The sequence below is a fragment of the Salipiger sp. D13 genome, from assembly GCF_003703915.1.
Taxonomy (GTDB): Bacteria; Pseudomonadota; Alphaproteobacteria; order Rhodobacterales; family Rhodobacteraceae; genus Salipiger; species Salipiger profundus.
Genome location: NZ_RAPJ01000008.1, coordinates 282,546 through 340,216 on the forward strand (window position 1 = coordinate 282,546; position 57,671 = coordinate 340,216).

Annotated in this window: 41 protein-coding genes and 1 tRNA gene (2 of these 42 cut by a window edge); 19 read left to right on the forward strand and 23 right to left on the reverse strand. The window is 69.2% G+C overall.

The annotated features are described in order from the left end of the window. From ahcY to D6860_RS19230, 3 genes are all read left to right on the forward strand, one after another. Positions 1–367 carry the end of an adenosylhomocysteinase gene (gene ahcY / locus D6860_RS19220; protein ID WP_076622993.1) on the forward strand. The gene continues 1,022 nt to the left of window position 1, outside the view, so the window shows 367 of its 1,389 coding nt (coding positions 1,023–1,389); its start codon lies beyond the left edge, outside the window; its stop codon occupies positions 365–367. A gap of 160 nt (positions 368–527) precedes the next feature. Further along, a complete protein-coding gene (locus D6860_RS19225; RefSeq protein ID WP_076622994.1) occupies positions 528–1,499 on the forward strand; it encodes a ketopantoate reductase family protein in 972 nt (323 codons plus the stop codon). A 103-nt stretch (positions 1,500–1,602) separates the two neighbouring features. Continuing rightward, entirely contained in the window at positions 1,603–2,952 is a 1,350-nt protein-coding gene (locus D6860_RS19230; RefSeq protein ID WP_076622995.1) for an esterase-like activity of phytase family protein, read from the forward strand. Between the two features lie 70 nt (positions 2,953–3,022). On the opposite strand, the gene D6860_RS19235 is transcribed toward D6860_RS19230, so the two are convergent. Together D6860_RS19235 and D6860_RS19240 are read right to left on the reverse strand one after the other, a co-directional pair. Then, positions 3,023–4,564 (reverse strand): alanine/glycine:cation symporter family protein, encoded by a 1,542-nt coding sequence (locus D6860_RS19235; protein WP_017466997.1) that lies wholly within the window; start codon positions 4,562–4,564, stop codon positions 3,023–3,025. A 15-nt stretch (positions 4,565–4,579) separates the two neighbouring features. Beyond that, positions 4,580–5,017, reverse strand: a complete 438-nt coding sequence (locus D6860_RS19240; RefSeq protein WP_017466998.1) for a universal stress protein — start codon at positions 5,015–5,017, stop codon at positions 4,580–4,582. Positions 5,018–5,288: 271 nt separating this feature from the next. On the opposite strand from D6860_RS19240, the gene D6860_RS19245 reads away from it, so the two are divergent. Next, on the forward strand, positions 5,289–5,630 hold the full coding sequence (locus tag D6860_RS19245; protein ID WP_017466999.1) for a DUF2853 family protein: 342 nt from the start codon (positions 5,289–5,291) through the stop codon (positions 5,628–5,630). A 238-nt stretch (positions 5,631–5,868) separates the two neighbouring features. Here D6860_RS19245 and D6860_RS19250 read toward each other — a convergent pair whose 3' ends face one another. From D6860_RS19250 to tsaD, 4 genes are read right to left on the reverse strand one after another with little or no spacing between them, the layout of a single operon-like run. Continuing rightward, positions 5,869–6,288, reverse strand: coding sequence for an EVE domain-containing protein (locus tag D6860_RS19250; protein ID WP_017467000.1), 420 nt, complete (start codon positions 6,286–6,288; stop codon positions 5,869–5,871). Then, a complete protein-coding gene (locus D6860_RS19255) occupies positions 6,285–6,557 on the reverse strand; it encodes a YciI family protein (RefSeq protein WP_076622996.1) in 273 nt (90 codons plus the stop codon). Before D6860_RS19255 ends, D6860_RS19250 begins: the two co-directional genes overlap by 4 nt. A gap of 1 nt (position 6,558) precedes the next feature. Beyond that, the gene (locus D6860_RS19260) at positions 6,559–7,521 is read right to left on the reverse strand and encodes an NAD(P)H-dependent glycerol-3-phosphate dehydrogenase (protein WP_076622997.1); all 963 of its coding nucleotides are present in this window, start codon (positions 7,519–7,521) and stop codon (positions 6,559–6,561) included. Further along, positions 7,518–8,597: a tRNA (adenosine(37)-N6)-threonylcarbamoyltransferase complex transferase subunit TsaD gene (gene tsaD, locus D6860_RS19265; RefSeq protein ID WP_076625310.1), complete on the reverse strand. Its 1,080-nt coding sequence runs from the start codon at positions 8,595–8,597 to the stop codon at positions 7,518–7,520. The genes D6860_RS19260 and tsaD overlap by 4 nt, the downstream gene beginning before the upstream one ends. A gap of 72 nt (positions 8,598–8,669) precedes the next feature. Here tsaD and D6860_RS19270 point away from each other — a divergent pair, with 72 nt between their 5' ends. The 4 genes from D6860_RS19270 to D6860_RS19285 all read left to right on the forward strand — a co-directional run bounded on the left by D6860_RS19270 (position 8,670) and on the right by D6860_RS19285 (position 12,694). After that, a complete protein-coding gene (locus D6860_RS19270) occupies positions 8,670–9,416 on the forward strand; it encodes a uroporphyrinogen-III synthase (protein WP_076622998.1) in 747 nt (248 codons plus the stop codon). Positions 9,417–9,461: 45 nt separating this feature from the next. Further along, complete coding sequence (locus D6860_RS19275; protein ID WP_229743270.1) at positions 9,462–11,009, forward strand: COG4223 family protein; 1,548 nt, start codon at positions 9,462–9,464, stop codon at positions 11,007–11,009. Positions 11,010–11,019: 10 nt separating this feature from the next. Beyond that, positions 11,020–12,573, forward strand: coding sequence for a heme biosynthesis protein HemY (locus D6860_RS19280; RefSeq protein WP_076623000.1), 1,554 nt, complete (start codon positions 11,020–11,022; stop codon positions 12,571–12,573). A gap of 45 nt (positions 12,574–12,618) precedes the next feature. Beyond that, positions 12,619–12,694: transfer RNA gene (locus D6860_RS19285), tRNA-Thr, on the forward strand. A gap of 123 nt (positions 12,695–12,817) precedes the next feature. Here the strand turns inward: D6860_RS19285 and kdsA are convergent. The 4 genes from kdsA to D6860_RS19305 all read right to left on the reverse strand — a co-directional run bounded on the left by kdsA (position 12,818) and on the right by D6860_RS19305 (position 15,983). Next, entirely contained in the window at positions 12,818–13,666 is an 849-nt protein-coding gene (kdsA, locus tag D6860_RS19290) for a 3-deoxy-8-phosphooctulonate synthase (protein ID WP_076623001.1), read from the reverse strand. Continuing rightward, on the reverse strand, positions 13,663–14,451 hold the full coding sequence (locus D6860_RS19295) for a 3-deoxy-manno-octulosonate cytidylyltransferase (RefSeq protein ID WP_076623002.1): 789 nt from the start codon (positions 14,449–14,451) through the stop codon (positions 13,663–13,665). The genes kdsA and D6860_RS19295 overlap by 4 nt, the downstream gene beginning before the upstream one ends. Then, positions 14,448–15,401: a KpsF/GutQ family sugar-phosphate isomerase gene (locus D6860_RS19300; protein ID WP_076623003.1), complete on the reverse strand. Its 954-nt coding sequence runs from the start codon at positions 15,399–15,401 to the stop codon at positions 14,448–14,450. The genes D6860_RS19295 and D6860_RS19300 overlap by 4 nt, the downstream gene beginning before the upstream one ends. 81 nt (positions 15,402–15,482) lie before the next feature. After that, positions 15,483–15,983, reverse strand: coding sequence for an SH3 domain-containing protein (locus tag D6860_RS19305; protein ID WP_076623004.1), 501 nt, complete (start codon positions 15,981–15,983; stop codon positions 15,483–15,485). 104 nt (positions 15,984–16,087) lie between these two features. On the opposite strand from D6860_RS19305, the gene D6860_RS19310 reads away from it, so the two are divergent. Together D6860_RS19310 and D6860_RS19315 are read left to right on the forward strand one after the other, a co-directional pair. Continuing rightward, complete coding sequence (locus tag D6860_RS19310) at positions 16,088–17,074, forward strand: 2-hydroxyacid dehydrogenase (protein WP_017467795.1); 987 nt, start codon at positions 16,088–16,090, stop codon at positions 17,072–17,074. Positions 17,075–17,306: 232 nt separating this feature from the next. Further along, positions 17,307–18,446 (forward strand): hypothetical protein, encoded by a 1,140-nt coding sequence (locus tag D6860_RS19315; protein WP_076623005.1) that lies wholly within the window; start codon positions 17,307–17,309, stop codon positions 18,444–18,446. A gap of 72 nt (positions 18,447–18,518) precedes the next feature. On the opposite strand, the gene D6860_RS19320 is transcribed toward D6860_RS19315, so the two are convergent. Beyond that, complete coding sequence (locus D6860_RS19320; RefSeq protein WP_076623006.1) at positions 18,519–20,084, reverse strand: 2-isopropylmalate synthase; 1,566 nt, start codon at positions 20,082–20,084, stop codon at positions 18,519–18,521. A 337-nt stretch (positions 20,085–20,421) separates the two neighbouring features. Between D6860_RS19320 and D6860_RS19325 the strand changes: the two genes are divergently transcribed. Further along, positions 20,422–23,403, forward strand: a complete 2,982-nt coding sequence (locus D6860_RS19325; RefSeq protein ID WP_076623007.1) for a type I secretion protein — start codon at positions 20,422–20,424, stop codon at positions 23,401–23,403. 1 nt (position 23,404) lies between these two features. Here the strand turns inward: D6860_RS19325 and epsE are convergent, their stop codons facing one another. Next, a complete protein-coding gene (epsE, locus tag D6860_RS19330) occupies positions 23,405–24,619 on the reverse strand; it encodes an exopolysaccharide biosynthesis GT4 family glycosyltransferase EpsE (RefSeq protein WP_229743269.1) in 1,215 nt (404 codons plus the stop codon). A gap of 177 nt (positions 24,620–24,796) precedes the next feature. Here epsE and D6860_RS19335 point away from each other — a divergent pair, with 177 nt between their 5' ends. The 7 genes from D6860_RS19335 to D6860_RS19365 all read left to right on the forward strand — a co-directional run bounded on the left by D6860_RS19335 (position 24,797) and on the right by D6860_RS19365 (position 41,554). Next, positions 24,797–25,627 (forward strand): glycosyltransferase family 2 protein, encoded by an 831-nt coding sequence (locus tag D6860_RS19335; protein WP_076625312.1) that lies wholly within the window; start codon positions 24,797–24,799, stop codon positions 25,625–25,627. Then, complete coding sequence (locus D6860_RS19340; RefSeq protein ID WP_076623008.1) at positions 25,624–26,988, forward strand: oligosaccharide flippase family protein; 1,365 nt, start codon at positions 25,624–25,626, stop codon at positions 26,986–26,988. The genes D6860_RS19335 and D6860_RS19340 overlap by 4 nt, the downstream gene beginning before the upstream one ends. Before the next feature lie 189 nt (positions 26,989–27,177). Then, positions 27,178–33,633, forward strand: a complete 6,456-nt coding sequence (locus D6860_RS19345) for a type I polyketide synthase (protein ID WP_076623009.1) — start codon at positions 27,178–27,180, stop codon at positions 33,631–33,633. A 5-nt stretch (positions 33,634–33,638) separates the two neighbouring features. Next, positions 33,639–34,655: a glycosyltransferase family 2 protein gene (locus D6860_RS19350; protein WP_076623010.1), complete on the forward strand. Its 1,017-nt coding sequence runs from the start codon at positions 33,639–33,641 to the stop codon at positions 34,653–34,655. Positions 34,656–34,660: 5 nt separating this feature from the next. Continuing rightward, positions 34,661–39,355 carry a MupA/Atu3671 family FMN-dependent luciferase-like monooxygenase gene (locus D6860_RS19355; protein ID WP_076623011.1) on the forward strand — a complete coding sequence of 1,565 codons (4,695 nt, stop codon included), beginning with the start codon at positions 34,661–34,663 and terminating at the stop codon, positions 39,353–39,355. 4 nt (positions 39,356–39,359) lie between these two features. Beyond that, on the forward strand, positions 39,360–40,019 hold the full coding sequence (locus D6860_RS19360; RefSeq protein ID WP_076623012.1) for a 4'-phosphopantetheinyl transferase family protein: 660 nt from the start codon (positions 39,360–39,362) through the stop codon (positions 40,017–40,019). A gap of 209 nt (positions 40,020–40,228) precedes the next feature. After that, positions 40,229–41,554, forward strand: coding sequence for a GumC family protein (locus D6860_RS19365; protein WP_076623013.1), 1,326 nt, complete (start codon positions 40,229–40,231; stop codon positions 41,552–41,554). A gap of 25 nt (positions 41,555–41,579) precedes the next feature. On the opposite strand, the gene D6860_RS19370 is transcribed toward D6860_RS19365, so the two are convergent. The 6 genes from D6860_RS19370 to D6860_RS19395 form a co-directional block, all read right to left on the reverse strand. Then, positions 41,580–42,989: a CpsD/CapB family tyrosine-protein kinase gene (locus tag D6860_RS19370; protein ID WP_076623014.1), complete on the reverse strand. Its 1,410-nt coding sequence runs from the start codon at positions 42,987–42,989 to the stop codon at positions 41,580–41,582. 115 nt (positions 42,990–43,104) lie between these two features. Beyond that, the gene (locus tag D6860_RS19375) at positions 43,105–45,201 is read right to left on the reverse strand and encodes an NAD-dependent epimerase/dehydratase family protein (RefSeq protein WP_076623015.1); all 2,097 of its coding nucleotides are present in this window, start codon (positions 45,199–45,201) and stop codon (positions 43,105–43,107) included. A 10-nt stretch (positions 45,202–45,211) separates the two neighbouring features. Beyond that, a complete protein-coding gene (locus D6860_RS19380) occupies positions 45,212–46,171 on the reverse strand; it encodes a glycosyltransferase family 2 protein (RefSeq protein WP_076623016.1) in 960 nt (319 codons plus the stop codon). Continuing rightward, positions 46,168–47,403, reverse strand: coding sequence for a glycosyltransferase (locus tag D6860_RS19385; RefSeq protein ID WP_076623017.1), 1,236 nt, complete (start codon positions 47,401–47,403; stop codon positions 46,168–46,170). Before D6860_RS19385 ends, D6860_RS19380 begins: the two co-directional genes overlap by 4 nt. After that, positions 47,400–48,398, reverse strand: coding sequence for an NAD-dependent epimerase/dehydratase family protein (locus tag D6860_RS19390; RefSeq protein WP_229743268.1), 999 nt, complete (start codon positions 48,396–48,398; stop codon positions 47,400–47,402). Before D6860_RS19390 ends, D6860_RS19385 begins: the two co-directional genes overlap by 4 nt. Continuing rightward, positions 48,359–49,483: a Gfo/Idh/MocA family protein gene (locus D6860_RS19395; protein ID WP_076623019.1), complete on the reverse strand. Its 1,125-nt coding sequence runs from the start codon at positions 49,481–49,483 to the stop codon at positions 48,359–48,361. The genes D6860_RS19390 and D6860_RS19395 overlap by 40 nt, the downstream gene beginning before the upstream one ends. A gap of 306 nt (positions 49,484–49,789) precedes the next feature. Between D6860_RS19395 and D6860_RS19400 the strand changes: the two genes are divergently transcribed. Further along, a complete protein-coding gene (locus D6860_RS19400; RefSeq protein ID WP_076623020.1) occupies positions 49,790–50,554 on the forward strand; it encodes a WecB/TagA/CpsF family glycosyltransferase in 765 nt (254 codons plus the stop codon). Positions 50,555–50,561: 7 nt separating this feature from the next. Here D6860_RS19400 and D6860_RS19405 read toward each other — a convergent pair whose 3' ends face one another. The 5 genes from D6860_RS19405 to D6860_RS19425 form a co-directional block, all read right to left on the reverse strand. Beyond that, positions 50,562–51,329 (reverse strand): SDR family oxidoreductase, encoded by a 768-nt coding sequence (locus tag D6860_RS19405; protein WP_076623021.1) that lies wholly within the window; start codon positions 51,327–51,329, stop codon positions 50,562–50,564. Continuing rightward, positions 51,326–52,891, reverse strand: coding sequence for an FAD-dependent oxidoreductase (locus D6860_RS19410; RefSeq protein WP_093411844.1), 1,566 nt, complete (start codon positions 52,889–52,891; stop codon positions 51,326–51,328). Before D6860_RS19410 ends, D6860_RS19405 begins: the two co-directional genes overlap by 4 nt. After that, the gene (locus D6860_RS19415) at positions 52,885–54,939 is read right to left on the reverse strand and encodes an acyltransferase family protein (protein WP_076623023.1); all 2,055 of its coding nucleotides are present in this window, start codon (positions 54,937–54,939) and stop codon (positions 52,885–52,887) included. Before D6860_RS19415 ends, D6860_RS19410 begins: the two co-directional genes overlap by 7 nt. Before the next feature lie 212 nt (positions 54,940–55,151). Further along, a complete protein-coding gene (locus D6860_RS19420; RefSeq protein WP_076625313.1) occupies positions 55,152–56,462 on the reverse strand; it encodes a glycosyltransferase family 4 protein in 1,311 nt (436 codons plus the stop codon). A 2-nt stretch (positions 56,463–56,464) separates the two neighbouring features. Continuing rightward, positions 56,465–57,671, reverse strand: partial view of a hypothetical protein gene (locus D6860_RS19425; protein WP_076623024.1) — the 3' portion only. The gene runs 203 nt beyond the window's last position; only the last 1,207 of its 1,410 coding nucleotides appear in the window; its start codon lies beyond the right edge, outside the window — the gene reads right to left on this strand; the stop codon is at positions 56,465–56,467.

Consider the following 57,671-nt stretch of genomic DNA (forward strand, 5'->3'; position numbering starts at 1 on the left):
CGCGCTGAAGAACCACAAGTGGACCAACATCAAGGACCAGGTCGACATGATCGAGATGCCCTCGGGCTCGCGCATCATCCTGCTGTCCGAGGGGCGCCTGCTGAACCTCGGCAACGCCACCGGCCACCCGTCCTTTGTCATGTCGGCATCCTTCACCAACCAGGTGCTGGCACAGATCGAGCTCTGGAAGAACGGCGACGACTACGAGAACAAGGTCTACATCCTGCCCAAGCACCTCGACGAGAAAGTCGCGCGGCTGCATCTCGACCGCATCGGCGTGAAGCTGACGCAGCTGTCGACCGAGCAGGCGGCCTATATCGGCGTGACGCCCGAGGGCCCGTTCAAGCCCGAGCACTACCGCTACTGATCGCGGTAGGGTGGGCAATATTGCCCACCCCACGAGCCGACACGCCGCAACGAGAAAACGCCCCGCCCGCAAAGGCGGGGCATTTTTTTGTCGGCCCCGGGGGTTGCACTTCGGCTCTGGCTGGGGCCGCTTGGGGCGAAGCTGAACAGGGGATAGCGACATGCGGATCATCATTCACGGCGTGGGCGCCATCGGCGGCGTGGTCGGCGCGGCACTGGCCGAGAGCGGGCAGGAGGTCATCGGCATCGCACGCGGCCGGATGCTGGAGGCAATCCGCGCCGACGGCATCCGCCTGGTCAGCCCGAAGGGCCGCGCGCAGGTGGATCTGCCTTGCGTCGCGCATCCGTCCGAGATCACCTTCCGCCCCGACGACGTCGTGCTGCTCTGCGTGAAGGGGCAGGACACCGAGCCGGCGCTGCGCGACCTGCGCGCCGCCGGCATGACCGATCAGCCGCTGGTCTGCCTGCAGAACGGCGTGGCCAACGAGCGTGCCGCGCTGCGCTACTTTCCCAACGTGCACGGGGCGATGGTCGCCATGCCCGCCACCTACCTCGAGCCCGGCGAGGTCATCACCCACGGCGCGCCCTGCTACGGGCTGCTTGTCCTCGGGCGCTATCCGGGGGGCACCGACGCGGCGGACACCGCGCTGAAAGAGACGCTCGACCGGGCCAACATCGCTACCATCCTCTCGGATCGGGTGATGGACTCGAAATACGGCAAGCTCCTGATGAACCTCGGCAACATCGTCGACGCCCTGCTGCCGCTCGATGCTGACCGCGCCCGGTTCACCGAGCGTCTCAAGGACGAGGCGCGCGCGGTCTTTGCGGCGGCGGGGATCGGATACGAGGATGTCGGGCTCGACGATCCGCAGCGCAAGCAGTTCATGCAGATCACCGAGATCGAGGGCGTGCCGCGCTCGGGAAGTTCGACCCGCCAGAGCATCGCCCGGGGCGCGGGCAGTGTCGAGACCGACTACCTCAACGGCGAGATCGCGCTGCTGGGCCGGCTGCATGACACGCCGGCGCCGCTGAACGCGCGGCTGACCGGCCTTTCGGCGCGGCTCGTCGCAGACGGCAACGGCGCCGGTGGCATGAGCGAGGCGGAGCTCGAGGCGGTGTTCGCGAACGGCTGAGGACAGGGGGCGGCAGTCACGAAAGCGATACCGTTTGGTGATCGCCCCGTTACCTTGCCACGTTAGCGACGGGTCATTCCGAAATCCGACAGGGATGACCACGATGCGTCTTTCTATTTCCGTTTTCGCGCTCGCCGGCATGCTGGCAGCGCCCGCCGTCGCCGAAGAGACCTTTCCGGCCACGCTCGCCGGCCACGCCTACCTCCCCGCGCTCTCGCTGGTCGAGCCTCCGGCCGACGCGCCGCGCGACGCCTGGATCTCGGGCAAGTTCACGCAAGGGGCGCGCAACGAGCAGCCCATGTCGGTCATGGGCAACACCGGCGGCAACTACGGCGCGCATGACACCGGCATCGCGCTGCCGTTCATCGGTCAGCCCGTGCAGGGCATGTCCGGCTTCGCCATGAACCGGGCCGAGGACGGGGCCTACTACGTGCTGACCGACAACGGCTTCGGCTCGAAGCGCAACTCGCCCGACGCGATGCTGTTCTTCCACAAGATGATGCCCGACTTCGAGACCGGCACGGTCGCGCGGCGTGACACGATCTTCCTCAGCGATCCCGATCGCAAGGTGCCGTTCCGCATTGCCTACGAGGGCACCGAGAGCCGCTACCTGACCGGCGCCGACTTCGACACCGAGTCGATCCAGGTGATCGACGACGAGGTGTTCATCGGCGACGAGTTCGGTCCCTACATCATCCGCGCCGGTCTCGATGGCGTGGTGCGCGAGGTCTACGCCACCGAGCTCGACGGCAAGGAGCTGCACGGGCCCGACACCTACAGCGTCTACGTGCCCGCCTCGGCCGGCAGCGACTATCAGGTGCAGCGCTCGGGCGGCTACGAGGGCATGGCGCTCCAGCCCGGGACCGGCCTGCTCTGGGCGATGCTCGAGAAGCCGATCCTGCTCGAGGGCGGCGAGACCGAGGGACCGTTCCTGCGCGTCATCGCCTTCGATCCGGAGGCCGGGGAGTGGACCGGCGAGAGCGGGAAGTTCCAGCTTGCCGACGGTGCGACGGCCATCGGCGACTTCAACTTCATCGACGAGACCCGCGCGCTGGTCATCGAGCGTGACAACGGCGAGGGCGACGCCGCGCAGGCCTGTGCCGAAGACGCCACCGATACCTCGGACTGCTACCCCAACCCGGCCCGCGTGAAGAACATCGTGCTGGTCGACATGTCGGACGTCTCCGAGGACGGCTTCGTGCGCCGCCTGGGCCATGTCGACCTGCTGGACATCGCCGATCCCGACGGCGTCGCGCTCGATGGCATGGCCCCCGCAGAGGGCCCCTTTACCTTCCCGTTCTTCACCATCGAGGACGTGGTTCGGGTGGACGAGACCCACATCCTCGTGGCCAACGACAACAACCTGCCGTTCTCGGGCGGGCGCGTGCCGGGGCAGGCCGCGCACAACGAGTTCATCCTGCTGTCGGTGCCCGAGCTGCTCTCGGCCGAGTGACCTGACAGGCTGCGGAACGAGAAAGGGCGCCCTCGCGGGGCGCCCTTTCCACCTTTCCTGAAGCGATGGATCAGTTCTTGAATTTCCGGATCTCGCCGGACTTCAGCCGCGCGATGTAGCTGTTGAGCTCGCGTTTCACGATGGGCATCAGCAGGTAGAGCGCGATCACGTTCACCACCGCCATCGAGAACAGCATGGCGTCGGAGAAGTCGATCACCGGCCCGAGATTGGCCGCCGACCCGATGACGATAAAGACGCAGAAGATCACCTTGAAGACGATCTCGCGCGACTTGCCCTCGCCGAAGAGGTAGGTCCAGGCCTTCAGCCCGTAGTAGCTCCAGGAGATCATCGTCGAGAAGGCGAAGAGCACCACCGCGATGGCGAGCATCGCCGGGAACCACGAGAAGGCATGCGCGTAGGCCGCCGAGGTCAGCTCGACTCCGGCAACCTCGCCCTCGGTCGAGATGCGGCCGGCCTCGGCGTTCCAGACGTACATGCCAGTGTCGGGGTCGACGTTCAGCACCCCGGTGATGACGATCACCAGCGCGGTCATGGTGCAGATCACTACCGTGTCGATGAACGGTTCGAGCAGCGCCACGTAGCCCTCGGTGACCGGTTCCTTGGTGCGCACAGCCGAGTGGGCGATGGCCGCCGAGCCGATGCCGGCCTCGTTCGAGAAGGCGGCGCGGCGGAAGCCCTGGATCAGCGCGCCGGTGAAGCCGCCGAGCACGCCGAGGCCGGTGAAGGCGCCCTCGAAGATGCGGCCGAAGGCCCAGCCGATCTCGTCGTAGTTCATCAGCAGGATGATGACCGAAACGATGACGTAGAACACGCCCATGAAGGGCACGACCTTCTCGGTCACCTGCGCGATCGACTTGATGCCACCGACGATCACCGCGAAGGTCACGCCCGCGAGCAGGATCCCGGTGATCCAGCCCGGGTATTCGCCGAGCACGCCGGACAGCTGCGCGTGCGCCTGGTTGGCCTGGAACATGTTGCCGCCGCCGAGGGCGCCGAGGATCGTGAAGATGCAGAACACCACGGCGAAGATCTTGCCGGCCGGCAGACCGCGTTCGGCGAAGCCCTTGGTCATGTAGTACATCGGGCCGCCGGAGACGGTGCCATCGGGATACTCGTTGCGGTATTTCACGCCGAGCGTGCATTCTGTGAACTTCGTGGCCATGCCGAACAGGCCGGCGACGATCATCCAGAAGGTCGCGCCCGGCCCGCCGATGCCCACGGCGACCGCGACGCCCGCGATGTTGCCAAGACCCACGGTGCCCGACAGCGCGGTGGCGAGGGCCTGGAAATGGCTGACCTCGCCGGCGTCGTCCGGGTCGGAGTAGTCGCCCTTGACCAGCGCGATCGAGTGGCCGAAGCCGCGCAGCTGGATGGCGCCGAAGTAGACCGTGAACACCAGCGCGGCGACGACCAGCCAGAGCGCGATCCACGAGAAGTTGGTGCCCGGCAGGTCGGCGAAGATCAGCGAGACATACCAGCCTGTATAATCGGCAAAGAGCGTGTTGATGGTTTCATCGATACCCTGCGCCGCCGCCCGGTGGGGCAGGAGCATGGCGGCGAGTGCAAACAGCGAGAATAGGCGGAATGGCATGAGGGACTCCTGGGCTCAGGGCACGATTACGGTAGGGACGGGAGCGACCTGGGCAAGTCCCAGCGGCACCGAGCCGAAGACGCGGGCCGCCATCGACTGCGAGCCGGAGCGTCCGACGAAGATGACCGTTCCGCCGGCCTTGGCGGTTTCCTCGACGACGAGTTCGACCACCTGCCCGTAGCGGATGATGCCCGAGGCCTCGACACCGGAGGCCCGTGCCTTTTCGAGCGCCGGAGCCAGGACGATCTCATGCGCGCGGGCAAGCTCCTGCTTGCGGCGGCCGTGGCGTTCCTCGACCTCCTGTGGCGTGAGGAACGAATAGGGCGACCACTCCAGAACATGGACGAGCAGCAATCGCGCGTCCTCGGCCTTGGCGCGCTTGATGGCGTATTCCAGGACGCTCGGGGCGTCGGGCCGGCCTTCGTAGGCGACCACGAATGTTTCTGAACTCATGTCGGCTGTCCCTGTCTGGTCTCGTGGTCCGCAGGTCGCGATCGTGACGCGCGGATGACATGATGCTCTGCGAGCAGCGGGCCATCTGTCACGGTTTTTCTTTCATTCAACTAAAAATTGTCGGGTTCTCGCCCGTTCGCGTTGGTTTCGCGCAAAATATGTGAGGATTTTCTTCTTTTTATTCGGCATGCGGAGACTAAGCTGCCCCTGCGCAGCCGCCGCTTCTGGTTTTCGAAAGACGGCGGGGCCGTCAGCACAGGGAGAAGGGATCATGGGCAAGAGAGACGATCTGATCGAGAAATATGCCGAGGACCTGCGCGAGAAGTGCGGGATGCAGCCTGACATGGACCTGCTGACCAAGGTCACCATCGGCTGCGGTCCGGCGATCTACAACGCCGACAGCGCCACCGTCGCCGCCACGCAGGAGGGCGAGCTCGAAACCGTCAAGGCGAACTTCCTTGTGAAGAAGCTGGGACTTTCGGACGGGCCAGAGCTGATGGACGCCATCGAGTCGGTGATCGAGACCTACGGGCGCTCCGAGCGCAACAAGTACCGTGCCGTGGTCTACTACATGCTGGTGAAGCACTTCGGCAAGGAAGCGGTCTACAGCTGAGACCGGAACCGGCCGCAGAGGAAACCTCCGAATCCTAAGCGGAGGTTTCCTTTTCATGCCAGCATTTTAGACACTCGGGTTTTGCCCCGGCGGGCCATGCAGGCTACACAGGGGGCAGGGCCAGAAGGCCGAAAACCGTATCACTCGATCCGTGCTGTGGGAGTATGCATGGGGTGGGGACGGGGTTCGGCTTCGGGCCGGGCCCCGTCTTTTAGAAAGCGGTGGGGCCGGTGGTGCCTTACGGGTCGAGCCCGGCCATCGCGCAGACGATCTGCCATTCGTCCTCAGTCACCGGCTGCACCGACAGGCGCGAGTTCTTTACCAGCACCATCTCGGCCAGGCGCGGATCGCCCTTGATGTCGTCAAGCGTCACGGGAGTCTTGGCGGATTGCACCGCCTTGATGTCGACGCACTCCCAGCGCTCGTCGTCGGTGGTGCTGTCGGGATGGACGGGCGCGATCACCTCGACGGTGCCCACGACGGCCTTTTCCTTCTGCGAATGGTAGAAGAAGCCGCGGTCACCCACGGCCATCTCGCGCATGAAGTTGCGGGCCTGGTAGTTGCGCACGCCGTCCCATTCCTCGCCCACGTCGCCCTTGGCGACCTGGTCGTCCCACGACCACGTCGACGGCTCGGACTTGAACAGCCAGTGGTTCATCCGATGACTTTCTTCCACGCGGTCAGCTCGACGCTGTCGAAGAGACCGGCCTTGGCGTAGGGGTCGCCGTCGGCCCATGCCCGGGCCGCGTCCATGTCGGCCACGTCGAGGATCACGAGGCTGCCTGCCATCTCGCCCGCGTCGTCGAGCAGCGGGCCGGCCTGCGCCACCACGCCGGTCTCCTCGATGTAGGCGAGATGCGCCTCGCGGTTGTCCTTGCGGGTCTGCAGCGCGCCGGGCTTGTCCTTGGCGATCAGGGCAACGAGCATGTCATTCTTCCTTCAGTGGACGGTTGAGCAGGTAACGGATGGCCTCGGCGACGCTGGTGTCGCGGGCGCCGACCTCGTGCACCATGGCACAGATCGGCAGGTCGATCTCCAGCCTTTCCGCCAGCCGGCGGACGGCCTCGGCGGTCTTCACGCCCTCGACGGTGAGCGAGGCATCAAAGACCTCGCCGCGCCCGAGCGCCAGCCCGAAGCGGTAGTTGCGCGACAGCTCCGAGGTGCAGGTCAGCGCGAGGTCGCCGAGCCCCGACAGCCCGGCGAGCGTTTCGGGCTTCGCGCCGAGCTTCGCGGCAAGGCGGGTCATCTCGGCGAACCCCCGGGTCATCAGTGCGGCGCGGGCGCTGTCGCCAAGCCCCTCGCCGATGCAGGCCCCGCAGGCGATGGCGATCACGTTCTTCAGCGCGCCGCCCAGTTCGGCGCCGATGGTGTCGGTGGTGCGGTAGAGCCGCAGCGCGCCGGTCGAAAGCTGGTGCTGCAGAGCCTTGCCGGCCGCGTCGTCGGCACAGGCGAGCGTGAGCGCCGTCGGCAGGTCGCGCGCGATGTCGTCCGCAAAGCTCGGGCCGGTGAGAATCGCCGGGATCGCCTCGGGCTTGGCATGGGCGATGACGCCGGTCGGGCCGGTCAGCTCGGTAAGGTCGACGCCCTTGCAGCAGGCCACCAGCCGCTGTCCGGTAAGCGGCGCCTCGACGCGGGCAAGCGTCGCGTGCAGGGCCTGCATCGGCACGGCGAGCAGCAGCGTTCCGGCCTGTGCCACGTCGTCGATGTCCGTGCTCGCGGTGATGCTGTCGGGCAGCGCGATGTCGGGCAGGCGCGGGGCGCGGTGCGCCTCGTTGATGCTGGCGACGGTCTCGGGGTCGCGCGCCCAGATGCGCACCGCGTGCCCTTCGCGGCTGAGGCTCAGGGCAAGGGCGGTGCCGAAGGCGCCGGCGCCGAGGACCGCGATGCTCATGCCTTGGCTCCCTTCTTGCCGGACCCGATGAGCGGGGCGGCGTTGCGGTCGAGCGGCCAGCGGGGACGGGCGGCAAGCGTCATGTCGGCGGTCTCGCCCGCCGCGAAGAGCTCGCCCCCGGCGTAGGCGATCATCGCCGCGTTGTCGGTGCAGAGCCGCAGCGGCGGGGCGGTGAAGCGCACGCCGCGTTCGGCACAGAGTGTCTCGAGCGCCGCCCGGATCGCGCCGTTCGCGGCGACGCCACCGGCGATGGCAAAGGCGGGCTCGGCGGGCGCCTCGTCGAGATAGAGCGCCAGCGCGCGCCGGGTCTTCTCGGCCAGCACGTCGCGCACCGCCGCCTGGAAACCCGCACAAAGGTCGGCGCGGTCCTGCGCGTGCAGCCCGCCCTGCTCGGCGACCAGTGCGTCGCGCATCCGCAGCAGCGCGGTCTTCAGCCCCGAGAAGCTCAGGTCGCAGCCCTCGCGGTCGAGCAGCGGGCGCGGGAAGCGGAAGCGACGCTCATCGCCGGATTTTGCCTCGGCCTCGACCGAGGGGCCGCCCGGTTGCGGCAGGCCGAGCAGGCGGGCGGTCTTGTCGAAGGCCTCGCCCGGGGCGTCGTCGATGGTGCCGCCGAGCCGGGTGAAGTCCTGCGGGCCGCGCACGGTGAGGAACTGGCAATGCCCGCCCGAGACCAGCAGCATCAGGTAGGGATAGGCCAGCCCGTCGGTGAGCCGGGGCGTCAGCGCGTGACCGGCAAGGTGGTTCACCCCGATCAGCGGCTTGCCAAGGCCCGCCGCCAGCCCCTTGGCCAGCATCACGCCCGACAGCACGCCGCCGATCAGTCCGGGCCCGGCGGTGACCGCCACGGCGTCGACCTCGCGCAGCGTTACGCCGGCCTGCGACAGGGCCTCTTCGACGGCAAGGTCGAGTTTCTCGGCATGGGCGCGGGCGGCGATCTCGGGCACCACGCCGCCGAAGGCCGCGTGCAGCTCGGTCTGGCCCATGACCACCGACGAGAGGATCTCGCGACCGCGCAGAACGGCGGCGGCGGTGTCGTCGCAGCTGCTTTCCAGCCCAAGGATGATCGGATCCGGCATCGGTGCGTCCATTGCAAAGCCTTGTCCTTGCAGCTACCACCTGCACAACCGCCCCACAATCCCGGAGCGCAGATGCCCGCAGTGCCGCCCGTTCTTCTGCTGACCCGCCCCGAGGCGGGGTCGCGGCGGTTTCTGGAGGATCTGGCGGCCGAGGGGGTCACCGGCTTCACTGCCATCATCAGCCCGCTTCTCGGGATCGAGGTCACCGGGCCGCTGCCGGATCTCGACGGGGCAGGCGGGGCGATCTTCACATCGGCGAACGCGGTGCGGGCCTACACGGCGCTCGGCGGCAGGCCGCTGCCGCTTTGCTACACGGTGGGCGACGCCACGGCGCAGGCCGCGCGCGAGGCAGGATTCGCGCCGCGCAGTGCCGGCGGCAATGCCGATGCGCTGGTCGCGATGATCCGGGCCGAGGCGCCCGGGGAACGGCTCGTGCATTTTCGCGGGACACATGCCCGGGGCGACGTGGCGGCGCGACTCGCGGCGGCGGGGCTTCATGCGGGCGACGCGGTGATCTACGATCAGCCTGCACAGGAATTGAGCGCGGCGGCGAAAGCCGCGCTCGATGGCGATGTGCCCGTGATCGTGCCCCTTTTCTCTCCGCGCAGCGCGGCGCAGTTTGCCGGGGTGCCGCGCGGACGCGCGCCGCTTATCGTCGCAGCGATGAGCAGGGATGTGGCCGCGGCGCTTGGGGCGCTATATGTGACTCGACTGGAGATTCCGGCGCAACCCGACGCTGTTGATATGCGTAGGGTTGTGATTGGTTTACTGAAGGACTTCGGGGCGCTTGTGAAAGGTCACGGGTCTGTGAAAGGTTAAGCGGGCACCTGACCGTGCCTGAACATGAATTCGAAAGGGTGGAGCGTGGCCGACGAGAAAAAGCCAGTGGACGGCACCGAGGAGAACGCCGAGGGTGAAGCGGCGAAGACTCCTGAGACCGAACTGACGCCGGAGGCGGTCCCCGACGCGGTCGTCACCGAAGAGGATGACGCCGAGAAGGCCGCCGAGGAAACGCCCGAGGGAGAAGATACCCCCGAGGCCGGCGGCGACGACTCCGCCGATGATACGTTGGCCGAAGGTGCCGACACGCTGTCCGGAACCGAGGACGAGGCGACCGACAGCGCGATGATCGACGGCACCGTCGGCGAGGACACGCTTGGCGAAGACACGCTCGAGGCGATGTCGACCGGCGAGGATACCATCGGAGAGGACACCTCGGGCGACGAGTCGCTCGAGACCTCCGGTGACCAGATCCATTCCGTCGGCGAGGCGGTCGATCTCGACAGGAACTCCGACACGGTCCACTCTCACGACAGCGACACGACGTCGTCAGCCTCGGCGTGGGGTGCAGGCGCGGGGGCTGCCGGCGCGACCGCGACCAGCGGCACGACGACCGGCGCCACGCCGGAACCGGCAGTGCGCGAAAAGGTCGTTGAAAGAAAGGGTGGCTTCGTCCCGATGCTGCTCGGCGGCGTGATCGCCGCGGCGCTGGGCTACGGGGCCTCGGCCTACCAGTCCGGCAGCTGGCCCTTCAACGAGGCCGTCGCGCCCGACACCTTCCGCGAGGATACGCAGACGGCGCTCGAGGATCAGACCGCGCGGATCGACGCGCTCGCGCAGGAAGTGCAGACCGCGACCGACACCGCGAACGGGATCGACCTGAGCGGTCTCGAGTCCTCGGTCGAGGAGTTGCGCGGCAGCATCGACGCCGCTGCCGGCAACTACGACGCGCTGGCGCAGCGGATCGAGGCCATCGAGAAGCGCCCCGTCGAGGAATCGGTCTCGCCCGAGGCGATGGCCGCCTACGAGGACGAGCTGAACAAGCTGCGCGAGGCGATCGTGCAGCAGCGCACCGAGGTCGAGGAAATGACCCAGCAGGCGCTTGCCGCCGAGGCCAACGCCGAGGAAACCGCGGCGCTCTCCAAGGCGCGCGCGGCCCTGTCCGAGGTGATGACGGCGCTCAACAGCGGCGATCCCTACGGGGAGGCGGTCACCACGATCCAGGAAAACGGCGTGACCGTGCCCGACCCGCTCTCTGCCCCGGCAGAGGAAGGCGTGCCGACGCTCGCCGAGCTCACCGAGGAATATCCGCCGCTGGCGCGCGAGGCGCTCACGGCGGCCCGCCAGAGCGCATCCGAGGACCAGAGCGGCACCGACCGGTTCGCGACCTTCCTGACCGATCAGGTCGGGCTGCGCTCGGTTACTCCGCGGTCGGGCGACAGCCCCGACGCGATCCTGTCGCGTGCCGAGGCGGCGCTGCGCAGCGGTGACCTGCCGCAGACGCTGACCGAGCTCGGCAGCCTCCCGGAGGCGGCGCAGGCGCCGTTGTCGGACTGGATGGACCGGGCGCGCACCCGCGCCGATGCTGTTGCGGCGGCCGACGGCCTCGCGCAGGAAATGAACAAGGAATAAGGGTCGCACAATGCTCTGGTCACTTCTCAAGATCGTCCTGTTCGTCGCCGTCGTGGCGGCCCTGACCGTCGGCGCCGGCTACATCATGGAAAGCCAGGGCGGCATCCAGATCACCGCCGGCGGCTACGAGTTCAACCTCGGGCCGCTGCAGTCTGTGATTGCCGTCATCCTGCTGGTCATCGCGCTATACGTGATCTTCAAGCTGGTCTCGCTGCTGATCGCGGTGCTGAAGTTCATCAACGGCGACAGCACGGCGCTGTCGCGCTATTTCGACCGCAACCGCGAGCGCAAGGGCTACCAGGCGCTGTCCGAGGGCCTGCTGGCGCTGGCCTCGGGCGAGGGCAAGCTCGCTATGGCCAAGGCCCAGAAGGCCGACCGCTACCTGCACAAGCCCGGCCTCACCAACCTGCTGACCGCGCAGGCCGCCGAGATGACCGGCGACACGCGCAAGGCGGAAGAGGTCTACAAGAAGCTCATCACCAACGACGAGACGCGGTTCGTCGGCATTCGCGGGATGATGAAGCAGAAGCTTGCGCGCGGCGATACCGATACCGCGCTGAAGCTGGCGGAGCGCGCCTTTGCCATCAAGCCCAAGCACCCCGAGATCCAGGACACGCTTCTGATGCTCCAGGCGCAGAAGCACGACTGGCGCGGTGCGCGGGCGACGCTGTCGGCCAAGCTCAAGCACGGGTCCATGCCGCGTGACGTCTACAAGCGCCGCGACGCGGTGCTGGCGCTGTCCGAGGCCAAGGACATCTTCGCCGAGGACAAGCCCATCGAGGCGCGCGAGGCGGCGATCGCCTCGGCCAAGGGCTCGCCCGATCTCATCCCGGGGGCCTGCATGGCGGCCCGGTCCTACATCGCGAAGAACGAGCCGAAGAAGGCCGTGCGCGTGCTCAAGAAGGCGTGGAGCGTTCAGCCGCATCCCGACCTCGCGGCCGCCTTCGCCGAGATCAAGCCCGAGGAAACGCCGGCCGAGCGCATGAAGCGCTTCCGCACGCTCACCACGATCAAGCCCGAGCACCGCGAGACGCGCCTGCTGCGCGCCGAACTGGCGCTGGCGGCCGAGGACTTCCCGGAGGCGCGCCGCGCCATGGGTGATCTCGTCGAGCGTGAACCGGATGCGCGCGTGCTGACGGTGATGGCGGCCATCGCCCGTGGCGAGGGGGCCGGTGACGCCGAGGTGCGCGGCTGGCTGGCCAAGGCACTGTCGGCGCCGCGCGGTCCGCAGTGGGTCTGCGACAGCTGTCACCAGATCCATGGCGAGTGGACTCCGGTCTGCGAGAACTGCGGTGGCTTCGACACGCTGAGCTGGACCACGCCGCCGCAGACCGATGCCGCGCGCCCCGGCGCGGAAATGCTGCCGCTGATCGTCGGCGGCTCGGACGAGGCGCCCGCCGCGGCCCCGGCCGACACCGGCGAGACGCACGAGATCCTGACGCCGAATCCGCCCACCGGGCCGGGCCGCGAGGCCGCCGAGGAGGCGTCGGAAACCCCGGTCGAGGATGCCGAGGAAGTCTCGGGCGAAGGCGATGCCGAGCGCGAGAAGGAAGAGGCAAAATAGGTCTTTCCTACGGGCGGCCCCGGTGTTAAGAGGCCGCCCACCAGTGCCGGTGTAGCTCAGCTGGTAGAGCACGTCATTCGTAATGATGGGGTCGTAGGTTCGAGTCCTATCACCGGCACCAGTTGAAAAGCGCCCCGCGTCTGATCTGACGCGGGGCGCTTTTTTCTTTCGGGGGCTGGTGCGGTGGTCGAGGCGGCAGGCGGCGCCGGGGGGCCGACGTTCCGCCTGCGAGCGGGACCCGAACTCAGGCGAAGAGATCGTCCAGCAGGTCGGTCCGGCCCTTGGTCAGGTCGTCGATACCACGCAGCCCGTGCAGGAGATGCCCGAGCTTCGAGACCGGCACCATGTTCGGCCCGTCCGAGGGGGCAGTATCGGGGTCCTCGTGGGTCTCGATGAAGACCGCCGCCGCGCCGACGGCCAGCGCCGCACGTGCGAGCGGTTCGACGAACTGCCGCTGTCCGCCCGAAGAGCTGCCCTGTCCGCCCGGAAGCTGCACCGAGTGCGTGGCATCGAAGACCACCGGGTAGCCGGTCTGGGCCATGATCGGCAGCGACCGCATGTCGCTGACCAGCATGTTGTAGCCGAAGCTGGCGCCGCGCTCGCAGAGCATGATCCGCTCGTTGCCGGTCGAGGCGATCTTGTCGGCGACGTTCGCCATGTCCCAGGGCGCGAGGAACTGGCCCTTCTTGACGTTGATTGCCGCCCCGGTCTCGCCGGCGGCAAGCAGCAGGTCGGTCTGGCGCGACAGGAAGGCCGGGATCTGCAGCACGTCCACCGCCTCGGCCACCGGCGCGCATTGCTCGGGCCCGTGGACGTCGGTCAGCACCGGAACGCCGAACTCCTTGCCGATGGTCGACAGGATGTGCAGCCCGTCCTCCATGCCGATGCCGCGCTTGCCCGACAGCGACGACCGGTTCGCCTTGTCGAAGCTGCCCTTGAAGATCCAGTGGGTCTCGGCGGCCTCGGCGGCGGCGGCGATCTTCTCGGCCAGCATCCGCGCGTGGTCGAGGCTCTCGAGCTGGCAGGGGCCGGCGATGAGCGTGAAGGGCGACGTGTTGGACACGGTGATGTCGCGAATGCGAACGTCGGTCATGCGATGTTCTCCTTTTTCAGCACCGCTTCGATGCGGGCCACGTCGACGGGGTTGTTGAGCTCCCAGAACACGCGGCCGCGCGCCTCGACGGGCACGCAGGTCACGGGCACGCCGTTCTCGAGGAAGCGGAGCTGTTCGAGCCCCTCGGCGCGCTCCAGCGGCCCCTCGGCCCATTCGGCATAGCGGCGCAGCGCGGCGGGGCGATAGCCGTAGACGCCGACATGGTGCCAGACCTCGGGCGGCGCTTCGAGGTCGCCGACATAGGGCAGCACCTCTTTCGAGAAGTAGAGCGCCGTGCCGTCGCCGCGCATGACGGCGGTGGTGCCGCCGACGCGGCCCTCGCGCCGGTCGGTGACGAAATGCACCAGCGTGTCGCGGTCGGTGCGCAGGACCGGGGTCGCCATCTCGACGGCCGGGTCGCGCATCCGCTCGATCAGCGCCTCGACGAACCACGGAGGCGTCAGCGGTGCGTCGCCCTGCAGGTTGATGACCGTCTCGGGTTCGGAGGGCAGCTGGGCCACGCCCTCGGCGCAGCGCTCGGTGCCGTTGCGGGCCTCGGACGAGGTCATCAGCACGTCGGCGCCGAAGCCGCGCGCCGCTTCGGCGATGCGGTCGTCGTCGGTCAGCACGTAGACCGCGTCGGCGCCCTTGACCGTGCGGGCAGCGTCCCACGCCCGCCGGATCAGCGAGCGGCGTTCGCCGGTGGCGCCGGTCAGCTCGACCAGCGGCTTTCCCGGGTAGCGGGTCGAGGCGTAGCGAGCGGGAATGAAGATGACGGCGCTCATGCGACACCTGCCCGCAGCGCGTCGTGGATGTGGACGAGCCCGACGAGCGTGCCGTCGTCCTCGACCGCGAACAGCGCCGAGATCTTCGAGGCGTTCATCACCCCGAGTGCCTCGGTCAGCAGGGCATCGGGAGCGATGCTGCGGGGATTGCGCGTGGCGACTTCGCCGGCGGTGCGGTCCATGAGTCCCTCCAGGTTGCGGCGCAGGTCGCCGTCGGTGATGACGCCCGCGAGCTTGCCGTCCTCGACCAGCGCCGCGACGCCGAAGCCCTTCTGCGACATGACGACGAGCGTCTCGCCCATGTCCGTGTCGGGCATGACCACGGGCAGCTCGTCGCCCCGGTGCATGACGGCGGACACCCGCAGAAGCTGCGCGCCCAGCGAGCCGCCGGGGTGGAAGGCGAGGAAGTTCTCGCGGTCGAAGCCGCGCTGGTCCATCAGCGCCACGGCCAGCGCGTCTCCGAGCGCCATGGTCATCGTGGTCGAGGTGGTCGGCGCCATGCCGATGGCGCAGGCCTCGGGGGCGTCGGGCAGCAGCAGGACGTGGGTGGCGGAGCGCGCCAGCGTGCTGTCGGCACGGCGGGTCATGGCGATCATCGGGATCGCGAAGCGCGCGCAATGGGCGATGATGTCGGCCAGTTCGCGGGTCTCGCCCGAGTTCGAGATCAGCAGCACCGCGTCGTCGGGGGTGATCATGCCGAGGTCGCCGTGGCTGGCCTCGCCGGGATGCACCGCCTGCGCCGGCGCGCCGGTCGAGGCGAGCGTGGCGGCGATCTTGCCGGCGACATGGCCGGACTTGCCCATGCCCGAGACGATGATCCGCCCGCCGATGTGCAGCAGCAGCGCGATCACGTCCTCGAAGGCCGGGGGCAGCTCGTCTCCGAGCCGGGTCAGCGCCGCGGCCTCGGTGTGCAGCACCGCGCGGGCGATTTCTGAAGGCGTCTGGGACATGTGCGCACCCGTGTTGAACCTTTGGCCTGTTACCGCGCTCCGCGCCCGGTGTCCAATGGCGTGCCCGGCGGGGCGGCGTGTCTACTCGCGGGTTTCGTCCGGAGCCACGCCCCAGTAGGCGGTCTTTGCGGCCCAGCCGTCGTAGCCGCCCGCCGAAAGCTCGCACCAGTCGACGGTGCATTCGCCGAGCCGCGCGATCACCCCGAGCGCCAGCTTGGCGTTCACCGGCGTATCGGCGCCGGGGCGGGCATGAAGCTCGAGCATGTCCTGCTGCACCAGCACGGTGCGCACCCCGGACAGCAGCGAGTAATGCACCCAGCCGCCGGCGCCGTCGGCGTCGCGCACCCGGCGCCAGTGGCCGTGCTCGGCGGTGATCTCGAGCGGCATGTCGCGGCGCTTGTAGACCCAGTCGATGCGATGGGTCAGCGACGGGCCGCGCCGCACGTTGGCCTCGGAGGTCTTGAGCGACACGTATCTCGGGATCGGCAGGTTGGTGACCGGTCCACGGTCGTCGCTTGCGGCAGCCACGCTGCCCGCAACGACGGAAGCGACCAGCCCGGCGATCAAAGCTGCCTTGCGCATTTCTCTGTCCTGCCCGCGTTTTTTCGGCGGGGTTCTTGTGCCCCGCACGCTCATGGGACACTGTGCCATCGAGCGCGAGCCATGGAAAGGGAGGGGAGGCGGCCATGCCTCAGAAACGCCTGAGTGTTGTCGTGACGCGACGCCTGCCGGAAGCGGTCGAGACCCGTCTGAGCGAGCTGTTCGACGTGACCCTGCGCGAGGATGACGCGCCGATGACGCGCGCCGAGCTGACGGAGGCGGTCCGCCACGCAGACGTGCTCGTGCCCACCATCACCGACCAGATCGACGCCGGGCTGATCGGGCAGGCGGGCGAGAACCTGCGGCTCATCGCCAACTACGGTGCCGGTATCGACCACATCGACGTCGAGACGGCGCGGCGCAACGGCATTCTCGTGTCGAACACCCCCGGCGTGATGACCGACGATACCGCCGACATGGTGATGGCGCTGATGCTCGCTGTGACCCGACGCATGCAGGAGGGCCAGCTGCTCATGCAGCGCGGCGAATGGGAGGGCTGGGCACCGACCGCCTTCCTCGGGACGCGGCTGGGCGGAAAGCGGCTGGGCATCCTCGGCATGGGCCGCATCGGTCAGGCGGTGGCACGGCGGGCGCGGGCCTTCGGGATGCAGATCCACTACCACAACCGCCGGCGCCTGCGCGCCGAGACCGAGGCCGATCTCGAGGCGACCTACTGGGAAAGCATCGACCAGATGGTCGCGCGGATGGACGTGATCTCGGTGAACTGTCCGCACACGCCCTCGACCTACCACCTTCTGAACGCACGGCGGCTGAAGCTGATGAAGCCCACGGCGGTGATCGTGAACACCTCGCGCGGCGAGGTGATCGACGAAAGCGCGCTGACGCGGATGCTCAAGGCGGGCGAGCTCGCCGGCGCCGGGCTCGACGTCTACCAGCACGGCATCCGGGGCAACCCGGAGCTCGTGAACATGTCGAACGTGGTGATGCTGCCGCACATGGGCTCGGCGACGATCGAGGGGCGCATCGAAATGGGCGAAAAGGTGCTGCTGAACGTCAAGACCTTCGCCGACGGGCACCGGCCCCCGGATCAGGTCGTGCCGTCGATGCTCTGAATGCCGCCGCCCCGCAGTCCGCTGCGGGGCGTTTTGCTTCGCCCGTCCACTCGCGCCACGGGTACGCCCCGACGTTGCCCGAATTCGGGTAAAACGTTCTAATGGCCTGAATGACTTAGAGAATAAGTCGAGGCAAGCGCCTTACTTTCGCCGCAATCCTGCGCCGGCAGAGGCCGTGCCTGCCCGTCACCTTCTTCCTGTCCGACGTTTCAAGGACTGATGGAAGAGTAAGATGGTGATATTTCATACGATCGGCAGGTTCCCGGGTGGAGCCGCGGGAACGATAACTGACTGGCCCGAGCCGGGTGCCCTCTCGGCGTCACATATCCTCGAGTACGATCTGGCGGCCCTCGATATGGGTCTTCGCCTGACGGGCGGCGGTCTGCTGCGCGAGGTTCCGGGCGCGTCGTGGCGCGCGTCGGTCCTGGCAGAAATCGACAGGTCGGCGCGCGAGGATGACGCGGTGCGTAACAACCACGACGAAGACGGGCACGATGACCACCACCCGGGCCGCCGCGCCGGGGCCGGGTCTGCACTGAAGATCGAGACCGACGGCAGCGTTCGCAATCTGTGCAACGCGGCGGTCAGCCTCGGCTACATGGTGGCGCTCGAATCCGTCGAGGAGATCGAGGAGGGGGCGCTGACGGACGTTGGCGCGCCAGGCGGTGGCGCTGGGACGGGTCCGGTGGGGGGCTTTTTTGCCAGTGCCGATGCCTTCGGCCTTGACGACATCCACGGGGCCGCTGTCGGTGCGCCCGATTTTCACGATCCGCGAACGGAGGCGTTGGATCACCTCTCGATGACCGCGACGGATGTTCTGGCGCACGCGCATGGCTTGGCGGGTGGCATGCTCGGGCATGACCGGCCCGAGCCAAACCACGCCTCGCATGCGGGCTTTCGCGAAGACGCGCAGCGCGCCGCAGCTCAGGACTGGCTCGAGGAGGCCCGGGATGGACGGTCGCACTCCACTGACAGCGCCGTTCAACTGCACATGGAAGACATGCCGCGCTCGGCGCACGTCATCCGTTGGGTGGATGACGCCGGCCCGCGCTCCGGAGCGCGGGGGGATCCTCAGGATCTCTCGGACCAGCGCTACGACGAATGGGTGGACACGGAGGGCGAAGCCGAAGTCTTCATCTTCACGGAGCAGAATGACGCCGATGACACTGCCGTTTTCGACGACAGCCCCGCCCTTCAGGATGCCGAGGTGATGGCGATCGTGATGGAGGAAATCCTGCGAGACTATTCGGAGGGGGCGGAGCCCCCGCTCTTCGCGTCTGGCGAAGCCGCTACGCCCGGGCCTGATTTCACGGATCTTTCGGCCGGAGCCTTGGTCACGGACATCGCATATGGCGCGGTCGATGATCTCTGAGATATCGCCTTTGTCCTTCCCTGCATGCGAAAACGCCCGCCCCGGAAGGAGGCGGGCGTTTGAATGTCGGGATCAGCTGACGTCCTTGTAGCTGATTTCCTTCACGTCGCTGCCGGTCTTGCTGCGGCGCACGTGCAGCCGGTTGAGCGCGTTCACGTAGGCCTTGGCCGAGGCATAGACGGTATCGGTGTCGGCCGACTGGCCGGTCGCGATCTTGCCGTCCTCCTCGAGGCGGACCGAAACCGTGGCCTGCGCGTCGGTGCCCTCGGTCACGGCGTGCACCTGGTAGAGCTGAAGCCGGGCCTTGTTCGGGTAGAGCGCCCGCACCGCCTTGAAGGTGGCGTCGACGGGGCCGTCGCCATGCTCGGTCGCGCTCATTTCCTCGCCACCGACTTCCATCTCGAGCGTCGCTTCGGCGGGGCCGCCGGTGCCGCAGGTGACCTTGAGCGAGACGATCTCGAGATGCTCGGCCCCGTCGGTCATGGCGTCGGTCACGAGCGCGAGGATGTCCTCGTCGTAGACCTCCTTCTTGCGGTCGGCGAGATCCTTGAACCGCACGAAGATGTCCTTGAGCTGGTTGTCGCCCACCTCGGTGCCGAGCTGCCGGAGCTTGTCGCGCAGGGCGGCGCGGCCCGAGTGCTTGCCGAGCGGAAGCGAGTTGGTGGCAAGGCCCACGTCCTCGGGTTTCATGATCTCGAAGGTCTCGGCGTTCTTGAGCACGCCGTCCTGGTGGATGCCGGATTCATGCGCAAAGGCGTTCTTGCCGACGATGGCCTTGTTGTACTGCACCGCGAACCCCGAAACCGTCGAGACACGGCGCGAGATGTGCATGATCTTCTTCGAGTCGATGCCGGTCTCGAAGGGCATGATGTCGCCGCGGGTCTTGAGCGCCATGACCACTTCTTCAAGCGCGGTGTTGCCGGCGCGCTCGCCGAGGCCGTTGATCGTGCATTCGATCTGGCGGGCACCACCCTCGACCGCCGCGAGCGCGTTCGCCGTCGCCATGCCGAGGTCGTTGTGGCAGTGGGTCGAGAAGATTACCTCGTCGGCGCCGGGCACCGTCTGGATCAGGCGGCGGATGAGCTCCGCCGATTCGACCGGCGCGGTGTAACCGACGGTGTCGGGAATGTTGATCGTGGTGGCCCCGGCCTTGATCGCGATCTCGACGACGCGGCAGAGGTAATCCCACTCGGTGCGGGTCGCGTCCATCGGCGACCACTGGACGTTGTCGCAGAGGTTGCGGGCGTGGCTCACCGTCTCGAAGATCCGGTCGGCCATCTCGTCCTGCGAGAGGTTCGGAATGGCGCGGTGCAGCGGCGAGGTGCCGATGAAGGTGTGGATGCGCGGGCGGGGTGCGCCCTTGATCGCTTCCCAGCAGCGTTCGAGATCGGGGACCTGGGCGCGGGCGAGTCCGCAGATCACGGCGTTCTTGCTGCGGTTCGCGATGTCGCGCACGGCGGCGAAATCGCCCTCGGACGCGATGGGGAACCCGGCCTCGATGATGTCGACGCCCATGTCCTCGAGCAGCTCGGCGATCTCGAGCTTCTCGTCGTGGGTCATGGTGGCGCCGGGCGATTGCTCGCCGTCACGGAGAGTCGTGTCGAAAATGTACACGCGGTCTTTGGCTTGGTCGGTCATGTCTCTGAATCTCTGTAAGGTCTTCGTCCTGGATGTCTCGCCGGCGCGAAACGGGTTCCCCTCTGAGCGATCGCGCCGGGAGTGCGCGCTCAGAGGCGGATTAGGAGAAGACGCAGGCCGAGCGCAAGCGGCGCGCTGAAAGCGCGTGCAACGGGTGCGATATGGCCAAGGGTCATCATGGGGCGAAATATACGTGCAAACCGGAAGAATTAAACCCGCAAAATGCTTCGGTTTCGGGGAAATGCGATGCCGCGCCGCAGCATCGCGCGCGAGGGGTTGAGTGGCGCGGAAAGCCGTCCATACTCGCAAGGGGGCGTCTGGGACAGGGAGACCAGATTTGATCGGACGACTTTGCCGTGCGGCGGTGCTTGCTGCCTGTGTGCCTCTTGCCGCCCTTGCTGCCCCCCGTGACGAGGCCGATGTCTACGTGTTCGGCAACAGCCTCGTGAATCACATTGGCGAACAGGCCCATTCCAACGTGCCGCACTGGATGGCCGAGATGGCCCGTGCCGACGGGCGTGGCTTTACCCTGGATGGGCAGTTCGGGTTCCTGCGCAACTTCGTGCAGGATCTGCCGCCGCGGCCCGGCTGGTCGTTCCCGGGCGTCGACAGCCTCTGGGATCCGGGGCGGGGGCCCTTTGCCGAGGCGGGCTACGACGCGGTGCTCGTGACGCCCGCCAACTTCATCCAGTACCAGCCGCCGGACCGGCCCTACGACGGCGACAACCCCGGCAAGGAAAGCCCGCTCGGGGCCACCGCCACGCTGGTCGAGTGGCTGCACACGCGCGCTCCGGGAACGCCGGTCTACATCTACGAGGGCTGGGCCGAGATGGCCGGGGTGGCGCGCGGCTTCCCGCCGTCGCGGCGGGGCCTGCGCCGATACCACGCTTTCAACACCGGCGATTACCACGACTGGTACGAGACCCTGCGCGACGACCTGCGCGCGGAGCAGCCCGAGGCCGACGTGCGCCTGATCCCGGTGGCGCGCATCCTTGGCGTCCTGCTGGGCCGGGGCGGTCCGCTCGAGGACATGCCGGCCGAGGCGCTCTACGTCGATGACGCTCCGCACGGAACGCCGTCGCTCTACTTTCTCGCGGCGATGATAACCTATGCCGCGATCTACGAGGCGCCGCCGCCCGCAGGATACGAGCCGCCGGAGAGCCTCCACCCCGACGTCGTGGCGGCCTATCCGGCGCTGGCCTCCGCGATCTGGGACGCAGTCTCCGGCGCGGGGATATTCGAGGAAGCCGCCGCCCGGCCTTCGGCGCCGGACGATACCCGGACCGCCGAGGCCGACGCTGCGGACGACGCGGCGCCTGCCGCCGAAGATCCCCTGCCACCGCGCGGCCGGGTGGCACTGCCCGAGGGTGGGGCGCGACCGGAGGGGCTGCCGGCGCTGGCGATGAACATCAACGGCATCTCGGACTGGTCGACGCAGCATCCCTTCATCGACCGCATGAAGAGCGCCCGGCAGTGGGTGGGCCACCTGCCGGGGCAGTGGGGCGGCGTCACCATCGAGGAATTGCGGGCGGAGGGCGTGCTCGACCCGGACGGCTGGCCGCTGCGCATCCCCGAGCGGGTCGAGCGGCTGGAATCGCTGCTGCTGACCGACCAGCCCGAGGAGGCGACGCATCTGCGCGGCACCTACATCGTGACCTGGAAGGGCGAGGGCGATCTGAAGCTCACCGGCCGCGCGCAGCGTGTGCGCTACGGCGATCACGAGGCCGAGTTCGACTACAGCCCCGGCGAGGGCGCGGTGGGCATCGCGCTCGGGGCGACCGATCCCGACGATCCGATCCGCGACATCCACGTCATCCGCGAGGACCAGCGCGATCTCCACGAGGCCGGGGTGATCTTCAACCCGGCGTGGATCGAGACCGTGCACGACCTGCGCAGCATCCGTTTCATGGACTGGATGGTGACCAACGGCTCTCCGGTGCAAGGCTGGGACGACCGTCCGCGCACGTCGGATTTCAGCTACACCTCCTGGGGCGTTCCGCTCGAGGTGATGCTGGCGCTTGCCAACCAGATCGGTGTCGACCCGTGGTTCACCATGCCGCACCAGGCCGACGACGCCTACATCCGCCGCTTCGCCGAGGCGGTGCGCGACGGGCTCGACCCCCGGCTGAAGGCCCATGTCGAGTATTCCAACGAGGTCTGGAACTTCATCTTTCCGCAGGCGGAATGGGCGCAGGCGCAGGCCGATGCGCTCTGGGGCCGGTCCGAGGCCGGCTGGATGCAATACTACGGCCTGCGGGCGGCGCAGGTGATGACGATCTGGAGCGACGTCTTCGGTGACGAGGTCGCCGACCGGCTGGTGCGCGTCGTGGCGACCCACACCGGCTGGCCGGGGCTCGAAGAGAACATCCTCGTGGCGCCTCTGGCCTACCTGCAGCTCGGATACGCCCCGGCCGAGGTCTTCGACGCCTACGCGGTGACCGGCTACTTCGGCTACGAGATGGGCGGCGAGGAGATGGCGCCGCAGATGGACGACTGGCTCGAACGGTCCGAGGCGCAGGCCCGCGCCGAGGGCGAGCGGCAGGGGCTGCGCCGCGTCGCGCTGCGCGAATACGTCCGCGCGCACCGTTACGAGGCGGCGGTGGCGCCGGTCGCCCTGGCGCTGCTCGAGGGCTCGCTGCGCGAGCTCACCGACGAGATCTTTCCCTACCAGGCGGCGGTGGCCGAGGCCTCGGACCTGCGGCTGGTGATGTACGAGGGCGGCACGCATCTGACCGCGCAGCTGCCGCGCGTGAATGACGAGCGGCTCACGGGGTTCTTCGAGTATTTCAACTACACGCCGGAAATGGCCAAGCTCTACGAGACGCTGCTGACCGGCTACGTCGCCGCCGGGGGCACGCTGTTCAACGGCTTCGTCGACGTGGCGCAGCCGTCGAAATGGGGCAGCTGGGGCGCGCTGCGCCACCTGCAGGACGACAACCCGCGCTGGGACATGCTGGCGAACTACAACGCCACCGGCCCCTCGGACTGGGCGCCGCGCGACCCCGAGGCCTTTGCCGACGGCGTGCTGACACGGGGCGGCGGCGGCGGCGAGACGTTGCAGGGCACCGCGCAGGAAGACATCCTGCTGGGCGGCGGCGGCAACGACGTGCTGGTCTCGGGTGGTGGCGACGACCATCTGCACGGCGGTGCGGGCACCGACCGCGCGGTTCTGCCCGGGCACCGGACCGACTACGTGTTTTCGCACGAGGACGGACGGCTGGTGGCCGACGGTCCGGCGGGGCGGGTGCTGCTGTTCTCGGTCGAGCGGCTGGGATTTGCAGGGGCCCCCGGCGACGACATCGCGACGGCGGGGCTCTAGCTCAACCGTTGTCCCGCGTCGCGAGGATTTCCGACACCAGCGTCTCGGCCCCGAGGCTCGCGCGGAAGCGGGTCTCGACCTGAATGCGCCCGGCATCGCTGAAGCGCTGGGCGCTGTCGGGGTTCTGTGCGAGATCGCGGATCGCACGGGCCAGCGCGGTCGGGTCCTTCGGCGGGACGAGCTTGCCGTTGTGGCCGTCGTCGATCAGCTCGCGCACCCCGCCCGCGTCGGTGCCGATCACCGGCACGCCGCAGGCCATCGCCTCCATGTAGGCCACGCCCAGGGGTTCATGCCACGAGGCGAGCACGAAGACATGCGCATCGAGCAGCTTTTGCTTTACCGCGCCCGCGTCGATGGCGCCCAGCAGCTTCACGTGGTCCTGCAGTCGCAGCTTGCGCAGGTGCGCCTCGAGGTCCTTGCGGAAGCCCTCGCCTCCGGCGTCGTCCTCGCCGGCGATCTCGAGCCGCACGTCGACCCCCTGGTCGAGCAGCTGCCGCATCGCCGACATCAGGTCCTGGTGGCCCTTCACCACGTTGAGCCGGCCGCAGCTGAAGAGCCTGAGCGGCCGCCCCTTCTCGGGCGGCTGGTAGGGCGCGTCGCGGCGCAGCTCGTCGGTGTCGACGCCCATGGGGCGGACCACCAGCCGCGGCGGCAGGTCGTCGGGCATCGCCTCCTGCATCTCGTTCAGCAGCTTGTGGGTGATGATCGTGGCAAAGGCGGCGTGGCGCCACTTGAAGCGCTGGCCCGGCCCGTAGTCCGACAGCGGGCCATGCAGCGTGAGCGAGTAGGTCGGTCCACCCATCTGCCGCGCCAGCGCCGCGATCAGCGCCGCGCGGGCGCAGGAATGCACGTGCACGTGGTCGAGCCCGCGCTCGCGCGCCAGCGTCACGAGCGCGCGCGCGGCAGAGAGCGTCACGGCGACGTCCTTCGCGAAGCCCGGCCCCTCGCGCAGGATGGCGCGGGGCAGCCCGCGCGGCAGCAGCGCCCATAGTGCCTGCAGCGCGGCGACGGGCTCGACTTGACCGAGGTAGGTGGTCCGCGCGATCGCGTCCTGAGACCAGTCGTGCGAAATCAGCCCGGAGTGCGGCATCCGGGTCGACAGGAGATGCACCTCGTGCCCCATCGACTCGAGCACCTGCACCTCGCGCCAGAAGAAGATATGTGTCTGCCCCGGAAACTGGGGCACAAGATACCCGATCCGCAATTTCTGCGACACGCGTCCCCCCGGATTTCAGGATTCCCGGGCGATCTGTCCGGGATTTGTGACAACTTCCATGTGATTTCTTTTTTTGGCCACAGTTTGCTGTCAGGTCATCGGCGAGCGGGAGAGGAAAATCGTCCATGTGTGGCGGCTATGGTACGGATCATGTCGGCTGAGCACCAAACGGCCGGGATGCCTGCGGTGTCGGTCGTCCTTCCGGCGAGCAACGAGGCATCCCTGATCGGGCCCTGCCTGCGCGCGCTCTGCGCGTCGCGCCTGCCGGGGGTTCTGCGGGCCGAGGTCATCGTCGTCGCAAACGGCTGCCGGGACGACACCGCCGATCGGGCCCGCGCCGAGATACCCACATTCGAGGCGCGCGGCTGGGACGTGCGGGTGATCGAGCAGGCCCATGGCAACAAGCTCGCCGCGCTCAACGCCGGAGACGCGGTCGCGCGGCACGATCTTCGGGTCTATCTCGACGCCGACGTCACCGTGAGCCCCGATCTTCTTGCCCAGCTGGTCGACGTGCTTGAACGTCCCGGCCCCCGCTACGCCAGCGGACGGGTGGTGATCACCGCCCGCAGCGTCCTGTCACGGGCCTATGCGCGATTCTGGCAAACGGTGCCGTTCATGCGGCAGGGCGTGCCCGGCTGCGGCCTCTTCGCGGTCAACGGCGAGGGTCGGGCCCGCTGGGGGAGGTTTCCCGAGATCATCTCGGACGATACCTTCGTCCGCCTGAGTTTTGCTCCCGGCGAGCGCGCGGGCGTTGCCGCAACATATGACTGGCCCATCGCCGAGGGCTTCGGCAATCTCGTGCGCGTGAGGCGGCGGCAGAACGCCGGGGTCGCCGAGATCGAACAGAGGTATCCCGAACTGCTCGCCAACGACGACAAGCCGACCCCGACCCGGGGCGAGACCCTGGCGATGGCGCTGCGCGATCCACCGGGCTTTGCGGTCTACGCGGCGGTTGCGCTCGCGGTGAAGCTGCGCCCGCAGGCGGCGGAGTGGAGTCGCGGTCGATGAGCCAGGCCATCCTCACCCGGTTCCGGGGCGCGTCTCTCTCGGCCCGCGCGGTGCGCTCGTCGCTGCTGACGGTGGGCGGCTTCGGTTTCGGGCAGGCGATAAGGCTTGCGTCGAACCTCATTCTGACGCGGCTGCTCTTCCCCGAAGCCTTTGGCCTCATGGCGCTGGTGTCGGTCTTCATGATGGGGCTTCAGCAGTTCTCGGACGTGGGGGTGACGCCGGCGATCCTGCAGAGCCGCCGTGGCGATGACCGCGATTTCCTCAACACGGCGTGGACGATACAGGTTCTGCGCGGGGCAGGGCTGTGGCTCGCGGGATGCGCGCTGGCGTGGCCCATGTCGCTGTTCTACGACGAGCCGCAGCTACTGCACATCCTGCCGGTGGCAAGCCTCGCGCTGCTGATCGTCGGGTTCAAGCCGACCCGGATGGACACCGCCAACCGGCACCTCCTGCTCGGGCGCGTCACGCTTCTCGACGTCATCACCCAGACCAGCGGCGTCCTCGGGGCCATCGTGCTCGCGTGGTGGACCGGGTCGGTCTGGGCGCTGGTGATCAGCGGTCTCATCGCGAGCGCGGTCGAGGTCATCATCAACTGGCTCTTCCTGCCGGGTGAGCATAACCGCTTCCGCTGGGAGCCTGCCGCGGCGCAGGAGCTCATCACCTTCGGCAAGTGGATCTTCCTGTCGACGGTCTGCGGGTTCTTCTTCAGCCAGAGCGACAAGATCCTGATGGGGAAATATCTCACGCTCGACGTGCTGGGGATCTACAACATCGGCTATTTCCTCGCCGCCTTCCCGATGCTGCTCGGGGGGATGGTGACGCGCCGTATCCTGATCCCGATCTACCGCGAGACGCCGCCGACCGAAAGCCGCGAGAACTTCCAGCGGTTGCGCAAGATGCGGTGCGTGGTGACCGGTGCGCTGATAGGACTCGTCGGCGTCTTCGCGATCACCGGGCACTGGCTGGTCGATCTGCTCTACGATGACCGCTACGTCGCCGCCGGCGCGGTGACGGTCATCATCGCCTGCGTGCAGATGCCCCAGATCATCGTGCAGACCTACGACCAGGCGGCGCTTGCGGCGGGCGACAGCCGGACGTTCTTCGTGCTGGCGCTCGCGCGGGCGGTGCTGATGGTGGTCTGCCTTCTGGCCGGGCTCGAGATCGCAGGGTTCCTCGGCGCGCTGCTCGGCATCGGCGCCGCCTACCTGCTGGCCTACCCGGTGGTCGTCTGGCTGGCGCGCCGCATGGGGGCATGGGATCCGCTGCACGATGCGGTCTTCACGTTGGCCGCCGGGGGATTCGCCGCGCTGGCGGTGGCCCTGAACTGGCCGCACATCGTGGCGCTGGCTGCCTTGGGTTGATCAACCCGAACGGTCGCCTTGCGGCGACAATTCCCAGATATCCCGAGACTGTTTTTCGTGGCACAACAGTTACTCTGAGTCTTTGGCATTCCGGGGGCGAGGCCGGTGGGGATAGCTCAAACTCGCCGCATTTCCTCCCCATTTATCCTTTACAGAACCCTAGTGTCACATGTGACGGGGTAACGGGTCATGAGCAATGCAGCACAGCACGTCGCCGGCGAAAACGACATCGCCATCGTCGGCATGGCCGCGCATCTGCCGGGCGCCGAGAGCATCCTGCAATACTGGGAGAACCTGCGCGCGGGCCGCTCCTCGATCCGGCGCCTGTCCGAGGACGAGCTGCTCGAGGCGGGTGAGTCCCCCGGCCTGATCCGCCACAAGGACTACGTGCCCTTCGCCGCGCCGCTCGACGATTTCGAGATGTTCGACGCCGAGTTCTTCGGGTTCTCGCCCAAGGAAGCGGCGATCATGGACCCGCAGCACCGCCAGTTCCTCGAGGCCGCCTGGGAGGCCTTCGAGAACGCCGGCCACGTTCCCGAAAGCTTCGACGGCCAGGTCGGCGTCTTCGCCGGCTGCGGGATGGGCTCGTATTTCTACTTCAACGTCTGCTCGAACCCGGACCTGGTCGAGAACACGGGCATGTTCCTGCTGCGCCATACCGGCAACGACAAGGACTTCATGACCACGCGGGCGAGTCATGTCTTCGACCTGCACGGGCCGTCGATCAACCTCCAGACCGCCTGCTCGACCTCGCTCGTGGCGGCGCATTACGCCTGCCAGGCGCTGCTCAACGGCGAGTGCGACATGGCACTGGCGGGCGGCGCTACCATCGAGCTGCCGCAGCGGCGCGGCTACCTCTACAAGGAAAACGAGATCCTCTCGCCCGACGGCGCATGCCATGCCTTCGATCACCGCGCGCAGGGCACGGTCTTCGGATCGGGCGCGGGCGTCGTGGTGCTGCGCCGGCTTGCCGATGCGCTGGCCGACGGCGACCACATCTGGGCCGTCATCAAGGGCACCGCCGTCAACAACGACGGCGCGCAGAAGGCGGGTTATCTCGCGCCGTCGGTCGACGGCCAGGCGCAGGCGGTGGCCGAGGCGCAGGCCATCGCGGGCATCCGGTCGGATACCGTGGACTACGTCGAATGCCACGGCACCGGCACCTACCTTGGCGACCCGATCGAGGTCGCCGCCATGACGCAGGCCTTCCGCGAGACCTCGACCGCCGTGGGGCATTGCCGCATCGGCTCGGTCAAGACCAACATCGGGCATCTCGACACGGCGGCGGGGGTGGCGAGCCTCATCAAGACCTCGCTGGCGCTGCACAACGCCGAAATGCCGCCCTCGCTGGGCTTCGAGGCGCCGAACCCGGCGATCGACTTCGACAATTCGCCGTTTCTCGTGAATGACCGGCTGACGCCCTGGCCGCGCGCGCATCATCCGCGCCGGGCCGGGGTCAACTCGCTGGGCGTCGGGGGCACGAATGCCCACGCCGTGCTCGAGGAGGCGCCCGAGATGGCACCCTCCGAGGACAGCGACTGGCCGTTCCAGATCCTGACGCTCTCGGCGCGCAGCAAGGCGGCGCTCGACGAGGGCGCGAAGCGGCTTGCGGCGCATTTGCGCGCCCACCCCGAGCAACCGTTGGCCGACGTGGCCTTCACCCTTAAGGAGGGCCGCCACGGCTTCGAGAAGCGCCGTATCGTCGTGGCCGAGACCCACGAGGAGGCCGCCCGCCTGCTCGAGGAGGACAACCCGCGCCGGGTGCATTCCCACAGCGCCGTCGAGCGCCCCGAGGTGGTCTTCACCTTTCCCGGCGGCGGCGCGCAATACGCCGGCATGGCGCGGGATCTCTACGAGACCGAGCCGGTCTTCGCCGAATGGATGGATCGCGGGCTCGACGCGCTGGCCGGGATCACCGACGCCGACATCCGCGCGCTCTGGCTGCCCGAGGGTGACACCGCCGAAGCCGACGCCGCGCTGAAGCGTCCGTCGCTGCAGCTGCCGCTGATCATGATCACCGAGTACGCGCTGGCGCAGCTCTGGATGAGCTGGGGCATCGCGCCGGTCGCGCTGGCCGGTCATTCGATGGGCGAGAACACCGCCGCCTGCCTTGCCGGCGTGATGAGCTTCGAGGACTGCATCGGGCTCGTGCACTTGCGCGGGCGGCTGTTCGACACGGTGCCCGCCGGCGGGATGCTGTCGGTCAACCTGCCGGCCGACGCGCTTGCACCGCGTCTGGGCGATGACCTTGACCTTGGCGTCATCAACGCGCCCGAACTGTCGGTCGCCTCGGGGCCGGTGGCCGCGCTTCAGGCGCTCGAGACCGCGCTGAAGGCCGAGGGCATCGAATGCCACCGCATCGCCATCGACATCGCCGCGCACAGCCGGATGCTCGAGCCGATTCTTGCGGACTTCCGGGCGTACCTGGCCTCCATCGACCTGCTCCCGCCGCAGATCCCGCTGACCTCGAACCGCACCGGCGCGCTGATGACCGAGGCTCAGGCGACCTCGCCCGACTACTGGGTCGAGCATCTGCGCGGCACCGTGCATTTTGCCGACTGCATCGAGGCGGTGGCGCGGCCCAACCGCATCTTCCTTGAGGTCGGGCCGGGCAAGGCGCTGTCGGCACTGGCGCGGCAGCATCCGCAGGTGAACGGCCAGCAGGTGCTGTCCTCGCTGCGGCACCGCGACGAGACCATCGCCGACGACAAGCACATGTTCGAGGTGCTGGGCCGGCTCTGGGCGCTGGGCGCCGCGTTCGACTGGGGGCAGGTCTGGGGCGATACGCGCCGCCGGCGCGTCGTGCTGCCCTCCTACGCCTTCCAGCGGGCGCCCTATTTCATCGCGCCGGGCAAGGCGCAGGCCGACACCGCGCCGCAATACCTGATGCGCACCGACGACCTGTCGCAATGGGGCTGGAAACCGGTCTGGCGCCCCCGCGCTGCCGCGGTCGAGGTCGATGTCGAGGCCGGTCTTGCCGATGCCGAGCCGCAGACATGGCTGATGTTCATGGACGAGGCCGGGCTGGCGGCGCGCGCCGCCGCGCGGCTCTCCGGCGCCGGGCATACGGTCGTCGAGGTGCGCCCCGGCGACAGCTTCACGCGGCTTTCCGACACCTCCTGCCTGCTGGCCCCAGAGCGCGGCCGCGAGGGCTACGACCTGCTGTTGCAGGATCTCGCGTTGCGCGGTCATGTCCCCACCCGCATCGGGCACTTCTGGCTGGTGACCGAGGGCGAGACGCATCGCCCCGGCTCGAGCTTCTTCCACCGCCTGCAGGAGCAGGGCTTCTACTCGCTGCTCTTTCTCGCGCAGGCGTTGGCCGACGAGAACGTGCCGCGCCCGCTGCACCTGACCGTGGCGACCAACGGCGCTGCCCGGCTGCGCGACGAGGCGCTGAGCTCTCCGGCCAAGGCGACCATCGCCGGGCCGGCGCGGGTGATCCCGCGCGAGTTGCCGGGGGTGACGGTCTCGACCCTCGACCTCGTGCTGCCCGCCGCCGCGGAAGAGGGGTTGCTGAGGCACCGCAAGTCCGTGGCCGAGCGGAGTTCCGCGCTCGACCGTGTGGCGGACCAGCTTCTCGAAGAGCTGCTTTCCGCGCCCGCCAACGCCATCGCGGCGCTGCGCGGGGCGCGCCGCTTCGAATGCGCCATGAAGCCGGTGACGCTGCCGGCCGAACCGCCTGAGCCAGAGGCCGGCGGCACCTATCTTGTCACCGGCGGTTTCGGCGGCATCGGCCTGACGCTGGCGCAGGATTTCGCCGTCCGTGGCGCAAACCTCGTGCTGGTCTCGCGCGAGGCGCTGCCCGAGCGTGGGCAATGGGACGACTACCTTGGTCGTCATGCCCCGCAGGATCGGATCGCCCGCCGCATCCGCGCGGTCCGGGCGCTGGAAGAGGCCGGGGCCGATGTCATGGTCGCCGCCGCCGACGTCTGCAACCTCGGCCAGATGCAGGCGGTGCGCCGCGCCGCCGAAGACCGCTTCGGACGCATCACCGGCGTGATCCACGGCGCGGGCGTCATCGCCGATGCGCCTCTGCTGACGAAAAGCCCGGCCTCGGTCGAGGACGTGTTCACGCCGAAGATCCACGGCACACAGGTGCTGGGCGAGGTCTTTCCCGACGGCAGCACCGACTGGATGGCGCTGTTCTCGTCGTCTTCGACGGTCACTGCTCCGCCGGGCCAGGTGGATTACGTCGCCGCCAACGAATACCTCAACGCCTTTGCCCAGGCGCGGGCCGGGGGCCGCACGCGGGTCGTGGCGATCAGCTGGGGCATCTGGAACGAGGTCGGCATGGCCGCCGAGGCGGTCGCCGCGCGCCGGGGCGAGGTGCCCAAGGCGCCGGTCGAGCCCGCCGGTGTGCCGATGCTGGACGAAAAGACCTTTGACGGGCAGGGCAACCGGCTGTTCACCGCGCGCTATTCCTCGGACGACTGGTTCATCGACGAGCACCGCACGAAAGCGGGTGACGCGCTGCTGCCGGGCACCGGATACCTCGCGCTCGCCGCCGAGGCGTTGCGGGCGCAGGCCGAGACGGGTCCGTTCGAGATCCGCGACCTGACCTTCCTGCGGCCGCTGCGTGTGGCCGACGGCGGCTCGCGCGAGCTGCGTTTGCGGCTGTCGCGCCGCGACGAGGGCTACGGGTTCGACGTGCTGGCCGACGCCACGCTGGGGGGCCGGCGCGGGCACGCGCTGACCGCGCAGGGCACGCTGGCGTTGCTGCCGATGCAACGGCCCGAGCCGCTCGACCTTGCCGCGATCCGTGCCCGTTGCGGCAAGCCCGTGGTTGCCGCGCCCGGCGGCAAGCTTGCCACCGCGCAGGAGGTGCAGCTTGCCTTCGGTCCGCGCTGGAAGGTGCTCGACAGCCGCGCGCTGGGCGAGGGCGAGGGCATCGCCGAGTTGTCGCTGGCCGACAGTGCCCGTGGCGACGGTTGCCTGCTGCATCCCGCGCTGATGGACATTGCCACCGGCTGGGCGATGGAGCTGATCAAGGGCTACCAGCCGACGCACCTCTGGGTGCCGGTGAGCTACGCCCGCGTTCGTGTGCACGCGCCGCTGACCGGAAAGATCGTCAGCTGGGTGCGCAACGCCGCGGAGAACCGCGCCGATGCCGAGACCGCGAGCTTCGACATCACTCTCTGCGCGCCCGACGGCGCGGTGCTTGTCGAGATCGCGGGCTTCACCATCCACAAGCTGGCGCAGGCGGACGTGCTGCAGGCCGCGCCGCGCCTGACCGCCGCCGAGCTCGAGGTCGACGGCCCGCAGGACGCCGCGCAGCCGCTCTCTCCGGCCGAGGAACGGCTGGCCCACAACCTGAGCCAGGGCATCCTGCCCGCCGAGGGGGTGGCCGCCTTTGCCCGCGCATTGGCGCTGGGTGCGCCGCAGGTGGTGGTCTCGTCGATGGATCTCGACGCGCTCACCCGGCAGACCGCCGCCGCGACCGCCGAGCAGGCCAGCCCGCAGAAATTCGACCGCCCGCAGCTCGACGGCGATTACGTCGCGCCGGAGAACGACATCGAGCGTACGCTCGTCGGCTTCTGGGAGGATCTTCTGGGCGTGCAGACCGTCGGTGTCGAGGACAGCTTCTTCGATCTCGGCGGGCACAGTCTCATTGCGGTGCGGCTGTTCTCGATGGTCAAGAAGACATGGCGCATCGACTTCCCGATCTCGGTGCTGTTCGAAGCCCCGACGATCCGCAAGTGCGCCGTGCTCATCGCCGAGCAGGCGGGCATCGCCGCCGAGGATGCACCCGAGGGGGCCGCGCCCAAGGCCCCGGAGCGCCGGTTTACCCACATCGTGCCGATGCACGATGGCGAGGGCGGTCCGAAGACGCCGTTCTTCCTCGTGGCGGGGATGTTCGGCAACGTGCTGAACCTGCGCCACCTCGCGCATCTTCTGGGCGCCGACCGGCCCTTCTACGGGCTTCAGGCGCGCGGGCTCTACGGGGGCGAGGCACCGCATCACGACATCGTCGAGATGGCCCGGGACTACATTGCCGAGATGCGGCAGGTGCAGCCCGAGGGCCCCTACATGGTCGGCGGTTTCTCGGGGGGCGGCATCACAGCCTTCGAGATCGCCCGGCAGCTCGAGACGGCGGGCGAGGAGGTGTCGCTCTGCGTCCTGCTCGACACGCCGTTGCCGGTGCGCCGCCCGCTTGCGCCGCGCGACCGGCTGCTGATCCAGCTGCAGGAGGCGCGCGCCAAGGGGCCGTTCTACCCGCTGCTCTGGGCGCGCAACCGCATCCGCTGGGAAATCGCGAAGCGCCGCACCGGTGCAGAGACCGGGGCCGAGCACAGCTTCCACAACGCCGAGATCGAGGCCGCCTTCCTCGCGGCGGTGGCCCGTTACGAGGTCACACCGTGGGACGGTCGGCTGGTGCTCTACCGGCCGCCGCTGGTGGGCAAGTGGCAGGTCTCGGGGGGTCGCATCGTGAACTCCGAACGGGCCTACGTCCTGAACGACAACGACTGGTCGCGGTTCGTGCCGCATGTCGAGGCGCATGAGGTGCCCGGCGACCACGACTCGATGGTGCTTGAGCCCAACGTCCGCGTGCTTGCCGCGCTGATGCGCGAGGCCATCGCCGGCGCCGAGGCCCGGCGGCACGGCTCCGAGGTGGTGGATTTCCCCAACCACCGGGCGGCGGAGTAGCGCAGATGGGACCGAAGCTGCTGGTCATATCGCTGAACTACCGGACGGCCGCCATGACCCTGCGCTCGGTCCGCGCCGCGCTGCGCGAGATGCAGGGGCTCAACGCCGAACTGATCGTGGTGGACAACGACAGCGGCGACGGCTCCTTCGAGACGATGCAGGCAGCGCTTGCCGCGGAGCCCTGGGCACGGGGCGCGCCGGTGCGGCTGATCCAGGCGGGGCGCAACGGCGGCTTCGGCGCCGGCAACAACGTCGGAATCCGGGCCGGCTGGTCCGACGGCAGCCGCCCCGATTACGTCTACATCCTGAATTCCGACGCCTTTCCCGACCCCGGGGCGCTGTCGGCGCTTCTGGATCACCTTGAAAGCCATCCGGCCACGGGCTTCGCCGGCAGCTACATCCACGGCGAGGACGGCACACCGCACCTCACCGCCTTCCGCTTCCCCTCGGTCTGGTCCGAGTTCGAGGGCGCGGCGCGTTTCGGGCCGTTCTCGCGGATGCTGAAGCGCAAGATCGTGCCCATCGGCATTCCGCAGACCCGCGAGCGGGTCGACTGGCTTGCCGGGGCGTCGATGATGATGCGGCAGAGCGTGCTCGACGAGATCGGGCTCTTCGACGAGACCTTCTTTCTCTACTTCGAGGAAACCGACCTTTGCCTGCGCGCGGCGCGGGCCGGACACGAGGTGCATTACATCCGCGACAGCGAGGTCACGCACATCGGCTCGGTCTCGACGGGGATGAAGACCTGGGCGCGCGTGCCGGGCTTCTGGCTCGACAGCCGCTGGCATTATTTCACCAAGAGCCACGGTCGCGCCTATGCGGCCATGGCGACCCTCGCGCATGTGGCGGGCGGGCTGACGTGGCGGCTGCGCCGGCTGGTGCAGCGCAAGCCTCCGGCCGATCCGCCGCGCTTCCTGCGCGATTTGTTGTTTCACGATCTCAAGGCGCTGCTTCGGCCCCTGCCGGCGCAACGCGAGGCGCGCTCCGGGCACACCGGCGCGCTCGGGACCCAAGCGGAGTAATCAGGATGGCGCAGTTTTCCAGCGTGGTGATCGGCAATGAATCCCTGCTCGTGCAGTGCAGCGAGAAGCTGCTCGCGGCGGGCCACGCCATCCGGGCGGTGGTGACCCGAAACCCCGACATCGCGGCATGGGCCGAGGGCCGCGCGTTGCCGGTCGTGGCGCCGGGCGCGGGGCTTTCGGCACGGCTCGCGCCGATGGGCGGCTTTGACTGGCTGCTGTCGATCTCGAACCTCGACATGATCCAGCGCGACGTGCTCGCAATGCCCGCGCAGGGCGCGGTCAACTTCCACGACGGCCCGCTGCCCCGGCACGCCGGGCTCAACGCCCCGGTTTGGGCGCTGATCGAGGGCGAAAGCCGCCACGGCATCACCTGGCACATGATCGAAGGCGGTGTCGACGAGGGCGACATCCTTGTCACGCGCGGGTTCGACATTGCCGCGACCGATACCGCGCTGACGCTCAACACCAAGGCCTACGAGGCCGCCATCGACAGCTTCGGAGACCTGCTCGACCAACTCGAACACGGGCTGCGCCGCGTGCCGCAGGACCTGTCGCAGCGCAGCTATCACGCACTGGCCGACCGTCCCTCGGCGCATGGTCTGCTTGATTTCACCCGGCCGGCGCATGAGCTCGCGCGGCTGGTGCGGGCGCTTGACCATGGAGGCTATGCCAACCCGCTCTCCGCGCCGAAGCTGCGCGCGCACGGCAGGCTCTGGCTTGTCGGCAGCGCAAGGGCGGTGGAGGGCGCCGGCACGCCCGGCGCGGTGGTCGAGGCGACCGACGACCATCTCACCGTGGCCTGCGGCGAGGGCGCGCTGAAAATGGCGCATTTCACCCATCTCTGCGGCGCGCTGGCGCTGGTGGCGCAGGTCGGCAAGCCCGGTGACGTGCTCGATGTGCCCTCGGTCGAGGAACGCGCCGCCATCTCCGCGCGTGTCGCCGAGGTCGCGCCCCACGAGCGCCACTGGCGCGCACGGCACGCCGATCTCGCGCCGGTCGAGCTTCAGGGCCTCGGCAAAGGCGGCGGTGCGCTGGTCTCGCGGCCGCTTGTGCTGGGCGAGGCCGTCGCGCCGGAAGCCCTTGTCGCCGCATGGGCGGCGCGGCTTGATGGGCATGACCTCTGCGATATCGCCTGTGCCGACGCCGCGCTCGCGGACCTCTCCGGCGGTGGGTTCATCGCGCCCTGGGTGCCGCTGCGCATAGACGCCGGGGGCAGCCTCGGCGGGCTGGCCGAGGCGCTGGAGACCGCGCTGAACGAGACCCGCAAGCGCAAGGGCTTCCTGACGGACCTGCCCGCCCGCGATCCCGACCTGAGCGGCCCGCCGCAGGTGCCGCATATCGGGCTCAGCTTCGGCGCGGGGCACATCCCCGGCACCGCCGTCACGGTCGAGCTGACCGACGGCATGGCCACGTTTCACACCGACACCGGGCGGATGCCGCCGGCGCAGGCCGAGCTGCTCGCCGCGCGCCTGGAACTGCTGGCCCGCGAGGCCGATGCCGGAGCAACGGTCGCCGCGCTGCCGGTGCTGCCCGAGGCCGAGCGCGACATGGTTCTCAATCGATGGAACGCCACCGGGCAGGCGCATGACTGTGGCCTCACCATGCAGGCGGCCTTCGAGGCGCAGGCGGCCAGGACGCCGGAGGCCATCGCGCTGGTCTTCGAGGACCGCGCGCTGACCTATGCCCAGCTCGACGCGCGTGCCAACCAGGTGGCGCATGTGCTGCGCGGCATGGGGGTGACGGCGGGCACGGTCGTCGGGCTGCACACCCGTCGCTCGGTCGACCTGATGGTGGCGGCGCTGGGGATCCTCAAGGCCGGAGGCGCCTACCTGCCGCTCGACCCGGCCTACCCGGCGGACCGGCTGAGGCACTACATCGCCGACAGCGGCGCGCCGGTGATCGTGACTCAGGCGGCGCTGCAGGGCGAACTGCCGCCGCACGAGGCCGCGCTTCTGGTCATCGACGCCGATCCGCGTCTTGCGCAGGCGTCCACGACGGTGCCCGAAGCGGCCAGCAACCCCGACGATCTTGCCTACCTGATCTACACCAGCGGTTCGACCGGCACCCCCAAGGGGGTGATGATCGAGCATCGCAACGTGCTGAACTTCTACCTCGGCATGGATGCCGTGGTGCCGCACGATCCGCCGGGCATCTGGCTTGCCGTGACCAGTCTCAGCTTCGACATCTCGGTGCTTGAGCTGTTCTACACGACCGCGCGCGGCTTCAAGGTGGTGCTGACCTCGGACGAGGATCGCGGCCTGATCTCGAAGGGGCCGATGCCGCTGTCGGATCACGGCATGGAGTTCTCGATCTACTACTGGGGCAACGATGACGGCACCGGACGCGACAAGTATGCCATGCTGCTCGAAGGCGCGAAATTCGCCGACGCCAACGGCTTCTCGGCGGTCTGGACGCCCGAGCGGCACTTCCATGCCTTCGGCGGCCCCTACCCGAACCCCTCGGTGACCGGCGCCGCCGTCGCCGCCGTGACCCGCAACATCGGCGTGCGGTCGGGCTCGGTGGTGGCGCCGCTGCATCATCCGGCGCGCATCGCCGAGGAATGGGCGGTGATCGACAACCTGACCAACGGTCGCGCGGGGCTTGCCATCGCAAGCGGCTGGCAGCCCGACGACTTCGTATTGCGCCCCGAGAACACGCCGCCGGACAACAAGCCGGCCATGCTCGAGAGCATCGACCAGCTGCGCAGGCTCTGGCGCGGCGAGGCAGTGGCGTTTCCGCGCAAGGACGGCAGCCTGTTCGACGTGGTGACGCAGCCGCGCCCGGTGTCCGCGGAGCTGCCGGTCTGGGTGACGACCGCGGGCAACCCCGAAACGTGGAAGGAGGCTGGGCGGCTCGGCTGCAACGTGCTGACGCACCTGCTGGGCCAGTCCATCGACGAGGTCGCCGAGAAGATCCGCCTGTATCATGCCGCGCTGCGCGAGGCGGGGCATGACCCGGCCGAGTTCAGCGTCTCGCTGATGCTGCACACCTACATCGCCGACAGCCGCGACGCGGCTCGCGAGACGGCGCGCGGTCCGATGCGCGAGTATCTCCGCTCGGCGGCGGGGCTCATCAAGCAGTATGCCTGGAGCTTTCCGGCCTTCAAGCGACCCAAGGGGCTCAACAACCCGTTCGAGCTGGATCTCGAGATCCTCACCGACGACGACCTCGAGGCGATCCTCGACTTCGCCTTCGAGCGGTATTTCAACGAAAGCGGCCTGTTCGGCACGGTCGAGGACGCGCTTCAGCGGACCGAGCAGCTCAAGCGCATCGGCGTGACCGAGATCGCCTGCCTGATCGACTACGGCATACCGCGCGAGCAGGTGCTCGACGGGCTGAGACCGCTGGCGCAGGTGGTGAAGCAGGCCAATGTCGCGCCGGAACTGGCGGAAGACGATTTCTCGATCGCGGCGCAGATCCTGCGGCACGGCGTGACGCACATGCAGTGCACCCCGTCGATGGCCCGGATGATCGCCATGAACGACGAGGCCCGCTACGCGCTTTCCAAGGTGCAGCAGCTGTTCCTTGGCGGTGAGCCGCTGCCCGGATCGCTGGTCGAGGAATTCGGCCGGATCACCGAGGCGCGCGTCACCAACATGTATGGCCCCACCGAGACGACGATCTGGTCCTCGACCGAAGCGGCCTCGGCCGCCGAGGGCATCGTCAACATCGGTACACCGCTCGCAAACCAGCAGCTCTACGTGCTCGACGACGCGCAGCAGCCGGTGGGCGTGGGCCAGCCGGGCGAGCTCTGGATCGGCGGCGAAGGCGTGACCCGCGGCTACTGGGGCCGCGCTGACCTGACCGCCGAGCGCTTCGTTCCGAACCCGTTCCACGGCGGGCGGATGTATCGCACCGGCGATCTCGTGCGGCGGCGGATCGACGGCCGGATCGACTTCATCGGCCGCGTCGACCACCAGGTGAAGCTGCGCGGCTTCCGCATCGAGCTGGGTGAGATCGAGGCGGTGATGGAGGCGCAGCCGGGCATCACGCAGGCCGTCGTCGCCGCGCGCGAGGACCAGCCGGGCGACATCCGGCTCGTCGGCTACTACACCTCGGATGCGCCGCTGAACGAGGCCGACCTCAAGGCGGCGATGGGCGCGGATCTGCCCGGCTTCATGGTGCCGACGCACATGATGCGGCTCGACAGTTTCCCGCTGACGCCGAACAAGAAGGTCGACCGCAAGGCGTTGCCGAAGCCGGTGGCACGGACGGTGTCCGCGCCGAAACCGGCGGTGGCCGCGCCCGCGCTCGCGCCGGTCAGGCCGGCAGTCCCGCAGGGGCAGGGCGACGCGAAGCTGCAGGCGCAGATCGCCGAGATCTGGTCAACGGTGCTGGGCGTCTCCGAGATCGCCGGGCGCGACAGTTTCTTCGACCTCGGCGGGCACTCGCTGCTGGCGGTGCAGGCGCACCGGTCGATCCGTGACGAGCTGGGTGCGCGAGGACTGTCGATCACCGACATCTTCCGCTTCCCCGTGCTCGAGGACCTGACCGCCCGGGTGGCCGCACTGCTTCAGCCGGAGACATCGCCTGCGCCCGCCGCCGCGGAGCCTCGGCAGACGGCGTCCGCAGTGCAGGCCCCCGAGCCGGTCGCGTCGACGCCGGCCCCGGCCCCGGAACCTCTCGCGAACGACCGTGCGCAGGCACGGTCCGAGGCGATGGCCCGCCGCCGGGCGATGCGGGCGCGGCGCAGCGCCTGAGCCGATGGAGACCGTTGCGCGCATCGACACGCTTGGCTGCGTGGACCTGCCGGACGGGCTGGGCTGGGCCATGGCCCAGCCGCAGCCCGACACGGGCGCGCTGTTCCCCGAGGAGCGCGCGGCGATGGCGCGTGCCGTGCCCACCCGCGTGGCGGAGTTCACCGGGGGCCGGGTCGCGGCCCGCGCGGCGCTGGCCCGGATCGGTCTGCCGCCCGTGGCAATCCCGGTCGGTGACGACCGCGCGCCCGCCTGGCCCGAGGGTGTCGTGGGCAGCATCTCGCATGGCGGCGGGGTCTGCGTGGCGGTCGTGGGACGCGCGGCGGCATGGCGCGGCCTCGGGGTCGACCTCGAGCCCGACGCGCCGCTGCCGCCCGATCTGGTCGCAGAAATCGCCGTTGAGGCCGAGCTTGCCGCGCTCGCGCCCATGGGCCAAGGCCACGCGGCGACGCGGGTTTTCAGCGCCAAGGAAGCCGCCTACAAGGCGCAATACCCCGAGACGCGCGCGGTCTTCGGCTTCGACGCGATGCGGGCGGACCTGCCCACCGGCGTCATGCGCATGGTGCAGGACACCGGGCCGGGGCTGGGCGCCGTGCTTCCGATCCGGCAGCAGGTGCTCGGCGGGCTGATCCTGTCGCTGTGCCTTGTCCCGCAGCCGGCGAAATGAGGCAAAATCATGGCGCCGATTGACCGAATGGACACGCAGTGTTTCCCCGAACGTGGGCACGAATCGTGGAGAAAATGAGGCATGATGAGTAAACGTTTCATCAAAGACGGCACGTTTACCGTGCCGAGACCTGATTCCACGGACGGGCCCGGACAGCGCCGGGGCCGTTCGAACGCAGGGTGGGGGCCACACGTTGCGGGAGCAGTGACATGAACCAGTTCCAGTCGTTCGGAGAGGTGCTCGCGGCGTTGCGGCGGCGGATGTTCCTCATTCTCCTCGTGACGGTGCTCGGCTGCGGCCTGTCGCTGTGGGTCGCGCTGAACCAGACCAAGATCTACGAGGCCGGCGCCGTCGTGCAGATCGAGGAGGGGCAGGTGCCCGACTCGCTCGCCGGGGCGAGCGCGCAGAACCGCAACGCCTCGCGCAGCGTCCAGCTGATCGAGCAGCGGCTGATGTCGCGGGACAACCTCGTGCGGCTGATGAACAACAACGGGCTGTTCGCCGGCGATCCCACCATGACCGTGTCCGAGCGGGTCGGCCTCATGCGCGACGCCATCCGGATCGACGAGATCCGCGCGGAAACCAGCGGCTACCAGGCCATGCAGCAGGCGCCCTCGGGGCTGCTCATCACGGTGACCCTCGACGATCCCGAGAAGGCGGCGAACCTCGCCAACGAGCTGATGTACACGGTCATCGACCAGTCCCGCAATCGCAGCGCGAGCAGCGCCCGCGAGACGCTGAAGTTCTTCGAGGACGAGGCCGCCCGCGTCGAGGCCGAGATCGAGAAGGCCGAGGCCCGCATCGCGACCTACAAGCAGGACAACGCCGACGCGCTGCCATCGGGGATGACCGCCCTGCGTGCCCAGCTCAGCACGCTCGAGGACAGCCTGCTCGAACTCGACCGCGAGATCGTGACGATGCAGAGCAACTCCACCCGCCAGCGCGAGGAGGTGCTGTCACGGCAGATCGCCCTGTTGCAGGAGCAGAAGGCGCTGGTCGAGAGCCGCATCGCGTCGATCGAGGCGACCATCCTGAAGGCCCCCGAGATCGAGCGTGAGCTTTCCGCGCTCGAGCGGAACCTCGAGCGGCTCCAGGACCAGTACAGCGTCATCACCCGGCGCAAGGCCGATGCAGAGATGGGCCAGATGCTCGAGGATCGCCAGCAGATGGACCGCTTCGAGGCGCTCGAGACGGCGCTCGTGCCCGAGGTTCCGGCGTCGGGCAGCCGCAAGAAGGTGGCGATCATGGGCGGTGTGGCCAGCCTGCTGGCCGGGGTTGCGCTGGCCTTCATCGTGGAACTTGCCAACCCGGCCATCCGCAGCGCGATGCAGATGGAGCGTGCGCTGGGGGTGCAGCCCGTGGTGGCCATCCCCACGATCCGGACGCGACGGGACCGCCGCCGCCGGGGGCTTGGCATCGCGGCGGCGCTGGCCGCGCTGATCGCCGCGCTCTGGGGCGCCTTCGCCCTCTTCGGCGACCGAATTCCGTGGCAGACCTTGCTGGGAAAGTGGATGCCCCGGCTCGCGCGCTCCTGACGGAGCCGGGAGCGGGGGACGACACTCAGTAGCTGTATTTCTTGAGGCTGGTGCCCTCGGCGCGATTCAGGACCGTGCCGAGCAGGGGCGTGCTCTCGCCAAGCCGGCGCTCGACCTCGCGCACTTCCTTTTCCGTCGTCAGGCCGCCGCCGACGACCAGCAGCACCCCGTCGAACAACGGGCGAAAGGCGATGACGTCGTCGTAGTAAAGCGCCGGCGGCAGGTCGAAGAGCATCACGTCGGGCGCAAAGCGGTCTTCGATCCGTTGCAGGGTCCGGGCGGTCTCGGGGCTTTGCAGCAACTCCGAGGCATAGGGTTCGACCGCGCCGTTGAAACCGAAGGCGATGGTGTCGCCGGCATGGATGCGGTTCTCGGCGATGCGCTGGAAATGATCCTCGGGCGGGATCCCGCCGCGCAGCATGTCGCCCATCGAGCCCGGGTCGCGCAGCCCCATCACCTTGTGCAGCGATGGCCTCCGCATGTCGCAGTCAAGCAGCAGGGTCCGGCAGTTCTGCTGCCGTGACAGGCTGATCGCGAGGTTCGCCGCGGTGAAGGTCTTGCCGCAGTCCTTGGTGGGCGATGTGATCGCCACCCGCTTCCAGCCGTTGTCCGCCAGCGCCTGCAGCAGCCGCGTGCGCAGCACGTCAAAGGCCGCGTGGGCCGGGTCTTCGCGCAGCGCGGTCACGATGCGGTGGCGCTGGAGATGGGCCGGGTCGACCGGAAAGCTTCCGAGCCGGGCCCAGCGATCGTCGACGTCTGCGTCATCTGCGGGGGCGACCCGTCTGGCGGCGCGTTGCGCTCGCAGCGCCTGGCGGGCTTCGTCGATCTGGCGGGCCTCCGAGGCGGCGGCCTCGGCGTCGCGGTTGGCCTTCTCCGTCGCGCGGGCGATTTCCGCCTCGCGCGCGGCCTCGGCAAGACGCAGCTGCTCGGCCTTGCGAGCGGCCTCTGCGGCGCGCGCCTCGGCCTCGCGTTGCTCCTGCGCGCGGTGCTCGGCCTCCTGCTGGCGACGGGCTTCGTCGGCCAGACGGGCGCGTTCAGCGTCTTCGGCACGGCGGGCGGCTTCGGCCTCCTCGGCGGCACGGGTCTGTTCCAAGCGAAGGCGCTCGGCCTCGCGTTGCGCGGCGGCCTGACGTTGTTCCTCTGCCAAGCGGGCCTCTTCAGCCTTGCGCTGCGCCATGGCTTCGCGGGCCCGTTCCGCCCGGCGGGCGGCCGCGACGCGGGCGGCCTCCTGCGCGTCGCTCGCGCTTTCGGATCGTGTGCGTTCGGCCGTCACCGCCTCCGTTGGCGGCGTTTGCGCGGCATCCGTGCGGCGGCGCTTGCGCCGGTGCGTCGGGGCGGCGGCTGGTGGGGCAGCAGAGGTGACCTCGGCCGGCTCCGGGGCGTCGGTCTCGGCGGCGGGCCGCTTCTTCCTCTGGAACTTCCGTCGCTCGACCATATGCCTGATCCGCCCACTCCAAAACACTCCGCGAACATCCGCGCAGCGCGTTCATTAACCATATCCCCGCTTAGACCAGAGGATTCTGTCAAGATTAAGGACCGGCGGGGGCCACTCAGAACCCGAACAGGTTGGCGCGGGTGATCGCCTTTTCGATGAACGCCGCGCGGTCGGTCTCGGGGTGCCAGTCGAGCATCCGCTTGGGCTTGTCGTTCGCGAAGGGCGTGAAATGCGCGCGGCTCTTCCAGTCGGCGAGCGAGGGCCGCACGACGCCGCGCTTGCGCAGCGCGTATTTCTTCAGCCCGTATTTCACCGCGTCCGACAGGTAGAACGCCGTGAGGTTGCCGGGGCTCACCCGGATCCTCGCGCCAAGCGCTTCGTGGATGGCGTCGAAGTAGCCGCGCGCCGAGAGCATCGGCTCGCCGATCAGGTTGAAGCTCTCGCCGATGGCCGAGGGCCGCGCCGCCATGCGCACCAGCCCGTCGACCACGTCGTCGATCAGCACGAAGGGCAGGGTGTTGTTCCCCGGCCCCCAGATGCGCACCGCCCCGGCGCCGTGCCAGCGCCCGATGCCCCAATGCTGCAGCGGGCCGCCATGGCCGACCACGATGCCGGGTCGTGCGATGGTCAGCGGCAGGCCGCGTTCGCGGTGCAGCCGCATCAACTGGTGTTCGCATTCTGCCTTGGACCGGGCGTAGAGGTTGCGGTCGGTCATGTCCTCGGGAAAGCCGATGTCCTCGGTGATGGTCACGCCCGGGTCCGACATGTCGTAGGAGGCGATCGTGCCGGTGTAGACCAGCCGTTTCACCCCGGCCTTTTCGCAGGCCATGCCGATCCGGGTGGCGACGCCCACGTCGTTCACCAGCGCGTCGGTCCAGCTCGTGTCGAGCGATTTGGCAAGGTTGAAGACCACGTCGATGCCCGTCATCGCCTCGGTCAGCGCTTCGAGATCGTGCAGCGAGACGCCCACAGTCTCGACCTGGTCGGGCAGGTCGGGGAAGGGGCCGTGGCGGCCGCGCGACAGCACCCGCACGTCGTGCCCGTCGGCCACCAGCCGCCGCGTGAGCGCCCGGCCGATGAAGCCGGTGCCGCCGATGACCATCGCGGTCGGCGCGGGCGGGCGGGTCTGCACGGCCGGCGCTTTCGGCTCGAGCTGCTCGGGGGGCAGCAGGTCGAGCGCGTCGTCGATGGCCTGCATCACTGTCACCGCGCTCTGACCGCTGAAGCGGGCGTCCTGCGGACCGGTCAAGGTGCCGTAGACGGCGGCGTCCATGCCCCGGAAGCTGAGCCCGTAAGGGCCTTTCTGATTGAGCGAGCTGGCCTGGGTCCAGGCGTTCCGCAGACCTTCGCGCAGGTGCTGGCCCGACAGGTCGAGCTGCTTGCGCAGCGGGTTCACGACCAGGTCCGAGGTGTTCTCGCGCTCGACGGTGAGCACGTCCGAGGCGAAGTCGAGCCGCGCCCGCGCCGAGGAACCGCGCAGCGTGACCGAGCGGTCGTCCTGGGTTTCCACCATCGACAGGGTAAAGGTGATCTCGACATCGCCGGCCCGCGCGAGGATGCGCAACGCCTGCGGGCGCGGGTCGTCGCCGGGCAGCATCACGGGCTTGGTGGCCTCGGCAAAGACCACTTTCGGCGTGCCGAAGAGATCGACCGCGAAGGCCACCAGATGTGGCCCCAGCTCGAGCAGCAGGTTCCTCGGCTCGCGCAGCAGCCAGATATTGAACGGCCCCGAGCGCAGCGGCGAGAGCGGTAGCGCCCATGTGATCTCGGCCGCCAAGACCCGGCCGAGCGTGCCCTCCTGCATCATCCGCTTCATCCGCTCGTAGGACGGCAGGCCGAGGAAGTTGTGCCCGGCGTGGAAGCGCTTGCCTGCGGCTTCGGCGGCGGCGAGGATCTCGCGCGTGTCGTCGGCGCTGGTGGCGACGGGCTTCTCGACAAGCACGTGCAGCCCCGCCTCGAGGCATTGCAGCGCCAGCGGCTTGTGCATCTGCGGCGGCGTCAGGATGTGGACCGCGTCGCAGCAGCCGCTCTCGATCAGCGCCTCGACGCTGGTGAAGGGCTGCGCGCCACAGGCCTCGGCCAGGCCCCGCGCCGCCTGTTCCGAGACATCGCAGACCGCCGCCACGGTCACGCCCGGCGTCGCCTTCAGTGCGTCGGCGTGCCAGGTGGCGATGTAACCGGCCCCGATCAGGCCCACTCGGATCTCGGTCATGGCTGAAGCCTCACTTGTACTCGATGATGCGCATCTGCGCGTTGCGGCGGCGACGCCAGTGGTAGGTCGCCATGCCGATCATGTTGGGGATCTTGGACAGGGTGATGAGCAGGCTGTGCCGCCGCGCTTCGGACGCCGGCAGCCCGGCCCGCGACAGCCCCTGCGCGGTGCGCCACCAGTTGAGCGCATAGGCCGCGAGCACCAGCGCGCAGAGCGGCCACCAGAACAGCAGCCCGGCAAGCAGCAGCAGCGGCAGCGCCAGCCCGTAGACCAGCACGCGGCGGCGCTCGCGGGTGAAGTAGTCGGGATGCAGCGCGCCCACCTGCGCGAAGCCGTGACCGGTGCGCACCGCCCGGCGCCACCATTGCGAAAAGCGGTGGGTGTCGGCGTCGTGGCGGGTCATCTCCTGCGGGATGCGTTCGAGCCGCCATCCGGCCTTGCGCAGCCGCGTGCAGAACTCGTCGTCCTCGGCGGCGATCACCTCGGGGTCGAAGCCGCCCACGGCGTCGAAGGCCTCGGCCCGCACCATCATGTCGCCACCGCAGGCGAGGATCTCGCCCGCCGGGCGCCGCCATTCGAAGTCGGCAAGCTGGTTGTAGAGGCTGGCGTCGCGGTGGATCTCCGAGCGCCAGCCGGTCACGAGGCCAAGCTGCGGATGCGCTTCGAGATGCGCGCGCGCGGCGTCGAGGTAGCCCGGCACCAGCGTGCAGTCGCCGTCGATGAACTGCACGAAACGCGGATGGTCGAGCGCGGCATAGCCGGCGTTGCGGGCGCGCGCGGCGGTGAAGGGCTCTGCGGAGGACAGCGTGACCACCGTGGCGCCGGCCTTGCGCGCTTCGGCGATGCTGGCGTCGGTCGAGCCCGAATCGACGTAGATCACCTGCCGCGCCACCCCCGCGACCGAGGCCAGCGCCGCAACCAGCCGCGCGCCCTCGTTGCGGCCGATGAGGACCACGTCCACGGGGGTCATTCCAGCGCCTCGCGCTTCGGCGGCTGGCTGCCCTCGGCGTAGGCGGTGAAGAGATGCGACAGCCGCGCCGCCTCGATGTGGATGTTGAACTCGGCCTCGACGGTGGCACGGCCGACGGCCCCCATCACGCGCCGCTGGTCGGCGCTGGCAAGCATCTGCGAAATCGCCTCGGTCAGCGCCGGCACGTCTCCGGGCGGCACCAGCAGGCCGCTCTCCCAGTGCGAGACCAGCTCGGGGATGCCGGCAATCTGCGTGGCGATCACCGGCACGCCGGCGGCCATCGCCTCCATCAGCACGACGGGCACGCCCTCGGCGAAGCTCGGCAGCACGAAGACGTCGGATTGCGCCAGCGCCTCGGCCACGGCGTCCTGGCTCTGGTAGCCAAGGAAGACCACCGTGTCGCCCAGCGGTTTCGCCCGCTCCTCCAGCGCCGCGCGTTCCGGCCCGTCGCCGATCAGCGCAAGCCGCAGCCCGGGGAACCGCTCTTTCAGCGCCGCCACCGCGTCGAGCAGGATCGGCACGCCTTTCACCCCGGCGAGCCGCCCGACGAAAAGCAGCGTCTGGCCCCGGTGCGGTGCGGTGTCGTAACGGATCGGGTCGATGCCGCAATGGACGATGTGCAGCTTGTCCCAGTGCTCGGGCGCGGCGAAACACATGAGCTGCGCGCGGCAGTAGTCCGAGATGCAGGCCACGAAACGCGCCCGCGCGGTCTTTTCGTCGATCCGCCAGTGGCCCGGCTCGAAGAATATGTCGGGGCCGTGGATGGTGAAGCTGAACGGAATGCCCGACAGTTCCGAGGCCAGCATCGCCACCGTGCAGGACGCCTTGGCGATGTGGTTGTGCAGGTGCTCGACGCCCTCGGCGCGCAGCCTGTCGGCCAGCACGGCGGCCTCGGCGAAGTAGATCAGGTTGTAGAGCCGCCCCTTGAGCCCCTTCGGTGCGGTCGCCCATGCAAGCTTCAGCGCACGGGCATAGCGGGCGGGGCGCAGGGCAAAGCGCAGCTGCGCCCCGAGCAGGGTCAGCGGGTTCTTGGCGGCGCGCAGGACCATGAAGGTGCGGGCGTGCTCCGCGCGCTGCTCGGCCCCCACGAGATGTTCGGGGCCGGTGGTGCGGATCGAGCAGGTCAGCACCTCGTGGCCAAGATCGCGCAGCGCGGCGACCTCGCGCTGGATGAACGTATCCGAGGCACGCGGGTATTCCCCGGTGAGATAGGCGAGCTTCGGAAGCGTCATCGCCGCTCCTCCGCGAGACTGCGGGCGAGCATCTCCTCGAAGGGCGCGTCGTCGCTGCCGCCGAGTGTCTGGCGCAGCGCCGCGTTCGGCCAGGACAACGGCATGATCCGCGCACGCAGCACCGGTTCGCGCAGCAGCCCCGGACGGCGGGGGCCAAGCGGGGCCGAGAGCCGGGCCAGCCCGCGCCAGAGCGTCCACGGCAGCGGCAGGATCAGCCGGGGCCAGCCGGCGGCGCGCCTGTGGGCCCGGGCGAAGCGGCGGCGGGTGGGGCGGTCGTCGTCGATCACGTTGAGCGCGACGGTCCCCTCGGGATCGCGCAGCGCGGCGCTCACCAGCGCGCGCGCGACCGAGGTGACATGGACAAGCGGCAGCTCGCCGTCCGAGTCGAGCAGCACGTGGCAGGGGCCGACCCAGAAGCCGCTCAGGGCGTGCCACGTCCGGCCCGGCCCCCAGACCGCACCCGGCCGCATCAGCCAGAGCGGGTGCCCCGAGGCCCGGCAAAGCGCTTCCTGCGCGAGCTTCGCGCCGGAGTAGGGGTCTTGCGCCTGGCCCTCTGCGCTCAGGCGGGCGCGCTCGTCGAGCGTCTCGCCGGGCGCGCGCCGCATGGGGTCGTAGATCGCGATGGAGCTGACCAGCACCAGCCGCATGCCCTCGGGCAGGGCATCGAGCAGGTGGCGGGTGCCGCGCAGCGTGTCGGCCTCGATGGCGGCCGGATCGCCGCCGAGATGCGCCGCCGCGTGGATCACCGCGCCGCAACCGCGCAGGCCGCCTGCCAGCGCGTTGACCGAGGCCGGGTCGGAGAGATCCGCCGTCACCACCTCGATGCCCGCGTCCTCGGCCCAGTCCGAGGGCGCCGCGCGGCGCACCACCGCGACCACGCCGAGCCCGCGCGCGCGGGCCTCGGCCACGGTCGCGCGGCCGATGAAACCGCCCGCGCCGGTGACGAGGATTCGGCTCACCGCGCCCATGGCATCGGTTCCATCGGGTCGCAGCACGTGGTCATCGCCTGCGCGCCGGTGCTTTCGCCGGCGTTCTGGATCGCCAGCGTGACCTCGGTCATGTGCAGCGCGAAATCCGCCGACAGGCGGCTCGGCCGTTTGGTCGAAAGCGCGTCGAGCATCTCGGCGGGCCCGAGCATGAAGTTCATCGCCGCCGCGCCCCAGCGTTTCACCTTGGGGTGGGGCGGGCCGCTCAACTTCACGCGGCGGGGGAAGGGGTGTTCCATCAGGCGCCGGCGGAGGGTCATGCGCTTCGCGAAGCGGACTTTCGCGGCATTGTCCCAGGCGGCGTCGCAGCTCAGAACGCCCTTGTCACCGACGATGCGGATGGAATGGTCATGCGGCGCGACGATCGAGCAGGTCAGCCGGGCGACGGGGCCGGTCTCGAAGAACAGCGTGGCCACCGACAGGTCGGGCGCCATCGGGCCGGCGCCGGTCTTGTCGGGCACGGTCTCGGCGCTGGCGGCGACCACCGTGCGCACCGTGCCGAACCACGCGATCAGCCAGCCGAGGTAGTAGCCCGCGTGTTCCAGCGTGCAGCCGACGCGGAACTCGTCGTCGTAGGGCCACGGCGCGCCGGTCTCGCTCAGCCATTTGCGGTAGGCGGCCTGCGGCACGAAGCCGTCGTCTAGCTCGGCGTAGATCACCCGGGGCGTGCCGGCGATGTCGTGGCGCAGCGCGTGGCCAAGGGTCTGCGCCGCCTCGCCCAGCACCGAGCAGGGGGCCGAGGCCAGCATCAGCCCCTTGTCCCGCGCGAGTGTGTGCAGCGCCTTCGCGTCGTCGATCTCCATCGCCAGAGGTTTCTCGGAATAGACGTGGTGGCCGGCATCGAGACACGCCCGGTTAAGCTCGTAATGCGCCGAGGGGTTGGTGAGGTTCAGCACCAGCGTGCCCTCGGGCAGCGTCTCGAGGAACCCGGTCAGCGAGCCGGCCTTCGGGAGGCCCCAATGTGCGCAGAAACGGTCGAGCCGGGCCGCGTCGCGGTCGTAGACCGCCGCGACCTCGATCCCGGACATGGCCCGTAGCGAGCGCAGGTAGAGGTCGGCGACGAAGCCGCACCCGAGAAGCGCGATCCGGCCCATCAGTCGCCGCGCTCCGCGTCACGCGCAACACGAGGCCGCGCGAAAGGCGGCAGGATTGGCTGAACAGGCATGGCGCTCCCGGATGACGAGTCACGATACGTCGCGTTAACCGCTTTGAACCATATAAATCTGGCGAGATTTCGGCAGGAGAGTCTCTGTGCGGAAAGGTCGCGCCGGTCGGCAGCCGAGAGTCGGGCCGTTGATGCCCCGGAGACACGGTCGCCAGGAAATCGGCAACTCCCGGTCCTCCGGGCGGCCTCTTTTGCGCTACACTCCGCGCCGGGGCGCAAGGAGACGCGACGATTCATGGACTTCAGGATTTCCGGTGAGCGGATATCGGTGAACGTTCCGACATGGGCCGTGCTTCAGGCGCGAGTCGCTGAGCGACTGGCGCAGAGGCAGGGTTTTGCGCTTGCCACCCTCAATCTCGACCACCTCGTGAAGCTGCGGGCTTCTCCGCTCTTTCGCAGTGCCTATGCGGCGCAGGATCTCGTGACCGCGGACGGCAACCCCATCGTGTGGATGTCCTGGCTCGCCGGGCGCCCCGTCGAGCTGATCCCGGGCTCCGATGCGATCATGCCGCTCGCGCGGCTCGCGGCGCAACAGGGGGTGACGCTGGCGCTCGTCGGCAGCACGGACGCGGCGCTTTCAGCGGCGAAGAGCTACCTTGAGCGCGAGGTGCGCGATCTCGAGGTCGCCATCACCATCGCACCGCCGATGGGTTTCGATCCCAACGGGCCGGCGGCTGACGAGATATTCGCGCGGCTGACGGCCTCGGGCGCCGGGCTGTGCTTCGTGGCGCTGGGCGCGCCCAAGCAGGAGATCTTCGCGGCTGCCGGACGGCGCAAGGCACCGCAGATCGGCTTCGCCTCGATCGGGGCAGGGCTCGACTTCTTCGCCGGGCGCCAGAAACGGGCGCCGCGCTGGGTGCGGCGGTTCGCGATCGAATGGCTGTGGCGCGGTGCGATCAGCCCGCGCCGGCTGGCGCCGCGCTACGCGAAATGTCTCGCGATCCTGCCGGGCCAGGTTCTGCGCGCCATGCTGCAGCGTTTCCGCACGCCGCAGCACTAGGCCGGGTTCAGCCCAGCCGGCGCGGGCGGCGACGTCGCATCAGCAGCGCATCCTTCAGCTTGCCCTTGAGCCCGCGCGGCGGCAGCACCTCGGTGTCCATCTCGAAGACCGCGCCGGTCAACTCCGGGTCGGCGCGCAGCGCAAGCTCGGCGCCCCACTCCGCCGCCGCTTCGGGCGCGAGCCCGTCGGGAATGCCCATGGTGGTTTTCAGCATGCCCGGCATCCAGTCACCGATGACGATGCCGGGAAAGCGGTCGGCAAGATCGGCGATCAGCGCGCGGGTGAAGATCCGTGCCGCACCCTTCGAGATCGAATAGGCCGCGCTCGCGGGCAGCGGGTTCAGGTCGGCGAAGGTCGCCACGTTGAGGATGCGGCCCCGCCCTGTCTCGCACATGTCTTCCAGCGCGGCGCGGGCGCAGTTCACGGTGCCGCCGAGGTTGGTGGCGACGGTGTCCATGACGCTTTCGCCGCTTTCGTCGAGGATGTCCCGCCGGGGATAGACCGCCGCGTTGTTCACGAGCAGCGCGATCCGCCCATGCTCGGCGCGGATGCGCGCAAAGCCGTGCTGGACGGCAGCCCAGTCGCCCACGTCGAGCGGCAGCGCGTGGAACCGGTCCGGCGCAAGCGCCTGCGTTTCCGCCAGTGGCCCGGCACGCCGTCCGGTGCCGATCACCGTCAGGCCGTGCCGGGTGAGCGCCAGGCTCAGCGCGCGGCCCAGTCCGGACCCGGCACCGGTGACGACGGCCACGCCGTCCTGCGGGGTGATGCGGGTCATCTCTGCTCCTTCAGCATGGCGTCGGCCACGCGCAACGCGTTGGCGGCAATGGTCAGGCTCGGGTTCACCCCCATCGAGGTCGGCATGAAGGACGCGTCCGACACCCACAGGTTGCACAGCTCATGCGCGCGGCAGTCGGGCCGGAGCACCGAGCTCGCGGGATCGGTGCCGAAGCGCAGCGTGCCGCTAGGGTGGCCGAAGTTCAGCTCGGGGCCCATCCCGAGGAACACCCGCCGCTGCCCGCGAAAGGCGCGGGAAATGGCGCGGCGGAACTGGCGGCGGCGGGCCAGCAGCTCGGGGTGACAGGTGTAGTCTACCGCCAGCCGGTCGGGCTGCGCCGGGTCGTGCAGCACGCGGTTCTCGCGGTAGGGCAGATCCTCCATCAGGCCGACGAAGATCTGCGCGTGCCCGAAGAGCTTCGCGGCGATGGCGGCGGGAATGCGGGTCATCTGGCGCAGACCCGGCACGCGGGCGAGCGGCGAGCGCGCCAGCATCAGGTTCAGGTAGTGCACGATCTCGCCGTAGGAGGCGCGGATGCCCATGGCCTGAATCATCCCCAGCCGCGCGCCTTCGCGCAGGTAGAGGTCGCGCAGGGCGATGGCCTTGGTCGCGCCGGCGTCCGGCGTGCCGCGCGGCGGCCAGAGGGCGAACATCTCGTTGAGATGGAACATCAGGTTGCGTCCGACCAGCCCCGAGCCGTTGGCCGCGCCCTCGGGCCATGCCGCGCAGGCCGAGGCGAGCAGCAGCTTGGGCGAGCCGAGCGCGCCGCCGGCCAGCAAGTAGCGGGGCGCGGTGAAGACCTGTGTTTCGCCGTCGATGCGCACCTCGACACCGGTGACCCGGTCGCCGTCGCCTAGCAGCCGCACAACCCGGGCGCGGTCGATGACGCGGGCATTGCCGGTGGCAAGCGCCGGTTCGATCCCGACCGAGCGGGCGTCCATCTTGCAGCGCTTCGGGCATTTCGTACCAAGGCAGTTCAGGCAGCCCTCGACCCGGTCGATGGCGGTATGCGCGTGGTAGGGGTGCAGCCCGTGACGTTCGAGTGTCGTCATCAGCGCCTGCTCGGTGCCGTTCAGCGGCGGAGGCGGCGCCAACGCCATCGGAGGGTCGGTCGAGAGCGGGTCCGGCGTGCCGTGAACGTGGTAGAGCCGCGCGGCGCGGTCATACCAGGGGCGCATGGCATCGAAGCCCACCGGCCAGCCGCCGGTCGGATGCGGCCGGTCGGGCAGATCGTCGAGGTCGTGGCGCTCGGGTCTCTCGAGCGTTGCCGCGTAGAACACGGATGAGCCGCCGACCCCGGCCCCGAGCGGTGCGTAGAGCGCCGCCTGCTGCCCGTCGACGCGGGCGTGCAGCGGGGTGGGCCAGAGGCCGCGGGCCAGCCGGGCCTCGGGCACGAAGATCTCGGACAGGCCGTTGCGTTCGCTCCGGTGGCCAGCTGCGCCCTGTTCGAGGAACAGCACCTTTTGCCCGGCCTCGGCCAGCGCCCGGCCGGTCGTGGCCCCGCCGATGCCGGTGCCGATCACGATGACATCCCACTCCGACCCGGCGGCGGCGGTCACGATCCGGCCCCGTCGTCGAGGGTGAAGACCGGCACGAACAGGTCGCTCAGCGCCAGTGCCGCCGTGTTGGTGAGGTGGTTGTTGTCGAAGTAGTAGCCCTGGCCGTCGTGCAGGGCATGGCAGGCGGCGTCGTCGCAGAGGCGCGGCCATGGGTCGATCCAGCCGATCCGGCCCGCCTCGGCCAGCGCCCGCCAGGGCGCCTCCGCTGGGGCGATGCGCTGGGCCAGCGCGGCGCGGGGGATGCTTGTCTCGGTCACCGGGGGGCGGGCCAGCGGCCAGCCGGCGAGCGCTGCCTCGCGCGCGGCGACGCGGCTGGTGTATTGCGCGATCTCGGGCGGCTGTCGCATCACCACGACATCTCCGACACGCTCTCGCAGTTCGGCGACGGTGGCATCTATGGCCCGCGCGACGATCTCTGCCTGCGGTTCGCCGATGCGGGTCGGCGCCGCCACGGGGTGCACCGCAATGGTGTTCTGCGCGTCGATGCCGATTCCCGTGCCGTTGGCGTAGTAGCTCCAGCGCCCCACCAGCAGCACCCGCTCGAGGCTCGGCAGGGCGGAAAGCGCCTGCCGGATCTGCAGGTTGGCGTTGGTGCAGGCGGTGTCCTGCGCCTGCGTCGCGGCGCTTTCCACCTTGCGCACGCCGAAGAGCGGCGGGCATCCGGCGCGCCAGATGATCATGCCCGGCGTGTCGGCTTCGAGCGCGGCAAGTGCCAGCCCCTCGTGGTAGGCGCGCACGTGGCTGTCGCCCCAGACCAGCACCTTCGGTGGCCCGTCGGGACCGATCGGGCAGACCTCGAGCCCCATGAGCGGCCCCTCTGAGGGGGTGTGACAGCGGCTCCAGTCCTGCATGAAGTCGGCGGTGGCGGTGATATGCGGGCGCACCGCCGGGCCGAAGCGGTCGGGCAGCCCGTCGTTCACGTAGAGCCAGCCGCCAAGCGCAAGCATGGCCGAGGAGGCAACCGCGGTGCCGCCAAGGACGGTGAAGCCCGGCAGGCGTCTGCGCCGCACGGGGTCTTCGATGAAACGCCAGGACAGCCAGCCGAGCGCGACCGAAAGCAGCATCCATGCGATGGCCTCGGGCAGACCGGTGTAGCTTCCGCGCAGGTAGAGCGACAGCACGAGCACCGGCCAGTGCCAGAGATAGAGCGAATAGGAGATCTTGCCGAAGAACACCGCCTCGGGGGTCGACAGGGCACGGTTCACGTGGTTGCGGCCGCAGCCGTTGGCGAGCAGCAGCACTGCCCCGAGCACCGGGGCGAGCGCGAGGACGCCGGGAAAGGCAGGGCCTGCCGGTATGAACAGGATCGAGGCCAGCACCAGGGCGAATCCGAGCCAGCTCAGAACCGCGCGGCCCCGCCAGCGCCGTCCGGTCTCGCAGCCCCAGATTGCCAGCAGCACCCCGCTCAGCAGCTCCCATGCGCGGAACGGGAATAGGTAGAAGGTCGCCGTCTGGTAGGGCGCTGTCAGCATCACGCAGGCGGCGAGTGACAGGACCCAGCAGCCGACGAGCGCTGCGAGCAGGACGCGGCGGTTGCGCGACAGCAGCAGCATGAAGAGCGGCAGGAAGATGTAGAACTGTTCCTCGACCGCGAGCGACCACGTGTGCAGGAACGGCTTTTCCTCGGACGCGGTGTCGAAATAGCCGGCTTCGCGGAAGAACAGCACGTTCGACAGGTAGACCGTCGCCGCGATGAGTTGCTTGCCGAGCTCGCGGAACTCGAAGGGCAGGAACAGCGCCCAGCACAGCGCCGCGGTGACGAAGGCCATGGTGAAGAACGCAGGGGCGAGTCGCCGGAAGCGGCGGATGTAGAAATGCCGCAGCCAGATCCGCCCGGTCGAATCGTATTCGCGCCAGAGGATGCCGCCGATCAGGAAGCCGGAGATCACGAAGAAGATGTCGACGCCGACGAAGCCGCCCTGAAAGCCGGGGATGCCGAAATGGTAGAACACGACGGCAAGCACCGCGATGGCGCGGAGCCCGTCGATATCGCTGCGGTAGGGCAGCGACGTGACCGCCTGGTCCTGTCGCCTCGGTTCTGTCTGGGCCATCACTCGCAATCCGGATTCTCCGGGGGCACATCACCTTCGCGCGAAGGGAAGAGCCGCGATGCTCTGCCCGCCACGGGTGCCGAAAAGTATCGGCGAAGAGTCGGGCAATTCAAAGGCAGGCTCGCGGCGTCGCAGAGACTATTCCGCCCTTCCTTACCGATCCGTCAACGTCTGCCCTCTGGCGCGCTGCTGGGTCCATCTCGGGTCGGCGGTCAGAAGAAGACGGGCGGCGCGTCTGACCTGCCGCTGCGGAGCCACGCGTAAACCTCGGCGATTTGCCGGGCCTTCCGGGCCCAGGTGAAATGGCTTTGCACGCGGTCGCGCGCCGCGTGTGCCATTCCGGGCAGGCCCGAGGGGTCGTCTGCCAGCCGCGCGAGCGCATCGGCAAAGCCCGCGACGATCTGCTCGCGCGTGCCGCAGGGCACCTTGAGCCCCGTCCCGGACACCACCAGCTCGCCCGGTCCCGCGTAGTCGACGATCAGGGGCACCACGCCGAGGGCCATCGCCTCGAGCACGACACCGCCGCCGAACTCGCGGATCGAGGGGAAGGACAGGACATGACAGCCGGCCATGATGTCCTGCACCTCGCGGTGGTCCTTCCAGCCGTGGAAGGTGAGCCCCCGTTCGGCCCCGAGCTGCCGGGCCTGCCCCACGAGATCCGGCATCATCGGGCCGTCCCCGATCATGTCGAGCGTCATGCGCCCGTCGCGCAGCAGGGGGGCGGCGGCCTGAAGCAGCATGTCGGGCCCCTTGTAGGGCACCAGTCGCCCGACGAAGCAGGCACGCAGCGGGCCGGGTCCGGGGGCAGCGGTGCGGTTGAAACGCGCCGGGTCGATGGCGTTCTCGGGCAGGTAGATCGTCTTGTGGCGGTGGCGGGCGGGAATCTCGCCCTCGGTATGGCGCGAGCCGGTGAGGACCGCAGAGGCGTTGCGCAGCGTCGCCTCGCGGCCCGGCATCAGCTTGTAGGCCGACCGCAGGTAGCTCAGCCATTCCTTCTCGCGCCGGCGCTCGGCGTCGAACCCCTCGGGCCACGGCACGCCGCCGTTGAGCGGGCCGAGCACGAAAAGCGTGCCCGCCCGCGCGCAATGCCCCGCGAGCGAGGAGGAGACCGTCGGCGACAGCGGGGTGATGCGGTGCACGATGTCGAATTCGCCGGCCCGGATCGCACCGCCGAAACGTTGCCAGACCAGCCGCTCGAACCACGGATAGCTCAGGGCGTTGATCGCCTGCACCATGGTCCAGCCCTTGCCCGCGCCCATGCGGAGGCGCTCGGCGAGTTTCCACATGGGGCGGGCGAAGGTCTCGGAATCGATGGCGGTGAAGTCGCGCCCTTCCGCGAGACCGGCACGCAGAAAGGCGTCGCGGTTGCGCACCTGCGTGACGACATGCACGTCGGCCACCTCGCGCAGGGCGCTTGCGAGCGACCAGCCCACCAGCGGGACACTGACCCACTCGGGGTTCGCGGCCTCGGCGATGGCCAGCACGCGGGGGCGGGCGGAAACCGGAACTGCGGCGTCTTGCATCGTCACATCACCGAGCGCCATTTCAGCGGACGGCTCGCTGCGCCCGTGCGAACGGCCTGCTTCTTGCGGGCCGCCTTGAGCTGTTCGGCATAGCCGGTGAGCGCCCCGGCCAGCAGCCACGTGAGCGGTGTGAGCGTGGCATTGGGGATCATGTCGAAGACGTTGATCGCCAGCATCAGCGACAGCGGCGCGATGAAGGGCGAGATCGTCTCGCGCCGGGCCGAGACGGACTCGCGCCAGAGCAGGAACACCGGCAGCAGCAGCAGTCCGAACTCGGCGAGGAAGCCGACCCAGCCGTAGACGCCGATCACGATGATCCAGCGCCCGTCGGTGACGGTGGCGATCTCTCCGGTCACCGGGTCGAAGATCTGGTTGCGGCCCCAGCTGCCCCAGCCGAAGACCGGCTTGAGGTAGGCGCGGTCGAGCAGGATGTTCTCGTTCTCGAAGCGGAAATCGAGCGAATTGGCCCGCTCCGCGTCGATGCTGGCGGCGGCGGCGATGATCCTGTCCTCGGGGACGAGATGCGCGCCCTTCATGATCGGGTAGCCTATGGCCAGCGCCCCGATCAGCATCGCGACGCGGATCTGGCTCTTGCGGCCAAGCAGCATCGCGACCGGGATGAGCCCGACGGCGAAGATCAGCGCGCCCAGCGATTTCGCAAGGACGAGAATTGCCAGCAGGTAGGCCGCTGCTGCGAGCACCTTGAATTCGTGCAGGCGCTTGTCGTTCCGCCAGAGGGCAAAGGCCGCGAGCGTGGCGGTGAACATGAAGAAGGCGACCCACAGCCCGTGATACAGGAACACCACCGGCCGGTAGCCGTTGGCGCGGATCGATTGCCCGAAGAGGTGCTGGTAATAGCCGTAGATCCACCGGTTGAGCTGGGGCGACAGCCGCATCTCGATCAGCATGGGCACCGAGTAGACCAGCCCGGTGACCACAAGGGCCACGAGAAAGTAGCGCTGGGCGCCGCCGTTCGCGAGAAACCGGCGCGCGAGCAGGAACGGCATGATGACGATCATGTGCTGCACCACCAGCGCCAGCCCGTCCTTGGGGCTGAGGCCGGGCAGGCCGATCTGGCCGAAGAACACCGGCGCCGTGTTGGTGACCGTGGTCAACACCGGCGAGAACACGAACACCGCGAGCAGCAGCCGGGCCAGCGGCGACTGCGGCAGCAGCGCCCCGCCGGGGCCGTATTTCCACATGCAGAAC

What these genes read in the sequence shown, in the direction of transcription:
- D6860_RS19395 (WP_076623019.1), bottom strand. Translation starts at nt 49,483, where the DNA reads ATGGGCCGGATCGCGCTTCTCGGGTGCGGCTTCGTCGCCGACCTCTAC.
- D6860_RS19400 (WP_076623020.1), top strand. Translation starts at nt 49,790, where the DNA reads ATGGACTTCAGGATTTCCGGTGAGCGGATATCGGTGAACGTTCCGACA.
- D6860_RS19350 (WP_076623010.1), top strand. Translation starts at nt 33,639, where the DNA reads ATGGGACCGAAGCTGCTGGTCATATCGCTGAACTACCGGACGGCCGCC.
- D6860_RS19345 (WP_076623009.1), top strand. Translation starts at nt 27,178, where the DNA reads ATGAGCAATGCAGCACAGCACGTCGCCGGCGAAAACGACATCGCCATC.
- D6860_RS19295 (WP_076623002.1), bottom strand. Translation starts at nt 14,451, where the DNA reads ATGAGCGCCGTCATCTTCATTCCCGCTCGCTACGCCTCGACCCGCTAC.
- D6860_RS19245 (WP_017466999.1), top strand. Translation starts at nt 5,289, where the DNA reads ATGGGCAAGAGAGACGATCTGATCGAGAAATATGCCGAGGACCTGCGC.
- D6860_RS19360 (WP_076623012.1), top strand. Translation starts at nt 39,360, where the DNA reads ATGGAGACCGTTGCGCGCATCGACACGCTTGGCTGCGTGGACCTGCCG.
- kdsA (WP_076623001.1), bottom strand. Translation starts at nt 13,666, where the DNA reads ATGACCGACGTTCGCATTCGCGACATCACCGTGTCCAACACGTCGCCC.
- D6860_RS19320 (WP_076623006.1), bottom strand. Translation starts at nt 20,084, where the DNA reads ATGACCGACCAAGCCAAAGACCGCGTGTACATTTTCGACACGACTCTC.
- D6860_RS19300 (WP_076623003.1), bottom strand. Translation starts at nt 15,401, where the DNA reads ATGTCCCAGACGCCTTCAGAAATCGCCCGCGCGGTGCTGCACACCGAG.
- D6860_RS19315 (WP_076623005.1), top strand. Translation starts at nt 17,307, where the DNA reads ATGGTGATATTTCATACGATCGGCAGGTTCCCGGGTGGAGCCGCGGGA.
- D6860_RS19355 (WP_076623011.1), top strand. Translation starts at nt 34,661, where the DNA reads ATGGCGCAGTTTTCCAGCGTGGTGATCGGCAATGAATCCCTGCTCGTG.
- D6860_RS19240 (WP_017466998.1), bottom strand. Translation starts at nt 5,017, where the DNA reads ATGAGTTCAGAAACATTCGTGGTCGCCTACGAAGGCCGGCCCGACGCC.
- D6860_RS19230 (WP_076622995.1), top strand. Translation starts at nt 1,603, where the DNA reads ATGCGTCTTTCTATTTCCGTTTTCGCGCTCGCCGGCATGCTGGCAGCG.
- D6860_RS19405 (WP_076623021.1), bottom strand. Translation starts at nt 51,329, where the DNA reads ATGACCCGCATCACCCCGCAGGACGGCGTGGCCGTCGTCACCGGTGCC.
- D6860_RS19280 (WP_076623000.1), top strand. Translation starts at nt 11,020, where the DNA reads ATGCTCTGGTCACTTCTCAAGATCGTCCTGTTCGTCGCCGTCGTGGCG.
- D6860_RS19255 (WP_076622996.1), bottom strand. Translation starts at nt 6,557, where the DNA reads ATGCTCGTTGCCCTGATCGCCAAGGACAAGCCCGGCGCGCTGCAGACC.
- tsaD (WP_076625310.1), bottom strand. Translation starts at nt 8,597, where the DNA reads ATGCCGGATCCGATCATCCTTGGGCTGGAAAGCAGCTGCGACGACACC.
- D6860_RS19235 (WP_017466997.1), bottom strand. Translation starts at nt 4,564, where the DNA reads ATGCCATTCCGCCTATTCTCGCTGTTTGCACTCGCCGCCATGCTCCTG.
- D6860_RS19340 (WP_076623008.1), top strand. Translation starts at nt 25,624, where the DNA reads ATGAGCCAGGCCATCCTCACCCGGTTCCGGGGCGCGTCTCTCTCGGCC.
- D6860_RS19375 (WP_076623015.1), bottom strand. Translation starts at nt 45,201, where the DNA reads ATGACCGAGATCCGAGTGGGCCTGATCGGGGCCGGTTACATCGCCACC.
- D6860_RS19270 (WP_076622998.1), top strand. Translation starts at nt 8,670, where the DNA reads ATGCCCGCAGTGCCGCCCGTTCTTCTGCTGACCCGCCCCGAGGCGGGG.
- D6860_RS19380 (WP_076623016.1), bottom strand. Translation starts at nt 46,171, where the DNA reads ATGACCCCCGTGGACGTGGTCCTCATCGGCCGCAACGAGGGCGCGCGG.
- D6860_RS19415 (WP_076623023.1), bottom strand. Translation starts at nt 54,939, where the DNA reads ATGGCCCAGACAGAACCGAGGCGACAGGACCAGGCGGTCACGTCGCTG.
- D6860_RS19260 (WP_076622997.1), bottom strand. Translation starts at nt 7,521, where the DNA reads ATGAGCATCGCGGTCCTCGGCGCCGGCGCCTTCGGCACCGCCCTTGCC.
- D6860_RS19370 (WP_076623014.1), bottom strand. Translation starts at nt 42,989, where the DNA reads ATGGTCGAGCGACGGAAGTTCCAGAGGAAGAAGCGGCCCGCCGCCGAG.
- D6860_RS19420 (WP_076625313.1), bottom strand. Translation starts at nt 56,462, where the DNA reads ATGCAAGACGCCGCAGTTCCGGTTTCCGCCCGCCCCCGCGTGCTGGCC.
- D6860_RS19250 (WP_017467000.1), bottom strand. Translation starts at nt 6,288, where the DNA reads ATGAACCACTGGCTGTTCAAGTCCGAGCCGTCGACGTGGTCGTGGGAC.
- D6860_RS19385 (WP_076623017.1), bottom strand. Translation starts at nt 47,403, where the DNA reads ATGACGCTTCCGAAGCTCGCCTATCTCACCGGGGAATACCCGCGTGCC.
- D6860_RS19335 (WP_076625312.1), top strand. Translation starts at nt 24,797, where the DNA reads ATGCCTGCGGTGTCGGTCGTCCTTCCGGCGAGCAACGAGGCATCCCTG.
- D6860_RS19310 (WP_017467795.1), top strand. Translation starts at nt 16,088, where the DNA reads ATGCCTCAGAAACGCCTGAGTGTTGTCGTGACGCGACGCCTGCCGGAA.
- D6860_RS19365 (WP_076623013.1), top strand. Translation starts at nt 40,229, where the DNA reads ATGAACCAGTTCCAGTCGTTCGGAGAGGTGCTCGCGGCGTTGCGGCGG.
- D6860_RS19305 (WP_076623004.1), bottom strand. Translation starts at nt 15,983, where the DNA reads ATGCGCAAGGCAGCTTTGATCGCCGGGCTGGTCGCTTCCGTCGTTGCG.
- D6860_RS19225 (WP_076622994.1), top strand. Translation starts at nt 528, where the DNA reads ATGCGGATCATCATTCACGGCGTGGGCGCCATCGGCGGCGTGGTCGGC.